55 protein-coding genes, 3 tRNA genes and 1 other annotated feature (2 of these 59 cut by a window edge) are annotated in these 57,671 nt (G+C 48.7%); of the genes, 20 read left to right on the top strand and 38 right to left on the bottom strand.

Translation table 11 applies throughout. The annotated features are described in order from the left end of the window. The 7 genes from ABLV07_RS04710 to ABLV07_RS04680 form a co-directional block, all read right to left on the bottom strand. On the bottom strand, positions 1 to 556 hold the 5' end (the start) of the coding sequence (locus tag ABLV07_RS04710) for an MFS transporter (protein ID WP_032711956.1). The gene continues 653 nt to the left of window position 1, outside the view; only the first 556 of its 1,209 coding nucleotides appear in the window; the start codon lies at positions 554 to 556; its stop codon lies off the left edge, out of view. Positions 557 to 571: 15 nt separating this feature from the next. After that, on the bottom strand, positions 572 to 1,816 hold the full coding sequence (locus ABLV07_RS04705) for a biotin carboxylase (RefSeq protein WP_032711957.1): 1,245 nt from the start codon (positions 1,814 to 1,816) through the stop codon (positions 572 to 574). Then, entirely contained in the window at positions 1,813 to 2,976 is a 1,164-nt protein-coding gene (locus ABLV07_RS04700; RefSeq protein WP_020078385.1) for a hypothetical protein, read from the bottom strand. Before ABLV07_RS04700 ends, ABLV07_RS04705 begins: the two co-directional genes overlap by 4 nt. Then, the gene (locus ABLV07_RS04695; RefSeq protein WP_020078384.1) at positions 2,976 to 4,220 is read right to left on the bottom strand and encodes an ATP-grasp domain-containing protein; all 1,245 of its coding nucleotides are present in this window, start codon (positions 4,218 to 4,220) and stop codon (positions 2,976 to 2,978) included. Before ABLV07_RS04695 ends, ABLV07_RS04700 begins: the two co-directional genes overlap by 1 nt. An 86-nt stretch (positions 4,221 to 4,306) precedes the next feature. Next, positions 4,307 to 5,041, bottom strand: a complete 735-nt coding sequence (locus ABLV07_RS04690) for an iron-containing redox enzyme family protein (RefSeq protein ID WP_020078383.1) — start codon at positions 5,039 to 5,041, stop codon at positions 4,307 to 4,309. A 3-nt stretch (positions 5,042 to 5,044) separates the two neighbouring features. Further along, the gene (locus tag ABLV07_RS04685) at positions 5,045 to 5,323 is read right to left on the bottom strand and encodes a 2Fe-2S iron-sulfur cluster-binding protein (RefSeq protein WP_026612260.1); all 279 of its coding nucleotides are present in this window, start codon (positions 5,321 to 5,323) and stop codon (positions 5,045 to 5,047) included. Next, a complete protein-coding gene (locus ABLV07_RS04680) occupies positions 5,295 to 6,443 on the bottom strand; it encodes a hypothetical protein (RefSeq protein WP_046883131.1) in 1,149 nt (382 codons plus the stop codon). Before ABLV07_RS04680 ends, ABLV07_RS04685 begins: the two co-directional genes overlap by 29 nt. Before the next feature lie 68 nt (positions 6,444 to 6,511). On the opposite strand from ABLV07_RS04680, the gene ABLV07_RS04675 reads away from it, so the two are divergent. After that, positions 6,512 to 8,002 (top strand): PLP-dependent aminotransferase family protein, encoded by a 1,491-nt coding sequence (locus ABLV07_RS04675; protein ID WP_227508670.1) that lies wholly within the window; start codon positions 6,512 to 6,514, stop codon positions 8,000 to 8,002. A gap of 151 nt (positions 8,003 to 8,153) precedes the next feature. Here ABLV07_RS04675 and ABLV07_RS04670 read toward each other — a convergent pair. Beyond that, positions 8,154 to 8,229 (bottom strand) — tRNA-Asn (locus ABLV07_RS04670). Positions 8,230 to 8,352: 123 nt separating this feature from the next. Beyond that, complete coding sequence (locus ABLV07_RS04665) at positions 8,353 to 9,792, bottom strand: EmmdR/YeeO family multidrug/toxin efflux MATE transporter (RefSeq protein ID WP_015365870.1); 1,440 nt, start codon at positions 9,790 to 9,792, stop codon at positions 8,353 to 8,355. Positions 9,793 to 9,985: 193 nt separating this feature from the next. On the opposite strand from ABLV07_RS04665, the gene ABLV07_RS04660 reads away from it, so the two are divergent. Together ABLV07_RS04660 and ABLV07_RS04655 are read left to right on the top strand one after the other, a co-directional pair. Then, positions 9,986 to 10,061: transfer RNA gene (locus ABLV07_RS04660), tRNA-Asn, on the top strand. 201 nt (positions 10,062 to 10,262) lie between these two features. After that, positions 10,263 to 10,338: transfer RNA gene (locus tag ABLV07_RS04655), tRNA-Asn, on the top strand. 91 nt (positions 10,339 to 10,429) lie between these two features. On the opposite strand, the gene ABLV07_RS04650 is transcribed toward ABLV07_RS04655, so the two are convergent. Beyond that, complete coding sequence (locus tag ABLV07_RS04650) at positions 10,430 to 11,017, bottom strand: hypothetical protein (protein WP_059305104.1); 588 nt, start codon at positions 11,015 to 11,017, stop codon at positions 10,430 to 10,432. 131 nt (positions 11,018 to 11,148) lie between these two features. Here ABLV07_RS04650 and ABLV07_RS04645 point away from each other — a divergent pair, with 131 nt between their 5' ends. Beyond that, entirely contained in the window at positions 11,149 to 12,039 is an 891-nt protein-coding gene (locus ABLV07_RS04645; RefSeq protein WP_047064426.1) for a LysR substrate-binding domain-containing protein, read from the top strand. Between the two features lie 48 nt (positions 12,040 to 12,087). On the opposite strand, the gene ABLV07_RS04640 is transcribed toward ABLV07_RS04645, so the two are convergent. The 4 genes from ABLV07_RS04640 to ABLV07_RS04625 form a co-directional block, all read right to left on the bottom strand. Further along, the gene (locus ABLV07_RS04640) at positions 12,088 to 12,426 is read right to left on the bottom strand and encodes a DUF1869 domain-containing protein (protein ID WP_015365845.1); all 339 of its coding nucleotides are present in this window, start codon (positions 12,424 to 12,426) and stop codon (positions 12,088 to 12,090) included. A gap of 9 nt (positions 12,427 to 12,435) precedes the next feature. Then, a complete protein-coding gene (locus ABLV07_RS04635; protein ID WP_015706013.1) occupies positions 12,436 to 12,768 on the bottom strand; it encodes a DUF1971 domain-containing protein in 333 nt (110 codons plus the stop codon). Between the two features lie 213 nt (positions 12,769 to 12,981). After that, a complete protein-coding gene (locus ABLV07_RS04630) occupies positions 12,982 to 14,898 on the bottom strand; it encodes an EAL domain-containing protein (RefSeq protein ID WP_045412988.1) in 1,917 nt (638 codons plus the stop codon). Between the two features lie 10 nt (positions 14,899 to 14,908). Further along, on the bottom strand, positions 14,909 to 15,406 hold the full coding sequence (locus tag ABLV07_RS04625; protein ID WP_015365842.1) for a molybdopterin-dependent oxidoreductase: 498 nt from the start codon (positions 15,404 to 15,406) through the stop codon (positions 14,909 to 14,911). A 287-nt stretch (positions 15,407 to 15,693) separates the two neighbouring features. Here ABLV07_RS04625 and shiA point away from each other — a divergent pair, with 287 nt between their 5' ends. Further along, on the top strand, positions 15,694 to 17,013 hold the full coding sequence (shiA, locus tag ABLV07_RS04620) for a shikimate transporter (RefSeq protein ID WP_015365841.1): 1,320 nt from the start codon (positions 15,694 to 15,696) through the stop codon (positions 17,011 to 17,013). A 13-nt stretch (positions 17,014 to 17,026) separates the two neighbouring features. Continuing rightward, complete coding sequence (locus ABLV07_RS04615; RefSeq protein ID WP_063402463.1) at positions 17,027 to 17,767, top strand: hypothetical protein; 741 nt, start codon at positions 17,027 to 17,029, stop codon at positions 17,765 to 17,767. Positions 17,768 to 17,772: 5 nt separating this feature from the next. On the opposite strand, the gene ABLV07_RS04610 is transcribed toward ABLV07_RS04615, so the two are convergent. Next, positions 17,773 to 18,510: an HPP family protein gene (locus ABLV07_RS04610; protein WP_063402464.1), complete on the bottom strand. Its 738-nt coding sequence runs from the start codon at positions 18,508 to 18,510 to the stop codon at positions 17,773 to 17,775. A gap of 199 nt (positions 18,511 to 18,709) precedes the next feature. Here ABLV07_RS04610 and ABLV07_RS04605 point away from each other — a divergent pair, with 199 nt between their 5' ends. Then, a complete protein-coding gene (locus ABLV07_RS04605) occupies positions 18,710 to 19,819 on the top strand; it encodes an adenosylhomocysteinase (RefSeq protein WP_063402465.1) in 1,110 nt (369 codons plus the stop codon). A 38-nt stretch (positions 19,820 to 19,857) separates the two neighbouring features. On the opposite strand, the gene cobT is transcribed toward ABLV07_RS04605, so the two are convergent. From cobT to dacD, 7 genes are all read right to left on the bottom strand, one after another. Beyond that, positions 19,858 to 20,916, bottom strand: a complete 1,059-nt coding sequence (gene cobT / locus ABLV07_RS04600) for a nicotinate-nucleotide--dimethylbenzimidazole phosphoribosyltransferase (RefSeq protein WP_042895701.1) — start codon at positions 20,914 to 20,916, stop codon at positions 19,858 to 19,860. Between the two features lie 27 nt (positions 20,917 to 20,943). Continuing rightward, positions 20,944 to 21,684: an adenosylcobinamide-GDP ribazoletransferase gene (cobS, locus tag ABLV07_RS04595; RefSeq protein ID WP_348853563.1), complete on the bottom strand. Its 741-nt coding sequence runs from the start codon at positions 21,682 to 21,684 to the stop codon at positions 20,944 to 20,946. Continuing rightward, positions 21,681 to 22,223, bottom strand: a complete 543-nt coding sequence (gene cobU / locus ABLV07_RS04590) for a bifunctional adenosylcobinamide kinase/adenosylcobinamide-phosphate guanylyltransferase (RefSeq protein WP_048231084.1) — start codon at positions 22,221 to 22,223, stop codon at positions 21,681 to 21,683. Before cobU ends, cobS begins: the two co-directional genes overlap by 4 nt. Positions 22,224 to 22,395: 172 nt before the next feature. Continuing rightward, positions 22,396 to 22,719, bottom strand: coding sequence for a DUF496 family protein (locus ABLV07_RS04585; RefSeq protein ID WP_015365834.1), 324 nt, complete (start codon positions 22,717 to 22,719; stop codon positions 22,396 to 22,398). A gap of 168 nt (positions 22,720 to 22,887) precedes the next feature. After that, complete coding sequence (locus ABLV07_RS04580; protein ID WP_020078369.1) at positions 22,888 to 23,946, bottom strand: FUSC family protein; 1,059 nt, start codon at positions 23,944 to 23,946, stop codon at positions 22,888 to 22,890. 98 nt (positions 23,947 to 24,044) lie between these two features. After that, positions 24,045 to 24,518, bottom strand: a complete 474-nt coding sequence (gene sbmC, locus ABLV07_RS04575) for a DNA gyrase inhibitor SbmC (protein ID WP_020078368.1) — start codon at positions 24,516 to 24,518, stop codon at positions 24,045 to 24,047. A gap of 151 nt (positions 24,519 to 24,669) precedes the next feature. Beyond that, complete coding sequence (dacD, locus tag ABLV07_RS04570) at positions 24,670 to 25,836, bottom strand: serine-type D-Ala-D-Ala carboxypeptidase DacD (RefSeq protein WP_032715591.1); 1,167 nt, start codon at positions 25,834 to 25,836, stop codon at positions 24,670 to 24,672. Between the two features lie 180 nt (positions 25,837 to 26,016). Here dacD and sbcB point away from each other — a divergent pair, with 180 nt between their 5' ends. Then, the gene (gene sbcB, locus ABLV07_RS04565; RefSeq protein ID WP_348853586.1) at positions 26,017 to 27,441 is read left to right on the top strand and encodes an exodeoxyribonuclease I; all 1,425 of its coding nucleotides are present in this window, start codon (positions 26,017 to 26,019) and stop codon (positions 27,439 to 27,441) included. 38 nt (positions 27,442 to 27,479) lie between these two features. On the opposite strand, the gene fusA is transcribed toward sbcB, so the two are convergent. Next, positions 27,480 to 29,582: an elongation factor G gene (fusA, locus tag ABLV07_RS04560; RefSeq protein WP_348853562.1), complete on the bottom strand. Its 2,103-nt coding sequence runs from the start codon at positions 29,580 to 29,582 to the stop codon at positions 27,480 to 27,482. Positions 29,583 to 29,820: 238 nt separating this feature from the next. On the opposite strand from fusA, the gene ABLV07_RS04555 reads away from it, so the two are divergent. Beyond that, the gene (locus ABLV07_RS04555; RefSeq protein ID WP_015365828.1) at positions 29,821 to 30,132 is read left to right on the top strand and encodes a helix-turn-helix domain-containing protein; all 312 of its coding nucleotides are present in this window, start codon (positions 29,821 to 29,823) and stop codon (positions 30,130 to 30,132) included. 110 nt (positions 30,133 to 30,242) lie between these two features. On the opposite strand, the gene plaP is transcribed toward ABLV07_RS04555, so the two are convergent. The 3 genes from plaP to ABLV07_RS04540 all read right to left on the bottom strand — a co-directional run bounded on the left by plaP (position 30,243) and on the right by ABLV07_RS04540 (position 33,632). Then, the gene (gene plaP, locus ABLV07_RS04550) at positions 30,243 to 31,601 is read right to left on the bottom strand and encodes a putrescine/proton symporter PlaP (RefSeq protein ID WP_015365827.1); all 1,359 of its coding nucleotides are present in this window, start codon (positions 31,599 to 31,601) and stop codon (positions 30,243 to 30,245) included. A gap of 288 nt (positions 31,602 to 31,889) precedes the next feature. Continuing rightward, entirely contained in the window at positions 31,890 to 32,771 is an 882-nt protein-coding gene (locus tag ABLV07_RS04545; protein WP_348853560.1) for a LysR substrate-binding domain-containing protein, read from the bottom strand. A gap of 36 nt (positions 32,772 to 32,807) precedes the next feature. Further along, the gene (locus ABLV07_RS04540) at positions 32,808 to 33,632 is read right to left on the bottom strand and encodes an SDR family oxidoreductase (RefSeq protein ID WP_015365825.1); all 825 of its coding nucleotides are present in this window, start codon (positions 33,630 to 33,632) and stop codon (positions 32,808 to 32,810) included. Between the two features lie 176 nt (positions 33,633 to 33,808). Between ABLV07_RS04540 and hisL the strand changes: the two genes are divergently transcribed. The 9 genes from hisL (at position 33,809) to hisIE (ending at position 41,048) form a co-directional block, all read left to right on the top strand. Next, positions 33,809 to 33,859, top strand: coding sequence for a his operon leader peptide (hisL, locus tag ABLV07_RS04535; RefSeq protein ID WP_009654477.1), 51 nt, complete (start codon positions 33,809 to 33,811; stop codon positions 33,857 to 33,859). Beyond that, positions 33,835 to 33,957, top strand: a sequence feature (His leader region). Its footprint overlaps the gene before it by 25 nt. Positions 33,958 to 34,004: 47 nt before the next feature. Further along, positions 34,005 to 34,904 carry an ATP phosphoribosyltransferase gene (gene hisG / locus ABLV07_RS04530; RefSeq protein ID WP_015365824.1) on the top strand — a complete coding sequence of 300 codons (900 nt, stop codon included), beginning with the start codon at positions 34,005 to 34,007 and terminating at the stop codon, positions 34,902 to 34,904. Positions 34,905 to 34,943: 39 nt separating this feature from the next. After that, positions 34,944 to 36,248: a histidinol dehydrogenase gene (gene hisD, locus ABLV07_RS04525; protein WP_348853558.1), complete on the top strand. Its 1,305-nt coding sequence runs from the start codon at positions 34,944 to 34,946 to the stop codon at positions 36,246 to 36,248. Further along, positions 36,245 to 37,306, top strand: a complete 1,062-nt coding sequence (gene hisC / locus ABLV07_RS04520) for a histidinol-phosphate transaminase (RefSeq protein WP_045379279.1) — start codon at positions 36,245 to 36,247, stop codon at positions 37,304 to 37,306. Before hisD ends, hisC begins: the two co-directional genes overlap by 4 nt. Then, the gene (hisB, locus tag ABLV07_RS04515; RefSeq protein WP_047045727.1) at positions 37,303 to 38,370 is read left to right on the top strand and encodes a bifunctional histidinol-phosphatase/imidazoleglycerol-phosphate dehydratase HisB; all 1,068 of its coding nucleotides are present in this window, start codon (positions 37,303 to 37,305) and stop codon (positions 38,368 to 38,370) included. The genes hisC and hisB overlap by 4 nt, the downstream gene beginning before the upstream one ends. Further along, the gene (gene hisH, locus ABLV07_RS04510) at positions 38,370 to 38,960 is read left to right on the top strand and encodes an imidazole glycerol phosphate synthase subunit HisH (protein WP_020078356.1); all 591 of its coding nucleotides are present in this window, start codon (positions 38,370 to 38,372) and stop codon (positions 38,958 to 38,960) included. The genes hisB and hisH overlap by 1 nt, the downstream gene beginning before the upstream one ends. After that, positions 38,960 to 39,697, top strand: coding sequence for a 1-(5-phosphoribosyl)-5-[(5-phosphoribosylamino)methylideneamino]imidazole-4-carboxamide isomerase (gene hisA / locus ABLV07_RS04505; RefSeq protein ID WP_015365819.1), 738 nt, complete (start codon positions 38,960 to 38,962; stop codon positions 39,695 to 39,697). Before hisH ends, hisA begins: the two co-directional genes overlap by 1 nt. Then, entirely contained in the window at positions 39,679 to 40,455 is a 777-nt protein-coding gene (gene hisF, locus ABLV07_RS04500) for an imidazole glycerol phosphate synthase subunit HisF (RefSeq protein ID WP_015365818.1), read from the top strand. Before hisA ends, hisF begins: the two co-directional genes overlap by 19 nt. Continuing rightward, positions 40,449 to 41,048, top strand: coding sequence for a bifunctional phosphoribosyl-AMP cyclohydrolase/phosphoribosyl-ATP diphosphatase HisIE (gene hisIE / locus ABLV07_RS04495; protein WP_348853557.1), 600 nt, complete (start codon positions 40,449 to 40,451; stop codon positions 41,046 to 41,048). Before hisF ends, hisIE begins: the two co-directional genes overlap by 7 nt. 438 nt (positions 41,049 to 41,486) lie before the next feature. Here hisIE and ABLV07_RS04490 read toward each other — a convergent pair whose 3' ends face one another. The 8 genes from ABLV07_RS04490 to ABLV07_RS04455 all read right to left on the bottom strand — a co-directional run bounded on the left by ABLV07_RS04490 (position 41,487) and on the right by ABLV07_RS04455 (position 50,840). After that, positions 41,487 to 42,488, bottom strand: coding sequence for an acyltransferase (locus ABLV07_RS04490; RefSeq protein ID WP_227541706.1), 1,002 nt, complete (start codon positions 42,486 to 42,488; stop codon positions 41,487 to 41,489). A gap of 245 nt (positions 42,489 to 42,733) precedes the next feature. Continuing rightward, positions 42,734 to 44,089 carry a glycosyltransferase family 2 protein gene (locus ABLV07_RS04485; RefSeq protein ID WP_157195249.1) on the bottom strand — a complete coding sequence of 452 codons (1,356 nt, stop codon included), beginning with the start codon at positions 44,087 to 44,089 and terminating at the stop codon, positions 42,734 to 42,736. A 131-nt stretch (positions 44,090 to 44,220) separates the two neighbouring features. After that, positions 44,221 to 45,363 carry a glycosyltransferase family 4 protein gene (locus ABLV07_RS04480; protein WP_348853556.1) on the bottom strand — a complete coding sequence of 381 codons (1,143 nt, stop codon included), beginning with the start codon at positions 45,361 to 45,363 and terminating at the stop codon, positions 44,221 to 44,223. Beyond that, positions 45,364 to 46,257 carry a glycosyltransferase gene (locus ABLV07_RS04475; RefSeq protein ID WP_126027223.1) on the bottom strand — a complete coding sequence of 298 codons (894 nt, stop codon included), beginning with the start codon at positions 46,255 to 46,257 and terminating at the stop codon, positions 45,364 to 45,366. It abuts the gene before it with no gap. Continuing rightward, complete coding sequence (gene glf / locus ABLV07_RS04470; RefSeq protein WP_126027222.1) at positions 46,254 to 47,408, bottom strand: UDP-galactopyranose mutase; 1,155 nt, start codon at positions 47,406 to 47,408, stop codon at positions 46,254 to 46,256. Before glf ends, ABLV07_RS04475 begins: the two co-directional genes overlap by 4 nt. An 18-nt stretch (positions 47,409 to 47,426) precedes the next feature. Then, the gene (locus tag ABLV07_RS04465) at positions 47,427 to 49,319 is read right to left on the bottom strand and encodes a DUF4422 domain-containing protein (RefSeq protein ID WP_126027221.1); all 1,893 of its coding nucleotides are present in this window, start codon (positions 49,317 to 49,319) and stop codon (positions 47,427 to 47,429) included. A 13-nt stretch (positions 49,320 to 49,332) separates the two neighbouring features. Further along, positions 49,333 to 50,073: an ABC transporter ATP-binding protein gene (locus ABLV07_RS04460; protein ID WP_049056271.1), complete on the bottom strand. Its 741-nt coding sequence runs from the start codon at positions 50,071 to 50,073 to the stop codon at positions 49,333 to 49,335. After that, a complete protein-coding gene (locus ABLV07_RS04455) occupies positions 50,073 to 50,840 on the bottom strand; it encodes an ABC transporter permease (protein WP_126027524.1) in 768 nt (255 codons plus the stop codon). The genes ABLV07_RS04460 and ABLV07_RS04455 overlap by 1 nt, the downstream gene beginning before the upstream one ends. Positions 50,841 to 51,884: 1,044 nt before the next feature. On the opposite strand from ABLV07_RS04455, the gene ABLV07_RS04450 reads away from it, so the two are divergent. Beyond that, complete coding sequence (locus ABLV07_RS04450; protein ID WP_126027220.1) at positions 51,885 to 52,892, top strand: NAD-dependent epimerase; 1,008 nt, start codon at positions 51,885 to 51,887, stop codon at positions 52,890 to 52,892. Positions 52,893 to 53,193: 301 nt separating this feature from the next. After that, a complete protein-coding gene (locus tag ABLV07_RS04445; RefSeq protein ID WP_164514905.1) occupies positions 53,194 to 53,289 on the top strand; it encodes a small membrane protein in 96 nt (31 codons plus the stop codon). Between the two features lie 134 nt (positions 53,290 to 53,423). Here ABLV07_RS04445 and ugd read toward each other — a convergent pair whose 3' ends face one another. From ugd to ABLV07_RS04425, 4 genes are all read right to left on the bottom strand, one after another. Continuing rightward, entirely contained in the window at positions 53,424 to 54,590 is a 1,167-nt protein-coding gene (ugd, locus tag ABLV07_RS04440) for a UDP-glucose 6-dehydrogenase (protein ID WP_042896039.1), read from the bottom strand. 218 nt (positions 54,591 to 54,808) lie between these two features. Next, complete coding sequence (locus tag ABLV07_RS04435; RefSeq protein ID WP_157195380.1) at positions 54,809 to 56,185, bottom strand: TolC family outer membrane protein; 1,377 nt, start codon at positions 56,183 to 56,185, stop codon at positions 54,809 to 54,811. Further along, entirely contained in the window at positions 56,185 to 57,516 is a 1,332-nt protein-coding gene (locus tag ABLV07_RS04430) for an HlyD family type I secretion periplasmic adaptor subunit (protein ID WP_047047459.1), read from the bottom strand. Before ABLV07_RS04430 ends, ABLV07_RS04435 begins: the two co-directional genes overlap by 1 nt. Positions 57,517 to 57,568: 52 nt before the next feature. Further along, on the bottom strand, positions 57,569 to 57,671 hold the final stretch of the coding sequence (locus tag ABLV07_RS04425) for a type I secretion system permease/ATPase (protein WP_157195247.1). It continues 1,673 nt past the right edge of the window; only the last 103 of its 1,776 coding nucleotides appear in the window; its start codon lies off the right edge, out of view; its stop codon occupies positions 57,569 to 57,571.

The raw sequence follows: 57,671 nt of genomic DNA, 5'->3' as shown, positions 1-57,671 counted from the left end.
CGCCAGACAGCATCAGCCCTACGACGATATGAATCAGCGTAATCGCAACGCAGGCGCCTTTAAAATCCAGATTAATCAAGTATACGCCAATAAGTGGCCCTATCGCCGCCCCCAGATTAAATGCGGCATTACGCCAGGCGATAACCTGCTTTAACTTTACATCATCTTCTTTATAGCGTGTAAACAATAACTTACGAATGACTGGGTTAAACAACGCCCCGCCAATACCATTCATCACCGCAGAAACGAGCAGGATCTCATGATTCGCATTCAGAGCCAGAAGCGCAAACGACAGCGCGCGCACCCCCACCCCGGCAAGGGCAGCATAAACGGCAGGAAAAATATCAGCCATGCTGCCGCCAAATAAAGCGAAAACGCGCTGTGAAATGACTTTAATTGAGACCAACACACCGGCAAATGCCACGCCATAACCTAAATTATCTGACACATAAATGGCATAGTAAGGAGTGATAATAAAGCTGCCGAGGCTGAATATGAACAACGACAGCAAATAGTTCAGACTACGTTTATCGTGCCAGATAAAAGAGGATTTCATTTGTGCTCCACGCGCTTAGCTAATTTCAGCGGCAGACTCAATAGCCGTCGCCAGCGTCTCTAATGAATTGAGTAACTGCTCATGGCTACTATCGCGCAAAATGATATGGCCAATAAAATCGGCATTCGTCTTAATTTCGCCATTAAGGATGTCGCCGATTTTGGCTGAAAAGCTGGCTTCATGAAGCGTAATACCCGCCTGCAATGCCAATTGCTCAACATCTGGTAATGCCTGCAAGGTTCCTGATACGCGGGCCCGAAGCATGCGGATACCAGAGTAATAGTTCTGTTTGAGCGGCTCAGCCGTATATTTACCCTCCGCAGCCCAACGTAGCCACAGCAGCCATGGATTGAAATTTTCAAAGCTCAACATCGCCAGATCCCAAATATGCATACCGGCAGGGCGCATATTGGTTTCAACAGCGGCCGTCGCGCCGGGAAGTAAAAATATTTCGTTATGCCAGGCGCCATTCGACGGAGACACCAGTTCACGCATATGTTCGCCTGCAGAACGCAGCAGTATTTCATCCGCCGGGGTCAAACAGGCAGGCACCACCTGTTGATACTCCGCACGGTAGTGGCCTTCAGTAGTATGCTTTTCCGTGATCCACTGCTTACCCGCCACACTATCCCAACTAAATTCTTTCGCATTTTCGATAAGAGATTCCACCAGGATCCCTGCTTCGCGATAAGGCGCCAGTGAAGCCCAGATAGACTCGCATTGCTCAATACACTCAATCACCTGGCACCCGCGGCTATTGCCCTCCTTCGCTGGCTTGATAAACGCCTTACCGCCTAACGAATCGACCAGATCTTTAAGTTCATTCAATGATGTTACCGGCTGGCTGGTTACCGTCCGATAACCGGCGGGATGGAATGAAGCCCTGGCATCCAGTTGACGGAATATTTGCTTATCCAGCCCTGCTTTTGCTTGTTCTGGCAGCGCGCCGGGTAGTCTGTTCTTTTGCGCCAGCAGCGCCCCCAAAGGAACACCTCGATCGGAAAATGGTAAAATACCGATGGGAGAAAGTGATTCGGTTGCCAGATATTGATGAACGACATCCGCTGAGGCCGGGAGTTGTGTAACTTCAAGCGTTGTTTCAATCACCAGATCAGCAAATTGCTCATCGCTTGCTGTTTTTTTCTCAGTAATTAATACAACTTTGGCGTCAAAATATTTTTGTGCCTCAACGCGAATTTTAGCAACATCATAAATTCTGACGTTATTATATCCAACGACAATAAAGCATGGCGTATTCATGATAAGGCTTCCACTGTGCAGGTATTAAAAATTGACTCAATGACTCTTGCGATTTTCGTTTGCTCGCCAAAGACCACACCACTCAATGGCGAGGTTGTCGGTGAGTAAGAAATTGTGCCGCGCGAGGAGACATCCTGATTGGATTGATAATGCAGTAGATTTTCCTGCCACTCCTCAGCCGAAAAGTTGAGCGTATAAGCAGAGTTAAGCTGGTGAGCTGGATAGACGAACCAGCCATAGTAGACAGCATTAATGAGATCGATACACACTGGCGGATTACCAAACAACTGGTAACGTAAATCAGCGTGATAAAGATTAAGGCCTGTACGTAACTGGAATGTTTCAGCCACTCCGGCCCCGCCAACCCGTGCGGCAACTTCCAGAAACCAGAAATTACCTTCCGCATCTCGAATAGCCTCAAAATGGAAACTGCCGTTCTGGTGTCCTAATACACTTAGGGCGTTAACGACTAAATCGATATGCGCGGCTTCAGTAGTGGTTTGTACCGATCCCAGCGGCACGCCATCGGCAAAGCTCAAACAGTCTCGAATATAGTGACTACTCACGAAAGCCAGCGGTATTCCTTTATGCATCCAACCATCAAAATGGTAAATAACGCCATCAATAAATTCTTCAACCAGCATCGTTTCATCATCCTTAAGAGCTAACGATGCCTGTTTGATAGTCGCGAAATCCCCCACCATAATCCCATTGCTGGAAGCCTCAGTTCGTGGTTTAAGCACGAATTTACCCGCACGAGGCGCTAGTTGAATAAATTCCAGCGGATGCCAGAACTCAGGCTGAGGAATCCCCTGCTGTTTACAGCGACTGCGCATAATCCATTTATTGCGCAAAGGAAGAATCTCAGCCAGTTTATCGCCGCTAATCGAAAAATGCTCCCGCAGGGTCGCCGCGGCAAGCAGATCGTATTCGGAGCGAGAAATAATACGATCGGCATACTCAAACACCGGCGCATAAAAATTAATTAACTCAGCTGGCTCGAAATGCTGACTCTCCAGCATGATCACCTTCGCCTCGGAGGGGAACTCATCAGAGTTCCCCTGCAGGCAAATATAATAAACCTCATGCAGTTGGTGGTCGATAATCTGATCGTAGCGGATCTTGTCAAATGGAATACGATGCAGGATGACTATTTTCATTACTGGTACTCCGTAATCAGATAATCGTTGGTTTGCTTAAAAAATATAGGGTGTTCAGATATCGCAATATCGGTAATATCCCACAATGCCATACCTAAAAATATTTCGCGTTCCACCGAAGGTAATTTATCCAGGGCTTTATAAAGCACTTTTTCTTGCACTGCGGGTAATTCGAGAGTACTGCGTTGAATACGCAGCAGCGTTTTCCCTGACTGGCCGAAGAACACGCGGAAAAATGTCGTTCGAGCCGGCGCAGCACTACGCACAGGGCTCCTCCCCAGGATTAACATCAGCCAGGTTTCTAGTAAGCACGCTCCGGAATGAATTTTAGTGCTATCAACAATATAGGCCCCACCAATCCGGGGATTAATCTCTACGACTTCCCATTGCAGTTGTGGATCGAATTTCATCTCGACATGATAAGCGCCGGTATCGGCACCGAGCGCTTTCATTATTTCATCCAGACGTACTTTTCCCGCTTCCACCTGCGCCGTCGTTAACGATCGCGGCGGGCAGATACAGGCTCCCTCCAGTACAGAATAGGTTTCCTGGGTCACGTCAAGTTTCTCATGAACAGCCAGAACATCCATTACGCCGTTATCAATAGCGATCTCAAAGCTGCACTCTACGCCGGAAATAAAGCCTTCAAGAATAAAGCCATTATCGCGAGAAAAAATGCCTTCATAATTTTTGTCTTCCGCTGCACGCATCCACAGGTGTTCGAGTTGAGCATACTCCGTCAATGATTTTGCAGGAAACGTTCCCATTGACGCTAAACCAATACGTGGTTTAATAAAATACTGTTCAGGGTGACTTATGGATTCAAATAATGCTTCATTTAAAACCTGGCTTGTGACGGCCGTTAGCCCTGCGGCCTGTAATACCTGGCGCATAACTAGCTTATCGCGCAGCCTGGCTACGACCTCTTCGCTAATATCCCTGGCACCAAAAATGTGGTTGGCATAAGACATCAAGTGGCGATAACCATCCCATACGCTAAGACATCCGGCAAAATCGACATTCTTACCCGTCGTTTGCAAAAAAAGATCGATATCTGCTTTTTCTAAATATAATGAAGAAGTAATGCTAAATTGTTTTTCATCAATTTCCCACTGCGGTGCTGTCGCCTTACTTGAAGTAGATGAGAGGACGTAGCAAGCATAGCCATTATCCTCAACTATCTTTTTTATAGGCGCCACCATCGATAATAATTGATGTGATAAAATAAGAATTGCTTTGTTCATCACTGCCCCACCAACTCTGTCGTTTAATAATCAGGTTGCAGTAATCCCTGCAACCTTAATTGCATTGTGACTATTTTTATTAGTTTTTATGCGTTGATTGTTTTATTATGTAATTCAACAAAGAATAACTTCAACAACTCCTGAATTTCAGAGAAATAGCGTTTAAGATCCTGAATATCGTCATCAGACTCCACCAGCAGACTCAAAATATTCCACATATCCTGGGTATGATCCTCAACAAGGTCAGTATTCAAATGTGCGGCCTGGCCGATAATCTTATCTTTACCCAGAGATTCACCGAGTGCCTTAATCTGTTTGGGCGTCAGTTTTTGAGTAGTGTATTCGACAAGGTAGCTATAGCAAACCACGCCCAGTGGTTTTTCGTGCTCGGCGACAAAGTACAGGAATCCACTTAGAAGACGTGTATAGAAGCTAGGTTCAGTGCTATAGATAGTCTCTTTACTAATACCCTGGCTCTCAGCATCCTGAATGAACAAGGTGTCATGAAGCATCTCTTCATCCTGATAAGCGGCGTAGAGCTGTGCGGCTTCAGCATTAAACTGGGTGATTTTATGTAACGCATTAGCCTGCGCGCTTCGCATCAGGCGAATACGCCATGCATGTTCAATCAACGTCTGCTGATAGTACGCTTTGTTAATTTCTTTGCCTTCAAGATGTTTTGCCGAAGGAACCGTATTTTCCCACTCGATGATTTTGGTATCAAGAAAGTCGTCGATTTCACGTTTTACCTGCGCGCTTTTTTCTGCATTCAGAAAAGGTTCATTACGTACAATAGACGTGTCTTTAATACGATTTTTCATACATTACTCCAGATAATTTTCAATTAAAGTGACATCACCGCTAATTTTGCACTGGCACGCCAGCCGCACCGTTTGATCTTCTATACCAAGCAATTTGAATAAACGTTTCTCTTTTAAAGTCTTGCCCGTGATATTCTCCATCCCTGATAATACCTTGACTCGACACAACCCACAGTTTCCAGTTTTACAACCAAACCTCATGTTCTCCCTGCATTCTAAAAGGCTCACCACATCCCTGAAAGTGAATTCAGTTTCACTTTTCACAAACATCACTGACGGCATCTATATTTTCCTTATAGAATTTATTTGATGAGTACTTATATTTCCACAGCCAAAGTAATAACGCGACAATAGAAATTAAAGAAAGCACTTCTGTGTTAATCGCCACCGGAAAATAACGCATAACCAGAACCGTTAATCCTGCGCCAAGACTGACGGACAACTCTTTTATTAACAGAGAATTTTCTTGCGCTGCACAATAATCAATATAACTCAATGCACATTCAGCAATTGATAGTATTGTTAGCCATACCGCTGCTCCCCAAAAAGTATAAACATGGAAAATGCCAGGTACTGCCAAAACGATCAAGCCAAGAAGTATAATCACTATCGACATCAGCATTGCTTTATCGCCACTGCGATTAATAAGCGCCATTAATGGTATCTGTATTAATGCAACAATTGCGCTGTTAAAGATGATCATCATGCCATACCAGGCTGGTAGAGTCTGTCGATGAACCAGTATTTCCTGCGGCAGGATAGAGAATACCGCAAATAATTTAACCCCAGTAACAATCCCTGCTAATACCCATTTCAACTTTCCTGATTTGGCAAAGTTCTTCGTCAGTAGCGTCTGCGCCGTCAGGTCACTTGATAAACTAAAATGGCGTGCGGTTGGTAAACAAACGAGCAATAAAGCAGCAATTACAATATAAAATAATAATGGACTCCAGTGCGGATAGAGTAATAATAACCCGGCACACAGACTGCCGAGATTAAGCATAATTTTATTATTAGCCGCTCCTGCCGGGGTTCTGGCCGCATCATTCTTCACGATATAACCCAGCACGGCTACACCATAGCTAAAGAGGACCACCGCCAGCCAATTGACGCCCGTTGCAACATTTAGTGCTAATAATACTATTCCCAGCAGCGACACCGACAGAGTAACTATTAATGCACGTTGACCAAACAGACCTAGCGTCAATGGGGTCAATATCAACAGAAACCGATAACCAAAAGCCAGTAAGGCATTACTGGTCGTGTCTAACCAAACATTGGCCTGCCCGAGCAGGGAAAACAGGGCAATTGCAGAGACCATCCGTAGTAACAATAGCTGGGCGGAAGACGCTCCCAACCTTTTGATAAATAATAAATAAAATTTATTTTTTGCCGCTGTCATACACTCATCTTCAGAACCACAATTGATGGGCTAAAGATATATCGCGTTAGTGTAGTACTGTTCATAGAATGTTTAGCGAAATATTCGCTTTCCTTACAGGTAAAATCTCCGGTACAGTTCGAAGAGTCAAGGCAAGTATCAGAGGTAGCCCCATTTTTAGCTTATCCCAACTACAACTGGTGAATGGCACTGCCAAAGTCACCCAGATTGTTGATTTTATCAGCGCGGCAATCATCGGCGGCCAATTATTACCGGGCAGTCGTTTACCTTCCCTGAGGGAATTCTGCGACCAGGTTGAAACCAGTAAATTTACCGTTGTGGAAGCACTGGAACGTTTGCGTGCCAGAGGACTGATCACCTCTATTCAGGGAAGAGGATATTTTGTCAGCCATGCACGGCAAACGACTGAGATTGACGCCGACAAGCCTCTTTCGTTAGTCAGCCCCGATCTGCATTCAAGACTGAAACACGCTTTTGCAAAAAGTAGCGATATTCTTCGTCCCGGATGCGGTTTTTTGCCTGAAGAGTGGCTGGATACTGAATTTTTCCGTAAAGCGCTACGCCAGATTATCCGCAAACCGCAGCTAAAATTCTCTGAGTACGGTAATCCACGAGGATACCTGCCATTGAGAAAAACACTGCAGATGAAAATGAATGAGGCGGGAATTAGCGTACCGGTTGAGCAGATTATTATGGCGAATAGCACCATGAATGCCATCGACATGCTGTTCCGTATTCTGATCAAACCTGGCGATACCGTGCTGATTGACGACCCTTGCTATTTCAATTTTCGCGCCAGTCTGAGTCAGCATCAGGCCAATGTTGTCTTTATCCCTCGCGGTCATACAGGGGTTGATATTGATGAGCTTGAAACCTTATTAAAAGAGTCCCGGCCCAGGGCTTATCTCACCTCCGGACTAATGCACAACCCCACCGGGCAAAGTTATAGTCTGGAAGAGATGTTTGCTTTAATCACCGTATTAAACCGCTACGATTGTCATCTCATTGAAGATGACCTGTATCATGACCTGATGGAACCGGCAACCAAGCCAATGTCGGCGCTTGCCGGGCTCACTAATGCCAGTTATATATCCGGCTTCTCAAAATTGCTGAGCGCCAATATGCGGGTTGCCTATATTGCAACGAACCCATTGCTGGCTGAAAAATTAGTACAGCTAAAACAGCAGACTGGCGGCGTCACCTGTGAATTTACCGAGCAGACATTACATCAATTCTTCCGTGACGGTAGCTATAATCGCCATCAGCGCCGGCTTATTGGTAATTTGAGTGACGTCTCCTCGCGGGTAAAAAGCTGGCTTCAGGAAGCAGGTTGTCGTTTCCCGGTCGTCCATTCTTACGGGTTGTTTTTATGGGCTGAATTGCCTGAACATATCGATAGTGAAACGCTGGCTGAAAGAGCATTAGTGCAGGGTCTGGCTCTGGCGCCAGGTACGCTGTTTTGTCAAAAAGCAGAAGGGCTACGCTATATGCGCTTTAATATCGCCCATAGCCACAATGATAAAGTTGCCGCGCTGGTTACCCGGTTACTAAAACCCTAATCCCCTGCTGAGACAAACCTGACTATGTGGTTTGTCTCAATACCTTAGGCTGACCCCATCTGACCAGTAAAACAAAAAAGCCTGATGATACATTAGCATCATCAGGCTTTTTGATAACTTCACGAAGCGTGACTTCATGAAGTCCTGAATTTGGCTCCTCTGACTGGACTCGAACCAGTGACATACGGATTAACAGTCCGCCGTTCTACCGACTGAACTACAGAGGAATCGTGTGAACGGGGCGAATATTAGCGACCACGCTCAGCCATGTCAAAGATGTTTTTTATAATGGCGATCGTTTGCCGATTTATTCTTCACTTCGCCTAAAAAGTAACACTTTTCCAGTATATTCATGACTTTTCTTCCAGCCGAGCCTTTAATCGCGGGTACTTCCACAACCAACGCCCGGTGATCATCCGGCGATAGAACAACAGGCCACGCACCGCCCAGTCGAGCACCATACCCAGCCAGACGCCGATGACGCCCATGCCCAGCATGATCCCCAGCGTATAGCCAGCTACCACCCGGCAGCCCCACATGCCCAGCATCGACACCCACATGGTGTAACGCACGTCGCGCGCGCCTTTAAAGGCGCAGGGCAAGGTCCAGGAGAGCGACCAAATTGGCATAAACAGGGCATTGAGCCACAATAACTCTTTAACCACCACTTTTACGTCTTCTTCGCTGGTGTAGAACGAAGCGATCAGGCCAGCGAACGGCGCGGTGCCCCAGGCAATAAGCGTCAGAATAATAGTCGACAGCCAGAACACGAACCAGGCCTGACGTTCCGCCTGACCAACCTGCCCTTTCCCCAGCCGTTTACCGGTAATAATGGTAGAAGCCGATCCCAGCGCGTTACCCGGCAGGTTAATTAACGAAGCCACCGAGAAGGCAATAAAGTTCCCGGCGATGACGTTGGTCCCCATACCGGCAACAAACATCTGCGTCAGCAGCTTGCCGCCGTTAAACAGTACCGATTCGATGCTCGCCGGGATACCAATACCCATCACCTCCCAGATAATGGCAAAGTTAAACGGCTTAAAGTAACTCTTCAGCGAAATACGCAGCGCCGGGTTAAAACCTGTCATCAATACCCAAATGGTTGCCAACGCGCCAATATAGCGGGCAATAGTCAGCCCCAGTCCAGCGCCGACAAAGCCGAGCCCCGGCCAGGAGAAGATGCCGTAAATCAGGATACTGCTGATAATAATATTGAGAATATTCATCCCGCCGTTAATCAACAGCGGTATTTTGGTGGTCCCCGCGCCGCGAAGCGCGCCGCTACCAATTAAGGCAATGGCCGCCGCCGGATAGCTCAGCACGGTCAGTTCGAGATAGGTTAGGGCCAGCGCTTTAACCTGAACCGTGGCGTCGCCGGCAACGATATCGATAATCTGCTGACCAAAGGCGTGAATAACCGCCGCCAGCACGATTGAAAACAAGGTCATGATCGCCAGCGATTGCCGCGCAGCCGCCCTCGCCCGTTTTCTGTCGCGCTTGCCGAGGCTGAAGGCCACTACCACGGTGGTGCCAAGATCAATCGCGGCAAAGAACGACATGATGACCATATTAAAGCTGTCGGCTAACCCCACCCCGGCCATTGCTTCTTTACCGAGCCAGCTTACAAGGAAAGTACTCAGCACGCCCATCAATAATACGCAGGCGTTTTCCAGCAGGATCGGTACGGCAAGGGGACTGATTTCACGCCAGTAGAGCACACGATAGCTCTTGCGCTTTTTAAACCAGGACGTGCGCGCTACGGCCTGGCGTACTGCTGAAGTGACGTTCAAGGGAGACCTTAGTGAGAAGAGTTGAAACAACATTTCAAATGATGATTGAGAAATGCTAATCCTGCAAAGTATTTTTCCTGGTAAATTGTCGGCAAATACGACAAATTGTTGATAGATGCGGCAGGCGTGACGCTGCAGTTGAATTGATGTTTGACAAAAATTTTTTCGCCGCTAAGATACCACTCCACACGATTCCTCTGTAGTTCAGTCGGTAGAACGGCGGACTGTTAATCCGTATGTCACTGGTTCGAGTCCAGTCAGAGGAGCCAGATTCAAAAAAGCCTGCTTACGAGCAGGCTTTTTTATTTCCACAACTTTAGCTTTTCATCCCTCTGAATTCGCTCAAATTTTCGTTTAAACAGTAATAAAATCACCGCTACTGCTGAATTTACCAGCGAACGATCGCAAAAGACGTATTCTCCTTTGACATCCCGTAACACACTCGCTAACATGCGCCCCGTTCACACGATTCCTCTGTAGTTCAGTCGGTAGAACGGCGGACTGTTAATCCGTATGTCACTGGTTCGAGTCCAGTCAGAGGAGCCAGATTCAGAAAAGCCTGCTTACGAGCAGGCTTTTGCTTTCTTATCGCAATACTTTCAATCTATCTCTATTCAGAAATTATCTACGTGTTCGATCATTCGTATTTGATGCTGTGCTCATCCTGTAGCCTGATTTTCACCAGCACCGCACCCAGCAACGCCAGATCCACCAGCACCGCCAGAGCATAGACAAAGCCTCCCTTTCCTGAATCGGCATAGTGACTGGTTAGCAGAATAGCCAGGGTAATAATAACGATACTCGCTATCGTCGGGATGTTCGCCATCATCCTCGACAAACCTCTTTCTGCCGCATGGGTTTGCCAGACAATGCCCAGCCCTAATCCACCAAAGACGATTCCCGGAATGAGCTCCAGCCAACCATGTTCGCTATTCCATATCACCAGAACCAGTAACCAACCTATAGCGGACAGCACAAAGGCATAACACGATATTGTCACGCAATAATGCGCTGGCCACGGCTGCCAACGCGCGATTGCATAGCCAACAGCAAAAGCTCCCGCCAGCGCCAATAGCAACGCCAAACTGGCGATAGCGCCGATAATGGCGGAAATGCTCAATAACAGCGCGCCTGCCGCGAATAAGCTGCTTAGCGCGATAGCTTGCGCAGGCAGTTCAGCACCGGATGTCGCTACCGCAGCACGCGGGTGCAGGAAAATACTCATTTTTCACTCCTGACATTCTCAAACGATGATGAATTAAATTCACCGCTTATTTCACATTTCAGTAGACTAGCACCTGTATAATTACCCAGACAAACGCATAGATTTCAGCCATAGATGAGAAAAACTCAGCCATGAGAAAAAACCGCCTCCCCCCGCTGGGCGCGCTACGCGCCTTTCATGCCGTTGCCCGCTGCCGCAGTTTTAAACGCGCCGCCGATATGCTCGGGGTGAGCGCTACCGCAGTAAGTCATCAAATCAAGCTGCTGGAATCCGTGCTGGAGTGTCGGGTCTGTGAACGCAATGCCCTTGGCGTCAGCCTTACCGAAAGCGGCGAAATTCTCTATGTCGGAACCCAGCGCGCCTTTAGCGCGCTGGAAGAGGCTACCGCGCAAATTGTTCGCTCACACCAGCCGCCGTCGCTCACCGTCACCACGACTTCCAACTTTCTGACTCACTGGCTGGTACCGCGACTGGCAGCATTTAAAGCGGAATTCCCCGCCATTGACCTACGGCTACATACCAGCGTCGAACGGGTGGATCTCAACCAGCGCAGCGTGGATGTCGCGATTCGCTATCGTGAGACGCCGGAGCGCGGACTGCACTGTACCTTGCTACATGAAGACCGATTTATCGTCGTCGCCAGCCCCGCGCTAGGTATTACACGGCTGGAGGATTTGCGTCACGCGACCCTGTTCCACGTTGAACATCGTCACGTTCCGGCAGATTCGCCGGGCTGGGAGAACTGGCAACGCCGCTACGGACCACCGCAGCTGAATATCGACGCAGGGTTAACCTTCAGCGACGAGACGCATGCGCTACAGGCGGCGGTGGCGGGACAAGGCGTGGTGATTGCCAGCGAACTGCTGGCGCGCGATCTGTTGCAACGCGGGGTATTAACGGCACCATTTGAAATGTTCTTACCGGGAGCAAACTATTATCTGGTGGCGACACAAGAGCTAGCCCAGCGCGCCGATATCAGCGCCTTGCGGGACTGGCTACTGCAGCAGATAGCGATGAGTTGAAACCAGAGAAAGAGGCAGATATCGGACGATATCTGCCTGACTGAATTTTTACCAACCGCAGACGTTAGTCTCTTCGTCAGATTCATAACCGCGCACAATATTGATGAGCTCTTTCACCGCATCAGCGGCATGCAGTGGATCCTGAAGCGCCTCGATTGCAGCAAAATCTTTATCTACCGATACACCGTTATTATTGTTCGTCACCATCAGGCTGAACCCTTTTCCCTGCGCGTTATCGGTTGAAAGATCCTGAAGCAATTCCGCTACTGCCTGAACCGCGATATCAGGGACATAAAGCGCCATCGGCTTGAGATAAATTTTCTCTCGTTTTTCATTATTGTTGTTATTGACTATCGCTAATGAGTAACCTTTATTTTCACTGTTCATAGACTCAACTTATCCCTCAATCAGAATTTTAGGGTCGACGTAAAAATCGACATTAAATACGGTATCGTCAGTTAATGCCTCAATGCAGTGCCATTTTTCCGGAGGAAAGACACCAAACTGCCCCGCTTCAATAGTCATCGTTTCAACAGGGTCTGGGCTCGTTTCATCGGCATAACCATAATAGCGTATTGCGCCCTGCATCACCGACAAACGCGGGTAGACGCCCTGTCGCGTACCGGCATCAAGATGGCGCTTCCAGATGGACGCGGGCGCGGTCTCTTTGGTCCACATGGGGGTGGAACGGGTCTGAACATAATGGGTAGGTATAATGATTCGCTGCATGATTTGCCTCTCTTTCCGCGCCGTGAAATAGCGCGCGAATGGAACGATATATTGCATATCATATACCCCTTTCAATTGCTAAGGATATTATTTTTTCGAATCTATTTTACCTACCACTATTTATACCCATTAAGGATTATCGTTATTTAAAATATAAAAAAGCGCCAGTGATAGTTCACCGGCGCCAGTTTAAAGACTGAGGATTATCTTGTTTCAGTTGTTATTTAACTGCCCTGGCTTGCCAATTAAATAGCCCTGAACAAGATCGCAACCTAATTGTTGCAGCGAGGTTAATTGTTCCTCGGTTTCAACACCTTCGGCGACAATACGCATATGTAAGCTTTTACCCATACTGATGATCAGGCGCACAATATCGAGGTCATCTTTTTGCATAGGTATATTGACCACAAACGAGCGATCAATTTTGATCTTATCAAAGGGGAAATAACTCAACCGTGACAATGACGAATACCCGGTGCCAAAATCGTCAATCGAAATCTGAATCCCCTGCTCGCGTAACTGGCTGAGGATCTCCAGCGAGCGCGTATTTTCGTTAAATACATCAGATTCCGTAATCTCAAGATCAAGGCGCCGCGGGTCGAGGCCCGTCTTCTTTAGCACCGCAACCACCGTGTCTGTGAGTGAGGTATTGATAAGTTGAATCGGTGAGACGTTAACCGAAACCTTCAGCGGTTGCTCCCAGCGGGCCGCTTCCTCGCAGGCGGTTTTCAGTACCCACTCGCCGAGTTGATTAATCAGGCCGGTTTTCTCCGCCACCGGGATAAATTCCGTGGGCGGTACCATGCCCCGCAGCGGATGAAACCAGCGAACCAGCGCTTCGTAACCATAAATTTCACGCGACACCGTGTCGGCGATCGGTTGGTAGTAAACCTTGAACTGGTCGTTTTCCAATGCATGCAGCAGATCGTCCTCAAAGGATTTGTTGTCCTGTAAACGTTGCAACATGCCGGGACGGAAAATCTCCACATTTCCCGCACCGGATTTTTTCGCTTCATACAACGCCAGATCGGCACATTTGTATAAGTAATCGGTGCGACTTTCAGCATCGGAGATTACGATGCCAATGCAAGCCCCGATGTTAATTAATGAATCGTAGATCTGGTACGGCTGGCTGATTTTCTCGCGGATCACATTCGCCCGCTCCAGTGCCATTTCTTCGCTCAGATCTTGCGATACCAGGGCAAATTCGTCGCCGCCAAGCCGGTACAGCGTCTCTGATGTTTTACGGAAGAACGACAGGCGGCTGGCGAGCTCCTGCAGCAGTTTGTCACCAGCATCATGCCCCAGGGTATCGTTAACATCTTTAAAATTATCCAGGTCGAACAACATAACCACTGCGCAACCATTATAAGGTTTCACATGATTGACTACTTCCTGTAGCCTCTGCCAGAAAGAAAGGCGATTAGGCATGCCTGTTAACGAATCGTGATAAGCATCATATTGCAACCGGCGGTTCTGTACCTGCAGTTTCTCTTTCGACAGCTGCAAATCATTCGCGAGCAATTTCATACGCACATGAGCGCGGCGCAAGTTGTTATTTTGCCGAAGCATCAATAGCCCAAGAGTGATACACATCGTAATCAGCAAGATTGAAATCACCGAATAGATGTAATAGAGATGCTGAATCTTATCGTGCGTAAGATTGACGACATCAAAGTCCTGCGCCAGGGTCATGGAGGCCAGTGAGGTCATCGGACCATCTAACTTACTCATGGTATGCAGCAGAATCACCATCTGCTCAGGCGTCATGGTGTCCAGTTGCCGATCGAGTTGATCGAGGATCTGAATCAGACTGGTCACCGTTGCCTGCCGCTGCTCGCTTTTTCTGATGAACTGACCAAGATCGCCCTGTTGCAGCAGCTCGATCTGGCTCATCATTATTTCCAGGCGCAGGCGTACCTCATCGCGGTCGGTCCCCTTCACGTTCAGCGCCAGGGCGCTTAAACGAGCCTCGAGACGCATGTATTCGGAGACCATCTGAGACACAGACCACGAGTCGGTATAACGGGTTAATTTTTGCAGCTCACTCTGCCGCTCATGCACCAGATAGGTAATGTATCCGGTGACGATAAAAAGCGACAAAATAATGGCAGTGAGTATTCGATTCAAGATCAGAGCCTTACTCAATTATAATCTTTGAAACCTGCCATGCCGAGCGGGAATAATAGATTTGGTTCTGTAACTCCGCGCTACTATCGTAGGGATAAACAATAAAAAGCGGCCCTTTATCACGAATGCGCATATATTCACCATTCATCTTCAGCGCCAGGATCACCGGGAATTTATGAAAATCCTCCACTGGTACCTCAGTAGTATAATCGTTAAGGGCCATCACCTTCGCCGTCTTACCTTGCGCGCCCACTAAGTCCATAAGTTTGCTAAGTGAAATACCATCAAAGCGCACTTTCCCTGAATACCACGGAGTAGTGGTGATCACTGTCTCATTGCCCAATTTTTCTAGCGCGGCAATGTCAAATACGGCGGTATCACCTTCGTTTGTATTGGTAATCTTTCCTGAAATGGTTAAAACGGGTTTGCCTGTTGGCGCAGGCAGTTTTTCTGCGAAAGCATTGGGTAAAACCAAAACATAAAATAAAACTGCAAAAATTAGACGCATATCACCCACCATATCCAGCGTTGGAGATAGTAATTGTAAACCATTTACGTGAATTCTTAAAAGCTGTCCCAGTAGGGCCACAAAAATAAAATAGCAGTTATGGTCAACAGTTAACCCACACCAGTGGTGGAAATTAAATGTTCGATTTAGACATTTTTTACTTTATTGTCTTTCATGCTGGTAAAAAACTTTTCAGCTGCGCTTATGCGCGGTAATCTCCTTAACGGCGCGAAGATAAGAAAGCGTCTCATTCAAATAATAACAAGTTAACAACAAACAGGACAGGCATGGACTCAACGCTTATTTCTCCCGACTCCGGCAAGGGGGTTGCTTCTCTTCATCGCGCTCGTCGTGCGGCATGGGGAAGCTTTGCTGGCGCCGTCGTCGACTGGTACGATTTTCTGTTGTACGGCATTACCGCCGCACTGGTGTTCAACCGCGAATTTTTCCCACAAATTGGCCCGGCGATGGGCACGCTCGCAGCCTTCGCGACCTTCGGCGTCGGCTTCCTCTTCCGCCCGCTCGGCGGCATTATCTTCGGCCATTTCGGCGACCGTTTAGGCCGTAAGCGCATGCTGATGATGACCGTGTGGATGATGGGGATCGCCACCGCCTGCATCGGCCTACTGCCTTCCTTTAACCAGATTGGCTGGTGGGCGCCGGTTTTATTGGTTATTTTACGCGCAGTGCAGGGCTTTGCCGTCGGCGGCGAATGGGGCGGCGCGGCGCTGCTGTCGGTTGAAAGCGCGCCAAAAAACAAAAAGGCGTTCTATAGCAGCGGCGTGCAGGTGGGTTATGGCGTCGGTCTGTTACTCTCTACTGGGCTGGTATCGCTTATCAGCAGTTTCACCACCGATGAGCAGTTCCTTAGCTGGGGCTGGCGCCTACCGTTCCTGTTTAGCGTAGTGCTGGTACTGGGGGCATTGTGGATCCGCAACGGCATGAGCGAGTCGGCAGAATTTGAACAGCAGCTGCAGAAAACGCCTGCCGCGAAGAAAAAACGCCTGCCGGTACTGGAAGCGTTGGCGCGCCATCCCGGCGCCTTCTTATTGATCATCGCCCTGCGCCTGTGTGAACTGTTAACGATGTACATCGTGACCGCCTTCGCCCTCAACTACTCGACACAAAACCTCGGCCTGCCGCGTGAACTGTTCCTCAATATTGGGTTGCTGGTGGGCGGTATTAGCTGTATTACCATTCCCTGCTTTGCGTGGCTGGCGGATAGGTTTGGCCGCCGTCGTATCTATATTACCGGGGCGCTGATCGGAACATTAAGCGGCTTCCCCTTCTTTATGGCGCTGGAGCAGCACTCGCTGTTCTGGATCCTGTTTTTTGCCCTGATGCTGGCCAACATCGCCCATGATATGGTGGTCTGCGTACAGCAGCCGATGTTTACCGAAATGTTTGGCGCCAGCTATCGCTACAGCGGCGCAGGCGTCGGCTACCAGGTGGCCAGCGTGGTCGGCGGCGGTTTTACGCCATTTATCGCCGCCGCGCTGGTCACCTTCTCTGGCGGGTCATGGCATAGCGTGGCGATTTATCTGACGGTCGGCTGCCTGCTCTCCGCCGTTACGGCGATGTTGATGAAAACCCGCCATCCGGCATAAAAAGGGAGGCTTTATGCGCGAACCACATAACGCAGGCTGTTTGCCCATCCGCTTCAATATCGGCGGATTACCGATTGTCCGCTGCGATGATCCCACGCTCGCCGAACAACCTCTGTTCGAGCGCGCGCGCCGCGGCGAAGCCGTCGCTCAGCTCTGGCAGGCGCCGCAAGGGTTCGTGGTTCCTGGCAGTTACCGGAAATTCGCCAATCTGGCCGCCGTCAGCGACGCCTTTGCCGCCCGCGGCTGGCCGGTCTGGATGCGTCGATCCGGAGGCGGGCTGGTGCCGCAGGGGCCCGGGATCCTCAACCTGAGTCTTGCCTGGCCGGTAATCCAGCCATTAGGCGAAGCCGCCGAACCCATCTATCTGTTGTTATGTGGAATATTGCAACGGACGCTTTCGACTCTTGGCGTCGAAAGCCATTTTCAGGCTGTTAGCGGTTCTTTTTGCGACGGCCGCTATAATCTGGCCTGCGGTGAGGGAGAAAACGCGCGCAAGATTGCCGGTACCGCTCAATACTGGCGGCCCGTAGCCGAAAGCCAGGGTCACATCGTCCTGGCTCACGCCGTGATATTACTGGATGCCGATCTGCAGGCCGCGCATCAGGCGGCCAATGATATCGAGGCGCTGCTCGGCAGCGGTAAGGTCTACCGCGCGGACAAAACGATTACGCTCGCCGAATTATCGGCCGGTGAACCCGACCTCATCGAGCGATTCAGGCTGGCGCTAGCTAAGGCATTGCAACGGGTGTCTTAATAGCATCACTGGCGCGCTTTTTGACCGGCGGCGAGACGCAGCCGAGCCTGCTGTTCGATATTCTCCAGCAGTTCCTGCACATCGTCCTCGCCGATATCAAGGAACTGCCCTTCCATCAGCGCGGCGTGAATATCTTCGCGAGTGACTGCAATCCCCATCGGCACTACACTCGGCTTCACCTCTTCCGCCGCCAACGGATGCGGGTAGCGACGCCCGACCAGATTGTTGAAGACGATCGCCAGCAGCGCCAGCATCATGGAGTTCAGTAATACCGGGGTCAGCACAAACTGATAGCCTTCACTGTGTACGCCGGCTCCGCCAAGTATGGCCGTGAGCGCCACCGCGCCGCCAGGTGGATGCAGACAACGTAAAAAGTACATCCCGGCGATCGCCAGCGCCGCCGCCAGGCCGCAGGCGATTGCCGTATCCGGCACCAGTAGTCCGACGGTGACGCCGATCAGCGCCGAAAGCACGTTGCCGCCAACGATAGACCAGGGCTGAGCAAGCGGGCTGCTGGGCACGCCAAATAGCAATACCGCCGAGGCCCCCATCGGTGCAATAAACCACAGATTTACCTCACCCAACAGCCAGTGGCTGAACATACTGGTCACCGCAAGGCCCGTTCCGGCGCCGATCGATCCCAGCACAATATGCTTTTTAGCAACGGGTAAGGCATGAGGTTTTAAACGGCCGAGAAAAATACGCGCGCGAGAAAATAGCGGGCGCTGTAAAACGCGTAACATCGAACGAATCGCTCACATCATAGGAATAAATGATGTTTCATTGTCTTTATTTAACCATTCATTAACAACCATGTATTTATGATGCCTATTATTTGCAACTTTACCGGGCAGTGTGGGTTATGTGATTTTTACACCCTGCGTTAGAATCATCTTTCCCACCGGGGTTAAACCCACTCTACGGATTAAAGGTCACAATACGGTGAATAATAAGACAAATTTAACGAAAGAAGTGGCATGGGCCTGCCAGAATATGCCGCGTACCCTGCGTCAGGTGGCGGCCCTTCCCGACCTCAGCGAAGTGCGCCTGGCCTGCTGTATGCATCTCGATATGAAAATGATCCCGCTGGTGCAGGGGCTCCTTGAGAAAGGGGCGAAAGTCTTTCTGACCACCTGTAATCCAACCACCGTGCAGGATGAGGTTGTCTCCTGGCTGGTGGAGCGCGGCGCGGAAGCCTGCGCCTGGCGCAATATGAGTGACGCCGACTGGCAACAATCATGGGAAAAAGCCATCGCCTGGAGGCCAACTCACCTTTGTGAAATGGGTGCGGATATTACCACTCTGCTCCACCAGCGCGGCGAGTTCGGCAATGTCGTCGCCGGCCTTGAAGCCACCGGCTCCGGCGTCAATCGCCTCGGTGATATTCGCCCCGGCTACCCTATTTTTAACTGGGATGATCTGCCGGTCAAAGAAGGGCTACATAACCGCCATATGGTTGGCCTGACGGCCTGGCACACATTCTTCCAGACTACTCACCTGACCCTACATGAGAAAAAAGTGCTGGTGATCGGCTACGGCCTGGTCGGGCAAGGCGTCGCCGCCGCGGCAAAAGCCTTCGGCGGCCAGGTTATGGTGGCGGAAATCGATCCCGCGCGCCGTTTACAGGCCGCTTATGACGGCTGGCATGTCGTGGATTTACAGGATGCCATCGCATCAGCCGACGTCGTCGCTACCGCCACCGGCGGCAAAAAAGTGGTCAACAGCCTGGCGCTGGACAGTGCTAAAGATGGCGTATTTATTCTCAACGTCGGCCACGTGGCGGAAGAGATTGACTGCGAACACCTGCGCCAGTTCCCGCATGAAGAGGTTATGCCCTATATCAACGCTTATCGGATGCCGGGGAAAACAATCTATCTAATGGCCGATGGCTCAATGCTCAACCTTACCGCCGGTTTTGGCGATAGCCTGAATGCGTTTGATGTCACCCTTGCGGTGATGGCCAGCGGCATTCGTCATATTGTTACCGACGGCATGCAGGCTAAAGCGGATGTTTATCTGCTGCCGCAAAGCGTGTGGCAGCAGGCGCTGTAAGCACTATTTCGGGGGGCCGGTCGGCGCCCCGAAGCCACTTAACGGGTTTCCGGCAACACGATATTGCTCTCAGCCAGCGTCCCCATATTGTTGAACATAGCCCCTGCCGCCTCGACCAGATGCATGGCTAACGCCGCGCCGCTGCCCTCGCCTAAGCGCATGCCCATCTCCAGATAAGGTTGCAACTGCAGGTGCTCCAGCGCAATACTTGCCCCCTTCTCCGCCGACAGATGCGACGGAATCAGGTACGGATGCAACTGTGGCGCGATCCGGCAGGCCGCCAGTGCCGAAGCGTACGATAAAAAGCCATCGAGTATCACCGGCAATCCGCAGGAAGCGGCGCCCAGCATGACCCCGGCCATCCCGAGCAAGTCAAAACCGCCCACTTTTGCCAGCACGTCGAGGCCATCTTCGGATGAAGGCAGGTTGACCGCTATCGCCCGGCGTACCACTTCCACCTTGTGCGCCAGCTGCGATACCGGCAGGTTCGCGCCGATGCCCACAACATCGCCGGCATCATGATCGGTCAGCACGCTGACTACTGCCGCAGCGGGGGTCGTGTTAGCCATTCCTAATTCGCCCACGCCGAACAGACGCACGCCCTGCTCCGCAAGCTGACGGGTGTAGCGCATGCTCGCCAGCAGCAGCGTTTCAGCCTGCTCCCGGCTCATCGCCGCGGTACAGGCAATATTGCCGCTACCGCGCGCCACTTTCATATTTACCAGCCCAGGGATCGGTTCGGCGTCAATACCGATGTCAACTACCTGAACATCCGCCCCCGCCTGCGCTGCCAGCACGCAAACACCGGTATTCTTACGGGTCATATTGACCGCCTGAATCGCGGTCACCGCCTGTGGCGAGACGGTAACACCTTCATGCCAGACGCCGTGGTCGGCGCACATGACCACAATAGTTTTGCGTGCAAAATGTAGCCCGCCCTGTAGCCCCGGCATACCGGCTAACTGAATCGCCAGCGATTCCAGACGCCCCAGGCTGCCGGGAGGTTTCAACAAGCCGTCAATATGCTCACGAGCCCGCGACATCGCGCTTTCGTCCGGTCGCGGGATGGCCGCTAACCATTCAGTTATTGTATTCATATGCTTCCTGTCAGCGCGGTGTGTGCTCTATAGCAACGCCAGTAAAAAGATAACTTCGCCCAATTCAATGGCCGCCCCAAGCGTATCGCCGGTCTGCCCACCCAGCGTGCGCTTCAGCGTCTGGCCAAGCGCCGATACCACCAGCAGCGTTATAACCGCAGCCAGCAGGCCATGCACGCCCAGCAGCAGCGTTGCCAGCGCCAAGGATAGCGCCAGGGTAATGACGGTCTGACGGAAAGTCACCTTGCCAATAAATACGTTACCAAGCCCCTGCTCCCGGGCATAACGCTGGCGGTACATTAGCAGCACCGACATCCCACGAGCCACAGCGCAGGCAGCAGCCAACGCCGCCAGCATCGAGGTACCGCGCAGCGCCAGTTCGCTAATGACGAATACCTTCGCCACCAGCACAAAGATCAGCGCCAGCCCGCCGTGCGTCCCGAGCCGACTATCGCGCATGATCTCCAGCATCCGCTCGCGGCGGCGGGCGGAAAAGATCCCATCGCAGGTATCCGCCAGGCCATCAAGATGAAAACCGCCGGTCAGCAGCGCCAGCGCCAGTACGGCAAACAGCGCGGCCAACGGCAGGCCACACCAGGCATGAAGCGCCAGCATCACCAGCCCGGCAATCGCGCCGAGTAGAAATCCCACCAGAGGAAAAGTAACAATCCCGCGCTCATATTGATCGATTTCCAGCCCCTGCGACCAGCGGGCCGGAACCGGCAAGCGGCTCATAAAGGAAAGCGTGGCAAAGAACGATTTAATCATTTTATTTTGACTCCTATCCCTGAAACAACCAGCCACACCTCATCGGCAGCCGCGGCCAGCATCTGATTCACGCGCCCGGCAATATCACGAAAATGCCGCGCCAGCCGGTTGTCCGGCACGATTCCCAGCCCCACCTCATTGGTAACCAACAGCACCGGCGATGGGCAGGCGCGGCAGGCAGCAATCAGCTGAGTGATTTCTTGCGTGACTGCCTTTTCCATCGCAGCGTAATCCCATTCATCAGGATCCGTTTCCCCACCTTCAGCGAACAGAATATTGGTGACCAGTGTAGTGACGCACTCAAGCAAAATGGCTTCATCGGGTGCATTATCGGGGGTAATGAGTGGCGTCAGGTCACGGCTGCGCTCTGCAGTACGCCAGTGCGGCGGGCGGCTATTGCGGTGATGTTGAATGCGTGCGGCCATTTCATCGTCAATAGCGGCTGAAGTGGCGATATAAAGCACCGACGCGAAGGATTGGAGTAAAGATTCGGCGTGACGGCTTTTGCCGCTACGCGCGCCGCCGGTAATCAGTATCATCGCGGCGGTACCTGTAGCTGGGACAGCATGTGATAAACCCTTCCGGTATCAATAAGTTCACGGCGGCAGTATAACAAACTGTCGGCTTAAAGGGCGATGCTTATACGGAGGTTTAACGGCAGGAAGAGGAGGAGCCCGGCGGCAAGCACTGCCGCCGGAACTAATGAGTGGTTTATTCGCCGACTTTGGCTTCACCCATCACTTTGAGTTTTTTAGAGATGTCGCGACGTTCTTTCGACAGCTCGGCGTTCTTGATGATGTAATCGTCAACGCGGTCTTCATAATCGGTTTTCATGCTGGCGATGATACCCTGAATGGCTTCAACGCTCATACCCGGCTTGATGTAGTCGCTGAGGTTGTCCAGCAGCAGGACACGCTTCTGGTTATCACGGATCTTTTTCTCAACGTCCTGAATTTCACGCTGCAGCTTGTTCTTACGACGGAACAGACGAACAAACTCCAGAACGTCCTGGAAAGAAGGCTTAGTTGTTTCCATTTTTACACCCCTAATATTTGAGATTCGGATTCGCTAAAGCGACTGCCCTATAGGGCTAACATAACTGCTAGCAGTCGCTGATGACAATGTTTTTTCCTTTGCATTTATCATAACCCTAAATGCTGCTGAATCGAAGCAACCTGTTCACTTCGCGCACGTATCTGTCTTTTATTTGCGCAGCGCGCGGCAAATAAGGTGCGACAGCAGCTCAAGCTGGCGCGCCAGCTCAATGGTCAGCCAAACATAGCCGTGAATCGGCGTTTCCGACAGATTATCGCCCTGATGCTCTTTGATAAGCTGTCGCAACTCAACCACGATCTCGTTGAGCTTCTCGGTGTTGGCGCGTACCGGCTGCGGGTTTCCCTCATACAGGGCATGGGCGATAGTCAGCAACGTTTGCTGAGTCATCTGTTGGGTTTCACGCAACGTCTGGGCGTTAAGCATCACAAAATGGCCCTGACGAGAGGCCCAATAAGCGTTGATCTGCAGTTCCAGCATGCATACCAGATTACGGCTGACGGTCTGAATGGCTTCGAAGATTGCTTTCTGAATATGCGTTTCTTTGCTGGCCGGGGTTATCAACCCACGCATTTTCACCACATCATTGAGCGCTTTCTGAAGATGTTTTTCCAGCCGCGGGCGCTCAACCAGATTTGGCGAAAAACCGGCCTGATACAGCCGATTAAACGTTGTGACGTAATTCGCCATCTGGATGCGCCAGTGCAAAAACGCCCGCTGCGGCCAGATACCGGTAAACAGCATCGCCAACAGTGAACCGAAGATAACATCGCCGCTTCGCCACAGCGCGGTGTTCATATCGCCCGGCGGCGCGCCCACCACCACCGCCAGCGTAATGCCAATCAGCAGCGCCTGATAGGGCCGCTTGCCGAGCGCCAGCCAGCCGCAAAGGAACATCGCCACCGCGCACCACAGCACCATGATTGGCAGTGAGATAAGCTCGAGTTTGAGCGCCACCAGCCCCAGTACCGAACCGAGGATAGTGCCGCCAATACGTTCGAAGGCCCGCGGCACCACATTGCCCCAGAAAGAGATAGGCCCCATCACCACCACCAGGGTGATCAGAGGCCAGGTGCCCTCCGGCACGTTCAGCAGACGCACCAGCAGGAAGGTCAGGACAAAAGCCAGCGCGATGCGGATACCGTGCACAATTCGGTAATGACGATACAGACGGATCTCAAATGGCTTAAGTGATTTATCAGCGCGCACGGCCTGCTCCGGCAAACAGAAAAGGCCAATTGTAGCCGCTTTTTTCACGAGCGCACTGCGCTAATGTAAAAAACCTTGTCAAGATAAGGGATAACGACTTACGAGCCGATACGGTTCACCGCCACATACATCTCAATATCCCAGTGACCATCCTGGTTGCCATCGTTAAGATAAATTTCAAAACAGGGCTTATCCGCGATTTCGAACTCGCTGCTCTGCAGCAGGCTGTCAAAGAACTGCAGCCACGGCGTGGAGAAATCATGGTTAATGACCCGCGCGCTGGCGCAGGCGTAATCGCCACCGGCAATTGCGGTGAGGATGACCCCTTCACTATTCGGCGGGATGACGTAATCATCCGCCACGGTAACAACGGTGTCACAACGCAGTTTTTCCGCCGGTACCTGCTGCGGATTATCATAATATACCGCGACCCACTCCTGCGCAGGCACCTGGTGGTGACTGACCCACGCCGCCAGTTGTTCAAACCCCTGCTTTACGGTCTGCTCCCAGGGGCCAACCATATGAAACCCGGCAATCTTGCGGGCATCGAGAGATTGAATGCTGTAGTTCATAGCGCCTCCAGTGTTGATAAAATACTGTATAAATATACACCAAATTTAGCAGCCGGATGAACAACAGTATGTGCGCGGATTCACAGAGTCGCCACAAGTGCGAAATGAATACAGCCCGCCGCAGAGTGCGGCGGGGCAGAGGGTAACAAGATTAAATGCCGTGATGCAGATAATCGCTCAGGCGGGAAAACATCCCACCCCTGCCGACGCTTTCCAGGGTCACCAGCGGCCAATGCCCGACCACTTTGTCGCCATCGTAAAGAGAGATTTCGCCCACGCGTTGGTTAGCGGCAATCGGCGCTTCCAGATCCTTGGTATCAAGCACATATTTTGCTTTGATACGTGGAACTTCTGATTTCGGGATCGCGAGCCAGAAGTCCTGATCGGTGCCGAGCTTGATCTGCTCTTTGTCGCCATACCAGATATGTTCGACGCCAACCTGCTTACCTTTTTGCAGCACCTGAACGGTGTCAAAGTTCTGTTGACCCCAGTGCAGCAGCTTAGCCGCCTGCTCTTCTCGCCCTTTTGGACTATCGGCCCCCATCACCACGGCAATCAAACGGCGCTGGCCATCGACCGCCGAGGCAATAAGATTGAAGCCCGCTCCTGAGGTATGGCCGGTTTTCAGGCCATCGACATTCATGGTTTTGTCCCACAGCAAACCGTTACGGTTCTGCTGGGTGATACCATTCCACGTCAGGCTTTTTTCGCTATACATGTGATAGACATCCGGCTCGCCGTGAATAATCGCCCGCGACAACACCGCTAAATCATAGGCGGAGCTATGCTGGCCAGGCGCGTCGAGTCCGTGGACGGTTTCAAAATGGGTGTCTTTCAAATGCAATTTTTCAACGTAGCTATTCATCAACGCGACAAATTGCGGTTGGCCGCCGGCGACATAGTCAGCGAGCGCGACGCAGGCGTCATTACCGGAATCGACGATCAGCCCGCGGCTAAGATCGCGAACGCTAACCCGATCGCCCGCTTTAAGGAACATCAGCGAAGAACCGTTAAACACCGGATTGCCCTTGGCCCAGGCATCCTTACCGACGGTGACCATATCATCAAAGGTAATGCGATGGCTGTCGATGGCGCGGTCGACAACGTAACCGGTCATCAGTTTGGTCAGGCTGGCGGGGTTACGCTGTTGGTGTTCATTACCGGCGGTCAGGATTTGACCGGTAGTGTAGTCCATCAGCACCCAGGAACCGGCCTGGATCGATGGCGGCGTCACGGTGACGGGCAAATCAGCGGCAGCAAATGCGCAGGAAACGCTCGAAGCGAGCAAAGTTACAGCAAATAAAAAACGGCCTTTCAACGGCATATCCTCAAGATTTACAGATTCGCCGTCCTTTTTACGGAAGTTCGCCTGAGAGATCAGGGCTAAATTGCAAGAAAATATGACATGACAGTAGATGCATCTGACCGTTACCCTTCTGATGGCTCTACAAATCGTTTACCATACGGAATGCCTTACACCATGGATAACGAATCGATTATGCAAGACAGCGCCAATCAGCCTGGATTTTTATTCCACGACTACGAAACCTTCGGTACCAGCCCTTCGCTCGACCGGCCGGCGCAGTTCGCCGCCATCCGTACCGATAGCAATCTGAATGTCATTGGCGAACCGGAAGTCTTCTACTGCAAGCCTGCGGACGACTACCTGCCGCAACCACAGGCCGTGATGATTACCGGAATTACGCCACAGGAAGCGCTGGCCAAAGGCGACAACGAGGCCGCTTTCGCCCGCCGCATCAACGATCTGTTCACGGTGCCGAAAACCTGTATCGTCGGCTACAACAATGTCCGCTTTGATGATGAAGTCAGCCGTAATATTTTTTACCGCAACTTTTACGATCCGTACGCCTGGAGCTGGCAGCATGATAATTCGCGCTGGGACCTGCTGGATGTGATGCGCGCCTGCTATGCCCTGCGCCCGGAAGGTATCAACTGGCCTGAAAATGAAGACGGTCTGCCAAGCTTCCGCCTTGAGCATCTGACCGTCGCGAATGGCATAGAGCATAGCAATGCCCACGATGCGATGGCCGATGTGTACGCCACTATTGCGATGGCGAAACTGGTGAAGACCCATCAGCCGCGCCTGTTTGACTATCTGTACAGTCATCGAAATAAACGCAAGCTGGCGACGTTAATCGACGTGCCGCAGTTGAAACCACTGGTCCACGTTTCCGGTATGTTCGGCGCCGCCCGCGGCAACACTAGCCTGGTCGCGCCGCTGGCCTGGCATCCGGATAACCGCAATGCGGTGATTATGGTTGACCTGGCGGGAGATATGTCGCCGTTGTTGGAGCTCGACGCCGATACATTGCGCGAGCGCCTGTATACTCCGCGAGACGAACTCGGCGATTTACCGGCAGCACCGATTAAGCTGGTGCATTTAAATAAATGCCCGGTGCTGGCGCAGGCCAATACGTTGCGCCCGCAGGATGCCGACCGTTTAGGTATCAATATTCAGCGCTGCCTGGAGAACGCCCAACTGCTGCGCGCAAATCCGCAGGTACGTGAGAAAGTGGTGGCCCTGTATGCCGAAGCCGAACCGTTCGTGCCATCGGATAATGTTGACGCCCAACTGTACAACGGATTCTTTAGCGATGCCGATCGCGCGGCGATGAAGATAGTGCTGGAAACCGAACCGCGTAACCTGCCTGCGCTGGATATTACGTTTGCGGATAAACGCATTGAACACCTGCTGTTTAACTACCGCGCGCGAAACTTCCCCGGTACGCTTGATGAAAACGAACAGCAGCGCTGGTTAGAGCACCGCCGTAACGTCTTTACGCCAGAGTTTTTGCAGGCCTATGCCGATGAACTGCAGGTGATGTATCAACAGTATGCTGACGATAGTGAAAAACAAGCCCTGTTGAAAGCGCTGTGGCAATATGCGCAGGAAATCGTTTAACCCGGGCCAGGCCGTCACCGTAGCCCGGGAGTACTAACTTAACTTTTCGCGCGGCTGGCGATGATATCGTCGGCCACGTTACGCGGCGCTTCTGCGTAATGATGGAACTCCATGCTATAGGTCGCGCGACCCTGCGACATCGAGCGCAGCGTGGTGGAATAACCGAACATTTCGGCCAGCGGCACATCGGCGCGAATAATCTGGCTACCGAAACGCTCCTCCATCCCCTGCACCATTCCGCGACGGGAAGAGAGATCGCCCATAATATTGCCGGCGTACTCTTCCGGCGTCTCCACCTCGACGTGCATCACCGGCTCCAGGATCACCGGGTCCGCTTTTCGCGCCCCTTCCTTAAAGCCGAAAATCGCCGCCATACGGAAAGCCATTTCGGAGGAGTCGACGTCATGATACGAACCAAACGTTAGGGTCGCTTTAACGTCGACAACCGGATAGCCCGCCAGCACGCCGGTGCCCATCGCTTCACGCAGCCCTTTTTCCACAGAAGGGATGTATTCACGCGGTACGACTCCGCCTTTGGTGGCATCTTCAAACACAAAGCCGCTCCCCGCCGCCAATGGCTCCAGGGTCAGCACGACGTGCCCATACTGCCCCTTACCGCCGGACTGACGCACAAATTTGCCTTCCACATCCTTCACCGTTTTACGGATGGTTTCCCGATAGGTAACCTGCGGACGGCCAATATTCGCCTCAACGCCGAACTCGCGTTTCATGCGGTCGACGATAATCTCCAGATGCAACTCCCCCATCCCGGAGATAATCGTCTGCCCGGACTCTTCATCGGTATGCAAGCGGAACGACGGATCCTCGGAAGCCAACCGCTGTAGCGCAATGCCCATTTTCTCCTGGTCGGCCTTGGTCTTCGGTTCAATCGCCAGCGAAATGACCGGTTCCGGGAACTCCATACGCTCAAGAGTGATGACCGCATCCGGATCGCACAGCGTATCGCCCGTCGTGACATCTTTTAGACCAACACAGGCGGCAATATCACCGGCATGCAGCTCGTCGACTTCGTGGCGATCGTTGGCATGCATCAGCACGATGCGCCCGATACGCTCTTTCTTGCCCTTCACCGGGTTAAAGACCGCATCGCCTTTTTTCAACGTCCCGGAATAGACGCGAATAAAGGTCAACTGGCCGACGTAGGGATCGGTCATGAGTTTAAACGCCAGCGCCGACAGCGGCTCATCGTCGCTCGGGTGACGCTCCGCCGGTTCCCCCTTATCATCAATGCCCTGAATCGCCGGAATATCCAGCGGCGACGGCATTAACTCAACGACCGCATCGAGCATCCGCTGCACGCCTTTATTTTTAAAGGCGCTGCCGCAGAGCACCGGCTGGATTTCGCCGCCAACCGTGCGTTTACGTAGCCCGGCCACCATTTCCGCTTCGCTCAGTTCACCGCTTTCGAGATATTTATCCATCAGCTCATCACTGGCTTCCGCCGCAGCCGAAACCATTTTTTCCCGCCACTCCTGAGCCGTCGGCAGCAGGTCATCAGGCACAGGCGCATAGCTGAACGTCATCCCCTGCGTTGCATCATCCCACAGAATGGCCCGCATCTTTATCAGGTCGACGACGCCGGTAAAATGCTCTTCGGCGCCAATGGGGATAACAATCGGCACCGGATTGGCCTTCAGGCGATCGATCATCATTTGCACCACGCGGAAGAAATCGGCCCCCGGGCGGTCCATTTTGTTAACGAACGCCAAGCGCGGGACGTGATACTTATTAGCCTGCCGCCAGACGGTCTCCGACTGCGGCTGTACGCCGCCGACCGAGTCATAGACCATCACCGCGCCGTCCAGCACGCGCATCGAACGTTCTACTTCGATGGTAAAGTCCACGTGCCCCGGGGTATCAATGATATTGATACGATGGGGCTCAAAGCTTCGGTCCATCCCGGGCCAGAAGCAGCTTACCGCTGCGGAAGTAATGGTAATCCCACGCTCCTGCTCCTGCGCCATCCAGTCGGTAGTTGCCGCGCCATCGTGTACTTCACCCAGCTTATGGCTCATCCCGGTGTAAAACAGAATGCGCTCAGTGGTGGTGGTTTTGCCGGCATCGATATGCGCGGAGATACCGATGTTGCGATAACGTTCGAGGGGGATGGGTCGGGGCATGATGCGTCCTTAGTCATTTTGACTGTCAATGAGCGGCTAAATCTGCCGCGGTTAGGTTTACGGCATCTATAATAGTACAACTGTACGAGTATATTCGAACTATTTTCACTATCACTGCTATCGGTCAGCTTGCGACGGCGCGCGTGGCGCAAGAAAAGGAGTTTGGGTATAGTAGCCGCCAGCCGCCGATACGGGTTGCTGTTCGCGTGAACAGCACAACCGCCGACACAGGAATATTATGATCGCCAATCACCCCGAACGTGAACAAATTCGCCTCGAAAATGTTCTTTTTGCCCTGGGCAACCCCTTGCGGCTGGAAATCATTCGCACGCTCTCCGACGGCAGCGAGCAGAGTTGTAACGCATTGCGCAAAGAAGATATCGCTAAATCCACCATGACTCACCACTGGCGGGTGCTGCGCGACAGCGGCGTGATCTGGCAACGCCCTCAGGGGCGGGAAAATCTCATTTCGCTTCGCCGCGACGATTTGGATGCCCGTTTTCCAGGGCTGTTGGATACGCTGCTTAATGTGATGCGACAGGAGAAGTAAGCCATCCCTATGCCCCCGGTAAAGCGACAGCCGCCAGAGGGGAAAACCAGCGGACGCCAGAAACAAAAAAGCCGGAGGTCTCCCTCCGGCTTTTCTATCATAAAGCGTAATTATGCAACGTCTTCGTACTGCGGTACCGGGTTGCGGAAGCTTTTGGTTACGCACGCCAGGTAAATCAGACCGATACCGGCCCAGATCAGACCCAGGATCATCGAGCTCTCTTCCAGGTTAACCCACAGCGCGCCAACGGTCAGAGCGCCGCACATCGGCAGGAACAGATACTGGAAGTGGTCTTTCAGCGTCTTGTTGCGTTTCTCGCGGATCCAGAACTGCGAGATAACCGACAGGTTAACGAAGGTGAACGCCACCAGCGCACCGAAGTTAATCAGCGCAGTCGCCATCACCAGGTCAAAGTTAATCGCCAGCAGCGCGATCGCGCCAACCAGGATGATGTTCATCGCCGGGGTGCGCCAGGTCGGATGCACGTAGCCGAAGAAGCTTTTCGGGAATACGCCATCACGGCCCATCACGTACATCAGACGCGCAACGCCAGCATGCGCCGCCATACCGGAAGCCAGCACGGTGATGGTGGAGAAGATCAGCGCGCCTACCTGGAAGGCTTTACCTGCCACATACAGCATAATTTCAGGCTGTGAGGCATCCGGATCCTTAAAGCGCGAGATATCCGGGAAGTACAGCTGCAGGAAGTAGGTGGCAAAAATGAAGATCAGGCCGCCAATCAGCGCAGTCAGGAAGATAGCGCGCGGAATAACGCGTTCTGCATCTTTGGTCTCTTCAGACAGATTGCTGATGCCGTCAAAGCCGGTAAATGAGAAGCAGAGAATCGTCGCCCCGGTAATCATCGGGATAACGTGCGCATCGCCGGACCAGAACGGACGACTGCTGGCCAGCGTACCGGCGCCCTCGCCTTCAAATACGCCATACACCACCATGCCGAGGATCACGGCAATCAGTACCACCTGCAGCACCACGATAACGGTGTTGAAGTTGGCGACGGACTTGATGCTGCGCAGGTTAAAGGCGGTCATGAACGCGACCAGCGCGATAACAAACACCCACGATGGAATCGAAGGCACCAGCGCTTCAAAGTAGATTTTCGCCAACAGGATGTTGATCATCGGCGCGAACAGGTAGTCGAGCAGAGAAGACCAACCCACCATGAAGCCAACGGTCGGGCTAATGGATTTCTGGGCGTAGGTATACGCGGAACCCGCGGAAGGATAACGGCGTACCAGCTTCCCGTAGCTCAGCGCAGTAAAAAGAATAGCGATTAACGCAAAGGCGTAGGCCGTCGGCACGTGACCGTCGGTCATACCAGAGACGATACCAAACGTATCGAACAGCGTCATCGGCTGCATATAGGCCAGGCCCATCATTACAACCGGAACTAACGTAAGGGTTTTACGTAATTCCACGCGAGAGGTATTTGGAGTAGCGTTATGCGACATAGTTATCCCCTTTTACGGCGAAGGCCAGCGCGTAAGCAAAAAATTGCCCCATTTCTTTCTATTCCTCAGCGACAACGACTGTCGGTTTTTAGTAAATATCTATCCGGTACGAAGCCCGGCCTCTTGGTATTGAATGATGTGTCTTTCGACCAAAAAAATAACCGACACTTTAAAAAAAGCGTCGGCTAGTCTCTGGTTTTCAGGCTGCGTATTTTGCAACAACTTCTGGCTTAATGACAAGATGTTGAAAGGTTTATTAATAGGCTAAGAATTCTAACCGCCTAATATTCATACTATTTTAGTATTGTAGATCTGACGAATAGCACTATTTGCTAATATCGCTTCTAACCACCATTGCGCGGCAAGGCCAAAAACGTCTTCATTCCAGCCAATCCATGCCCGATGCAGCCGCGCAGGTGTGCTAATACGTTTCTCGACCAATTTTCCATTCTCCAGCCAGGCCTCTGCCAGATAGCGCGGCAGGTAAGCCCAGCCCAGGCCGGCGCATACCAGCTCCAGCAGGCTATTCATATCATAAACCGTCACACTCTCCTGCTTTTCGCTTTGCAGCAACCCGGCATTGCAAATAATCGCCCGATATCGCTGTAACACCCGCAAATTCAACGGTTCCTTAGCCTGCGCCAGTGGATGATTAATCGCGACCACAAAACACAGAGCCACATCGCCAAGCAGACTAAAACCATAACCCACCAGCGTTGGCGGCTCGTTAAGCGCGCCCAGCACCATGTCGACCTCGCCTGCCGCCAGAGCATCCCAACCGCCAGCGCTAGTGAACTGCAAACGGGTCACGTTGCGTTGTTGATAAAACTGTTCCATCAGTGAAGTTAAAAGAGAGAAAGGAAAAGTCATATCGACACTGATGGTCAGGGTATTTTCCCAGCCCTGATGTAGCCTGATGGCCTGCATCTCAAGTTCGCGAGCGGTATGGAGTAGCTCACGTCCTTTCTCCAGCAGCATCTGCCCGGTGCAAGTAAAGCGCGCCCGATGACCGCTGCGATCCAGCAGTTGGATATTCAGATCGCTTTCTAATTTATGGATGGTATAGCTCAGCGCCGAGGGGGTTTTATAGAGCTTTGCCGAAGCCGCGGCAAAGCTCCCCTCTTTTTCTAAGGCATCAAGAATTACGAGAACATCCAGCAGTGGTTTCATCGCCCCCCCTTACGGTACGCGATCGTCTGCTGGCGATTACTCCATTGGCATCACCAGCGGATCGGGGTACTGGTATTCAAAGCCAAGCTCATAGCATATCCGGTTGCCATCAATGATTTTGCCTTTACCCCCCTCCGGGTTATCGGTAAATACCGGTAACGGCAGCCCAAGTTCACGGGCCATCTGCGGATAAAAGACGCCGCGCGCCGGATGCTGCGGCGCACATATATTATAGATGTGTCCGCCTTTCGGGGCCTGAAGCAATAGCTCAATCGCGGCAATAACGTCCTGCAGATGCACCAGATTGACCCCGTGCTGGCCATCCGGGGCCGATTTACCGGCAAAGAAACGGCCCGGATGGCGCGATGGCCCAACCAACCCGGCGAGACGCAGAATATCCACCGAGGTGCCCGGCAACGCATGCAGCCAGTCTTCCAACTCTTTCAGTACCCTGCCGCTGGCGGTTTGTGGATTGCGCGGCGAATTTTCCTTCATCGTCCCTTCAGTATTGCCATAAACCGAGGTCGAACTGGTAAAAATAATGCGTGGAATATGCCGCGAGAGCGCGGTATCAACAATCTCCTGCACCGCCTGTAGATAAAAATCTTCCCCGGGGCCCGTGCGCCGCGCAGGTAACGTGATAACCAGCGCATCGACGTTCATCATCGCGTCCAGATCCTCAGCCTCACAGATCAGCTGGGGTTCAAGACGCAGCGGATATCCTTCAATACCGCACATCCGCGCCGCCTCCACGCCGTCCTGCGTCGTTTTACTGCCGGTGACATGCCAACCGCGCGCGCGCAATGACAACGCAAGCGGCATGCCCAGCCACCCTAACCCGACAATCGCGACCTTTTTCATACCCTGGCTCCTGACTCATTCGCTGTGCTGATACTAGGCTACGCTAGCCCGCGAGACCTGACAATTTGTTCGACGAATATGAAATGAATTAATGATGGAAAAAAGGGCTTGCTTTATGCGCCGCAACTGGTTTAGGTTAAAAGACATCAAATGCATAGTCATTCAAAGAGAATTTTATGAACAGCGTTCAATTTAAAAACCACCATCATCACCATCATCCTGACTAGTCTTTCAGGCGATGTGTGCTGGAAGACGTTTGGATCTTCCAGTGGTGCATGAACGCAAAGAGAGCCCCCGGAAGATTCACTTCCGGGGGCTTTTTTTTGGACCGAATTCGGACAGATTCAGACAGGTATTCAGAGGAAAACAACAATGTTAGACAACACCCGTTTACGCATAGCTATTCAGAAATCCGGCCGTTTGAGTGAAGATTCACGCGAACTGCTCGGCCGCTGCGGCATTAAAGTCAACCTGCACACCCAGCGTCTGATCGCCCTTGCGGAAAACATGCCGATCGATATTCTGCGCGTTCGCGATGACGATATTCCGGGGCTGGTGATGGACGGCGTTGTCGACCTTGGCATTATCGGCGAGAACGTGCTGGAAGAAGAACTGCTGAGCCGCCGCGCGCAGGGCGAAGACCCGCGCTACTTTACCCTGCGTCGTCTGGACTTTGGCGGATGCCGTCTGTCGCTTGCGACACCTGTGGATGAAAACTGGAATGGCCCGGCGGCGCTGGACGGCAAACGCATCGCCACCTCTTACCCGCACCTGTTAAAACGCTATCTCGATCAGAAAGGTATCTCCTTTAAATCCTGTCTGCTAAACGGTTCTGTCGAAGTCGCCCCGCGCGCTGGCCTTGCCGACGCCATCTGCGATCTCGTTTCTACCGGCGCAACCCTTGAAGCTAACGGCCTGCGCGAAGTTGAAGTTATTTATCGTTCCAAAGCCTGCCTGATCCAGCGCGACGGCGAGATGGACGAGGCGAAACAGCAGCTGATCGACCGTCTGCTGACCCGCATTCAGGGGGTTATCCAGGCCCGCGAATCGAAATACATCATGATGCACGCGCCGACCGAACGGCTGGAGGAAGTGGTGGCGCTGCTGCCGGGCGCCGAACGACCAACTATTCTGCCGCTGGCGGGCGATAAACAGCGGGTAGCGATGCACATGGTCAGCAGCGAAACTCTGTTCTGGGAAACCATGGAAAAACTGAAAGCGCTTGGCGCCAGCTCCATCCTGGTGCTGCCGATCGAGAAGATGATGGAGTAATCCAGCTATCCGCATACGGGACAAACAGGGGAAATGACTATGAGCTTCAATACCATTATCGACTGGAATAGCTGCAGCGCCGCACAACAGCAACAACTCTTAATGCGCCCGGCGATTTCAGCTTCCGAGAGCATCAGCAAAACGGTAGCCGGGATCCTCGGCAACGTTAAAGAGAATGGCGATGCCGCTTTACGCGAATATAGCGCCAAATTCGATAAAACCACCGTCACGGCGCTGAAAGTATCTGACGAAGAAATTGCCGCTGCCGGCGCGCGTCTCAGCGACGAACTCAAACAAGCGATGGCGGTAGCGGTCAACAATATCGAGACCTTTCACAACGCACAGCGGTTGCAGGTTGTCGATGTTGAGACCCAGCCCGGCGTACGCTGCCAGCAGCTTACCCGCCCTATCGCCTCTGTCGGCTTATATATTCCGGGCGGCTCGGCGCCGCTGTTTTCAACGGTGCTAATGCTGGCAACGCCAGCTCGCATTGCCGGCTGTCAGGAAGTGGTGCTGTGTTCGCCGCCGCCGATTGCCGATGAAATTCTTTATGCGGCGCAGCTGTGCGGCGTGCGTAATATCTTTAACGTCGGCGGCGCGCAGGCTATCGCGGCAATGGCCTTCGGCACCGAATCGGTGGCGAAAGTCGCTAAAATCTTTGGCCCTGGCAACGCCTTCGTCACCGAGGCCAAGCGCCAGGTCAGCCAGCGCCTCGACGGCGCGGCTATCGATATGCCTGCCGGCCCGTCGGAGGTTCTGGTGATTGCCGACGGCGGCGCAACGCCAGATTTCGTCGCCTCCGATTTACTCTCCCAGGCGGAACATGGCCCGGATTCCCAGGTTATCCTGCTGACCCCCGACGCCGACATGGGCTCCCGGGTCGCCGCAGCGGTTGAACGTCAGTTGGCTGCCCTGCCGCGTGCTGAAACCGCACGTGAAGCGCTTTCCGCCAGCCGTATTATTGTCGCTCGCGATCTCGCGCAATGTGTAGAGATCTCAAATCAGTACGGACCTGAGCACCTGATTATCCAGACCCGCAACGCCCGTGAACTGGTTGACGGCATTACCAGCGCTGGTTCGGTATTCCTCGGCGACTGGTCGCCAGAATCGGCAGGTGATTACGCCTCCGGCACCAACCACGTGCTGCCGACCTACGGCTACACTGCCACCTGTTCCAGCCTCGGTCTGGCGGATTTCCAAAAGCGCATGACCGTACAGGAGCTGACGCGTGAAGGCTTCGCCTCCCTCGCCCCGACTATCGAGATCCTGGCCGCAGCCGAACTGCTGACCGCCCACAAAAACGCCGTAATGCTGCGCGTAGCCGCCCTTAAGGAGCAAGCATGAGCATTGAAGACTTAGCCCGCGCCAATATTCGCGCGCTGACGCCGTATCAATCCGCCCGCCGTCTTGGGGGAAAAGGCGACGTGTGGTTGAACGCCAACGAATTCCCCACCGCCGTGGAATTCCAGTTGACCGAACAGACGTTAAACCGCTATCCGGAACCACAGCCGAAAGCGGTTATCGAAAACTACGCGCAATATGCCGGCGTAAAACCAGAGCAGGTACTGGTGAGCCGCGGGGCTGACGAAGGTATCGAGTTATTGATCCGCGCTTTTTGCGAACCCGGCGAGGACGCGGTCCTTTATTGCCCGCCTACCTACGGCATGTACAGCGTCAGCGCCGAAACCATCGGCGTTGAGTGCCGCACGGTGCCGACGCTCGCCGACTGGCAGCTCGATTTGCCAGGTATCGAGGCCAATCTCACCGGCGTGAAAGTAGTGTTTGTCTGCAGCCCGAATAATCCAACCGGGCAGATAATCAATCCGCAAGATTTCCGCGCCCTGCTGGAAATGACGCGCGGTAAAGCTATCGTGGTAGCGGATGAAGCCTATATTGAGTTCTGCCCGCAGGCGTCGCTCGCTGGTTGGCTAAATGAATACCCGCACCTGGTTATCCTGCGCACCTTATCGAAAGCCTTTGCGCTGGCGGGGTTGCGCTGCGGTTTTACGCTGGCTAACGCAGAGGTAATTAATGTACTGCTAAAAGTCATCGCACCTTATCCGCTCTCGACGCCGGTCGCCGATATCGCCGCCCAGGCATTAAGCCCGGCAGGCATTGCCGCTATGCGCGCACGCGTGGCGCAGATCCTGGATGAACGCGCATACCTGGTCGATGCGCTGCGCGAGATCGCCTGCGTCGAACAGGTGTTCGATTCCGAGACCAACTACCTGCTGGCGCGGATAACCGCCTCCAGCGCGGTGTTTAAATCTTTGTGGGATCAGGGCATTATCTTACGTGACCAAAATAAACAACCCTCATTAAGCGGCTGTTTGCGTATCACTATCGGTACCCGTGCAGAGAGCCAGCGCGTGATTGACGCTTTGACTGCGGAGAATGTATGACCCAGAAGTTTCTCTTTATTGACCGTGACGGTACGCTTATCTCTGAACCGCCGGTTGATTTTCAGGTAGACCGGTTTGAAAAACTGGCCTTCGAGCCGCAGGTGATCCCGGCGCTGCTTAAGCTGCAGCAGGAAGGCTATAAGCTGGTGATGATCACCAACCAGGACGGCCTTGGTACCGAAAGCCTGCCGCAGGAGGAATTCGACGGCCCACACAACCTGATGATGCAGGTCTTCTCCTCGCAGGGCGTTAACTTTGAATCCGTCCTGATCTGCCCGCACATGCCTGGTGATAACTGTGACTGCCGCAAGCCGAAGACCCAGATGGTATTGCCGTGGCTGGAAGACGGCGTAATGGATAAAGCCCACAGTTACGTCATCGGCGATCGCGCCACCGATATCGAGTTGGCGGATAACATGGGCATCACCGGCCTGCGCTATAACAGTGAAACGCTGAACTGGCCGACCATCTGCGAACAGCTGACCCGTCGCGACCGCTATGCTCACGTTGAGCGCATCACCAAAGAGACCCAGGTTGACGTTAAAGTCTGGCTGGACCGTGAAGGTGGCAGTAAGATCCACACCGGCGTTGGTTTCTTCGATCACATGCTCGATCAGATCGCCACCCACGGCGGCTTTCGCCTGGAAATTAACGTCGGCGGCGATCTTTACATCGACGATCACCACACCGTAGAAGATACCGGCCTGGCGTTAGGCGAAGCGTTGAAGCTGGCGCTGGGTGATAAGCGCGGCATTAACCGCTTTGGCTTTGTGCTGCCGATGGATGAGTGCCTGGCGCGGTGCGCGCTGGATATCTCTGGCCGTCCGCACCTCGAATATAAAGCTGACTTCACCTATCAGCGCGTTGGCGACCTGAGCACCGAGATGGTCGAACACTTCTTCCGCTCGCTCTCCTATACCATGGCGGTGACGCTGCACCTGAAAACCAAAGGTAAAAACGATCATCACCGCGTCGAGAGCCTGTTCAAAGCCTTCGGTCGTACGCTGCGCCAGGCCATTCGGGTCCAGGGCGACACGTTGCCATCGTCAAAAGGGGTATTGTGATGAACGTGGTGATCCTCGATACCGGGTGCGCCAACCTCAACTCGGTGAAATCTGCGGTGAGCCGCCACGGCTATGAGCCAGTGGTCAGCCGCGAGCCGGATGTTGTTCTACGCGCCGATAAACTTTTTCTGCCCGGCGTCGGCACCGCGCAGGCTGCGATGGATCAGCTGCGCGAACGCGAACTCATTGAGCTTATTAAAGCTTGTACCCAGCCGGTGCTGGGGATCTGTCTTGGCATGCAGTTACTCGGGAGCCGCAGCGAAGAGACAAACGGCGTCGAGCTGCTGGGCATTATTGATGAAGAGGTGCCGAAAATGACCGATCACGGACTGCCGCTGCCGCATATGGGATGGAACCGGGTGTATGCCAAAGCCGGCGATCGCCTGTTCCGCGGCATTGAAGAAGGCGCTTATTTCTATTTCGTCCATAGCTACGCCATGCCGGTCAACCCGTACACTATCGCGCAATGCAACTACGGCGAGGCCTTCACCGCAGCGGTGCAGAAAGATAACTTCTTTGGCGTACAGTTCCACCCTGAGCGCTCAGGTAGCGCCGGTGCGCAGCTGCTAAAAAATTTCCTGGAGATGTAATGATCATTCCAGCTTTAGATTTAATTGACGGTACCGTGGTGCGCCTGCATCAGGGCGACTACGGCCAGCAACGCGACTATGGCAACGATCCGTTACCACGCCTGCAATCCTATGCAGACCAGGGCGCGGAAGTATTGCACCTGGTCGATCTGACCGGAGCAAAAGATCCGGCAAAACGCCAGATTCCGCTGCTTAAGACCTTAGTCGCCGGCGTTACGGTACCGGTACAGGTCGGCGGCGGCGTACGTACAGAAGAAGACGTTGCCGCACTGCTTGACGCCGGCGTGGCGCGCGTGGTGGTCGGTTCAACGGCGGTAAAATCGCCGGAGGTGGTCAAAGCCTGGTTTAAACGCTTTGGCCCCGAACATCTGGTACTGGCGCTGGACGTACGCATTGATGCCGATGGCAATAAACAGGTGGCGGTGAGCGGCTGGCAGGAAAACTCTGGCGTCACTCTGGAAGAGCTAGTGGAGAGCTATCTGCCGGTCGGCTTGCAACATGTGCTGTGTACCGATATCTCCCGCGATGGCACTCTCGCGGGTTCCAACGTCTCACTGTATGAAGAAGTCTGCGCACGTTATCCGCAGGTGGCGTTCCAGTCTTCCGGTGGGATCGGCGGTCTCAACGATATTGCCGCGCTGCGCGGAACCGGCGTTCGCGGCGTGATCGTCGGCCGCGCGCTGCTGGAAGGTAAATTCAACGTAACGGAGGCTATCCAATGCTGGCAAAACGGATAATCCCCTGCCTTGACGTCCGCGACGGCCAGGTAGTGAAAGGCGTACAGTTCCGCAATCACGAAATTATCGGCGATATTGTGCCGCTGGCAAAACGCTATGCCGATGAAGGCGCGGATGAACTGGTGTTCTACGATATCACCGCCTCCAGCGATGGTCGGGTAGTCGATAAAAGTTGGGTTTCGCGCGTGGCGGAAGTGATTGATATTCCATTCTGCGTCGCGGGCGGGATTAAATCTCTGGAAGACGCAGCGCAGATCCTCTCCTTCGGCGCAGATAAAATTTCAATTAACTCGCCTGCGCTTGCGGATCCAACGTTAATTACCCGCCTCGCCGATCGCTTTGGCGTGCAGTGCATCGTGGTAGGTATCGATACCTGGTTTGATGAACAAACCGGTAAATATCACGTTAATCAGTACACCGGCGATGAGAGCCGGACTCGCGTCACCCAATGGGAGACGCTGGATTGGGTGCAGGAAGTACAAAAACGCGGAGCGGGAGAAATCGTCCTCAACATGATGAACCAGGACGGCGTGCGCAACGGTTACGATCTGGATCAGCTCAGAAAGGTCCGTGAAGTGTGTAACGTTCCGTTAATTGCCTCCGGCGGCGCCGGAACCATGGAGCACTTCCTTGAGGCCTTCCGCGACGCCAACGTCGATGGCGCCCTCGCCGCTTCCGTATTCCATAAACAGATTATTAATATTGGCGAATTAAAAACGTTCCTGGCAGCCCAGGGCGTGGAGATCAGGGTATGTTGAGTGAACAGCTGGATTGGCAAAAAACCGACGGCATGATGCCGGCCATCATACAGCACGCTGAATCTGGCGAAGTGTTAATGCTGGGATATATGAATGAGGACGCGCTGGCGAAAACGCAAGAAAGCGGCAAAGTGACCTTCTACTCGCGCACCAAACAGCGCCTGTGGACAAAGGGTGAAACCTCCGGCAACTTTCTTAATGTGGTCAGCATCACCCCGGATTGCGATAACGATACCTTGCTAGTATTGGTCGACCCGATAGGCCCGACCTGCCACAAAGGGACGTCAAGCTGCTTCGGGGAAACCGGACACCAGTGGTTGTTCCTCTATCAACTGGAACAACTGCTGGCCGAGCGCAAGCATGCCGACCCGGAGAGCTCATACACTGCGAAACTGTATGCCAGCGGCACCAAACGTATTGCGCAGAAAGTGGGAGAAGAAGGCGTGGAGACCGCGCTGGCCGCGACGGTAAATGACAAGTTTGAACTGAAGAATGAGGCGTCAGACCTGATGTATCACCTGCTGGTGCTGTTGCAGGACCAGGGGCTGAATTTGACCGATATCGTGGAAAACTTACGCAACAGGCATAAGTAAAAACAGCCTAACTGATAGTATCCATTGCGCCCGTATAGCGCAATTAGCAGTGAGTTTGAGAGCCTCCATTTCACAACATCTGTAGCTGAAATAGGCTCTCCCTCGATTAAAGAAAATTATAAAATAGTTTAATTGCGCTCTTATCTACCTCATAACCTGGCACGTGGTGCATCAAAAATTACTGGATATTTTTACTAATAGATATAAACCTTCTAATTGAGCATTCATCGCCACGATTTAGTTAGATAGCAATGCAGTTTATAATCTTTATCAGTAGTGGATTTATTTACCAACTCTTACATTTTAAGAAAGACGAACCAACGAGATACTTACTTTTTTAACCACCACCACAGGAAACATCCAGAAAAATGAGAAATAGCAGAGCGCGGAATATTTACCCCATGCAGGTAAACTTAAACCAAAAGCTCAGTCACCACGTTAGTTTATTTTAGAAATAAGTTTTTTTAAGTAACGATAGAGTGGATAATCAATAAATCGCGCATATAAATAGGCGATAAATATAGCAGCCATAGCTGACATAGATATGGATGTCCAGACATTCTTTTCATCGAATATGAATCCTGAGACAATAATCAACTCATGTAACAAATAGAGAGGAAAACTTATGTAGCCTAAAAAAAGAAACAAATTTGAAGTGAATATTTTTTTTATTATTTTCTCATCTGCTAGATAATCGATGAATAATACAGGTATAAAAACCATAAATAGAAAGTAATCGAGGCGACTATGATTCATTGCGTATACACCAATAATACTGGCAACCACAGCTACAGTAATAAAAAGAGATGTAAAACGCTCTTTAATAATACTCAAAAAAGGTGAAGTTTGAGTAATAGAAAAACACAAGGACCCAACTAACATTGAAAGGACAGCGGTAAGAAAAGATGGCGGTATCCCAGACGAAAACTTGCTCCACATGAACACGAAAATCACAGAGGCAATAACGCTCCGGGTAAAGATGTTTAATTTGATGAAGATTAGAGGAATCAGTAGAGAGCACCAAAACTCTATACTAATACTCCACGAAGGTTCATTAATCAATTGGAAGTCGTTCCAATACATACCATGAAGAAATAATAAATTCTTTATAATCGTGAGCGTAGAGAATACGTCACCACTGGAAACATAGTAGCCATGTTTTGCATTATAATAATATATTAATACCATTAGCAGGGTAGAGATAAGATGCAAGGGCCAGAGACGTGCAAAACGAGTTAGTAAATATTTAAAAAAACTCCCAGAAGAATGCGCGTAAGTAAGAACAAAACCACTCATAATAAAAAAATAAACCACACACAAGTAAGCCCCACTAAATGGCCTTATCGACGTCCAACCAACAAAACTGCCAATCATATGGCTAAGCATGACCATAATAGCCAAGATACCACGAATTCCATCGAGGGCATTAAATCTAATCACATTCAATTGGCATTCCTTTAATACAATGAGTTTATTATTAGTAATGGAGATGGATTTCAAACAAGAAAAGAATACAAAAATTTGTTATTATAGCATGATGGAACTACGTACTACATCTTTATAATTTAAAGAGTTGAGTGTTAGAAGCCTAAGATTAACAGAACACCTCGGTCATGTTCAAGAAATAACCGACAAAAATAGTACGCACTCCAAAAATAGTAGGATATCGAGTACTTTTTTAAAGCTTACTTTCGATACAAATTGAGAGCAATTTTTTTTAAAATAGTTTTACCATTTCTAAAAGGTTTGGTTATTTTCCAAGATAGTGATGACCTTAGCAATTTGATTTGCAGAGTTGTTTCTTTTAAGTTACTCTCAGCTTTCGCCAAAGTTTGCTGTAGGTTATAAATATTTCTGTCTAAACTCAAATTCAACTGTTCAAGTTGCGTGATATTAATAGTTTGTATTTTTATACTTTCAGAAAGTTCTGCAATCTGCAAGTTGAGGTCATTAATCTCATTATCTTTATTTAAAGCTAAATGTTCTAGTTTATCAACTTTGAGCTGCAAATTTTCTGCACTCATGTGCGATTGTTCAAGTTCATGCAGAATCCTATCCTTCAACGAAAAAATGTATTCTTCTGCCGATTGATTAATTATGCGAAGGTATGCAGATTTAATAAAGTCATCGTAAAAGCCATCTTCATCGATATTCAATGAAATTATGAAAGATTTCACATCATTTAAGAGTAAATTAAATGATGGCCCCGAAACTGTATTTAAATTCCACTCAAGAAAAACAACAGCATAATTATTGAAATCCCTACCCCTGGTAGTAAGTAAATTATTACTTTCTATAAAAGTATGTAATGCAGTTAGAGCGTCCAGAGCACAATGCCAAGAGTTCTCCCTGGTTGATGAAAGCGACTCTGCGCGGTTAATTGTATGAGAGATCAAGATCTCATCAACCAGTGATATCCGATCCGCTAATAATATAAAACAACATACGAAATACAGATCGTTTGTTGTTCTCAATGCTTGAAACTCCAGGCCCATTGCTAAGATAGCTTCACGCCTGAATAGTTTATCCCATGGCCACCAGATGAAGGCTCTAAAAAAATCGTTAGCTATTTCCTGCGAGGAGAAAACATTTTTCTTAGGCAATAAATCCTCACGTATGGACAAAGGCATCGGAGAATAAGTATTCGTGCTTAAATCAACTGACTGACAGCGGCAGATGACAACATCACTTTTGAGAGTTGTAGCCTGGTCAGACATAATCTTTAACATATCGTTAGTGACATAATCATCATCATCAAGGAAAATAACATACTCACCAATAGCTTTGCGTAGACCAATATTACGGGATTCACCTCCCCCCACATTAAGTGGATTATTTATAATCCGTACTCGTGAATCCTCACTGGCTATTTGGGTTATAACATCCAACGTATTATCAGTTGAGTTATCATTAACAATAATAATTTCAATATCTTTTAAAGATTGCGATAAAATTGTATCAAGAGTTCCGGAAATATACTTCGCAGCATTATAAACAGGAATGATAACTGAAACAATAACATTCATTGGTTCATCAGACATTCAATCACCTTAAAAATTTGAGGCTTATAACCTTGAATCGTAAATAATGAGTCTGCAATATAGTCATACAATATAAAATATGGTTTTATAGGAATCGCTTAATTTTAATAATATGGCGAGTTTTTAAATTATCAATGAACTACATCATGATAAGCTTTTAAGGTCTTACTAATTATCATCCTGCTAGAAAACTTCTCCTGAACACGTTGTCTTCCTTTGATTCCCATCTCTACCCGTATTTTGGGGTTAGTTAATAGAAACCCAAGTTTGTCCGCCAGTTCCTCAGGAGTATTACTTTTAACTATAATCCCATTATCGTTATCTATTATCAGACTGTCGCAACCGCCAACATCGTACGCAATACAGGCTCTCCCAACTGATGAAGCTTCAAGTAAGATGCGCGGAACGCCTTCAGAATAACTCGAAGGTAGAGCAACTATATTCGATTTTTGGATCAAATCATAGACATCTGAACTTTTTCCCAACCAATTGATTAAACCTTCACTATGCCATTGTTGTATATCAGAAAGCGAAATGGAATCTTTATCGTTTTCAACTAAAATACCAGCAACATTTAGCGTAAAATGAATATCTCTTGACTTGAGGATTTTCTTGGCTTTGATTAGATCTCCAAGCCCCTTACTCCACAGCATTCGACTGGCAAATAGAACAACTGGTATCTCGCGTTCCTGTTCAAGAGAGTATTTATAAATTTCAGGATTAATACCGGCACCATCTATAACAATAGTCTGATGGTAGTTAATTCCTACAAAACCAACTAGTTTTTCTCTATCCTTGTTGTGCTCAAACATAAATATACTGCGCTTATTATTGGCAATATATTTATACGCCATAACGGTAATATACCGCAATAACTTAAGTATACAAGTCCCACCAGAAAATATACGTCCTAAACCGACAAAACTCACGATCACTGGACGTTCATCATACCTTGACAAAACACCGCCAATTAAACAAGGCTTAATAGTAATACAATGTAAAACATCAGGATTTATTTTTTTAATTATCTTTCTAGATGCCAAAAAGGCCCGCAAGAAAGTTAAAACATTAAATGACTGAGCTTCAAGTGGGATATTATGGCACTTAAAGCCGAATGTTTTAAATTTATTCAGCACGTTATCATCGACAAAATGACTGATGATGTGAATCTCATAACCTTCATCTCTGGCGGCCATCGCACGATCAATCCAGTGCAAATCAAAATACCAATCTGAATTTATGAAATAACACAGTTTTTTCATTGCTATATCCACTTAATGGTTCTTACCGCTGATACCTTTTACGCCGTGGATTACACCACGGAAAATATATTTTAAATATAAAATTTTATTACGTTGCCACGGTAATATTGCTATATATTTTATCAAACGCAAAAGGATTGAGAGACTACTAAACACCTTTACTCCCGGAAGTATTCTCGTAGCTAAAAGCAGATTTCGGCAAAGATAATAAGCCTTCCATTCTGGATAAATAGACTTCCCCTCAATGCTCACATCATGGAAAAAGATGACCTCTGGAGAATAACGAATATGTTCATTAGATAATGTTAATTGGTAACCGAAATAAAGATCGTCGAAATATAAAAAAAGCTCGTCATGAATACTGTCTATATGTTTTGATAGTAAGCTCTGACTAATTATCATACCGACGAAAGAAACCGTTTGAACACTGCAAGGCTGATCATAATCTGGAGTGAAATCATCATTATTTTTGATATATTTCAAGGTTTCAATAAACGATGTAGGCACTTTCGAAAAAGGGATATTCATAGGGCAAGGCTTCCCATGGATATTCTTAACCAAGGCGGCGAATACCCGACAATTATCTCTATCTAAAAGAGAGAATTTATCAAGAGCATCACTTTCTGGCCAGGCATCATCGTCATAAAAGAAAATCCAGTCAGTATCAACATTGTTACAAAGGTATCGACTACCAGCTTTAAACCCACCAGCACCACCAGTGTTAGATGGCAAATTAAGTATAATTACACGTGGGTCTCTAATTGCATCTAACCAAAGTTGGGTCCCATCCGTGGACCCATTGTTAACGATTATAATTGTTGCAAAATCTAATTTTACAGTGTTGGCTAAAGTTCTTTTTAATTTATCCAACCGATTAAACGTGACTATTAATGCAGAACATTTCATCGCACAGGGACCGCAAATACAGGCATACATTCATCACAACTGATTGACGATAAATATTTATCCGCCGTAATTAAAGCCTCGGCAATAGTCACATCCATATCAAGATAGCGATAAGTCCCAAGACGGCCAACAAAGGTTATATTCTTTTCATTTTCAGCCAGCGATAAATATTTATCGAGTAACGCCATCTCCCCCATCTGACGAATAGGATAATAAGGTATATCCTGCTCCCCACATTCACGACTGTACTCTTTGTAACACACCGATCCTTCGTGAGTTTCCCAAGGTGTAAAGTATTTATGCTCCGTAATACGAGTAAAGGGAATATCAATCGAGCAGTAATTCATTACCGCACAGCCTTGGAAATCCCCTTGCCACGTAAATTTTTCAAAGTCCAGGGTTCGGTAGCCAAGTCGACCATACTGATAAGAATAAAATGCATCCAATGGCCCGCTGTAAAATACGTGATCGTATTTTTCTTTATCTTCAGGATTAAAAGACTGCTGAAGCTCAATGATAATATTTTCATGATTGATTATTGACTCAATCATTTTTGTATAACCAAGTTTCGGCATGCCCTGAAACTTATGGTTAAAATAATTATCATCATAGTTAAAACGCACTGGCAAACGCTTAAGAATCGATGCCGGAAGCTGTGCTGGTTCCATACCCCATTGCTTAATAGTATACCCTTTGAAGAATGCCTCATACAGTTCCTTTCCAATAAAACGAAGGGCCTGTTCTTCAAAGGTTTTCGGATTAACGATGGAACTGTCCCCTTTTTCAGCAATAAGCGCACGTGCCTCCTCTGGAGAGCATGTTTTCGCAAAAAACTGATTAATCGTATGCAGGTTAATAGGCAGAGAGTAAACTTGCCCATTAACGGTTGCTTTAACACGATTCACATATGGCATCATCTCTGCGTGTTGGTTAACATAATTCCATACCTTTTCATTATCGGTATGAAAAATATGTGGGCCATAGACGTGGACCATAACATCTGTTTGCGGGTCGCGTGCATCATAAGAGTTTCCGCCAATATGGTCACGCTGATCGATGATTTTGATATGATGACCTTGTTCTGCAAGCTCGCGCGCGATAACTGCTCCAGAAAAACCTGCTCCAACGATTAAAATATTTTTACTGTTCATAATATAACTCCAGAGTTCTTATCCAAGAATTGTGCGTCTAAATTTATAATAGTATTTGGTTATTATATTTCGCCTTGGTGAACCTACAGGAGCATATTTATTGAGATAAGGCATTAACATTTTTTTGACTTTTGTTTGGAATAGAATTGGGGGTTGAGACACAGCTTGCGCTGGGCTTGATAAATTTATTATTGATAACTGACGAGAGTAAACCTCTTTTTCCCATGGGGTATTGATGATGTTTTCCAGAAAATCATCATAAAAGTCAACTCTATCCGTATTCCACGGTTTGTTTTCACCAGCATAGTGAATCATACATGGTGCTTGCCTGGCCTTCAAAAATCGCATGTATGTAGCGAACTTGAGATTTGGGAAAAAATCATCCGTGTTGCCATTACCATGATAAACATTCCATTCCAGCGGTAAAAATTCAACCCGGCCATAGAACACTTTATTCATAATATCCTGATCCAGGAACCAGTATTTCTTCTCTTTGAGCGCTTTAATGAGCTCAGAGAAGGTATCCTCTTTTACCATTTGGGCGATGTTAAAGAGGATTATTCCCGCCTGAAAATACTCGTCTGGATTACTCATTTTGAGCGTTTTTTCCAGGTACTCGCCAGCAGGCATCACGCCATCATCAGATTCCGACATGGCACCAAACTTGACAAAGCCTTCCATGACGATATCTTTAACTGCAGCAACAAGATGGTTACCGAGATCGACACTAAGTAAATTAGCCAGATCGGCCTTCACCACAGTATCGGAATCGATAAATATCACTTTGTCATATTCACGGAAAAGCTGCGGTATGAACAAGCGAGCATAGGTTGATGCACTAAAATGTGCACGCGTATGCACACCATTCATTTCAGTAAATGCATTCACATCAAAAAACCTGAGTGAAACATTCTTATGCGCCGAAACAAGATGGTTTAAGCGCCTCTTATTAAGATTGCTAACCTTGTTTTCGAGTACAACAATATCATAATTAGTATTATTATCCGAGTGCCGGACAATTGAGTTTATTAGGGCACCTCCACTGATGGCATAATTGTCATCAAAACTAATTACTATTGGCGCAGCATTTGAAAAAACTGGATTTAACTTTCCGTTGAATGTCTCATTTGTAACAAAAGTTCGCTGCAGTTCTTTTACCTTAAGAGCACGATTTTGTTGTTGCCTAATAATATAAATGTTAAAAAGACGTTCTGCAATATGTCCAATAACTCGTTTTTCCTGCGAGTTGTAATTGCTCATAGAGATGCGACTTTCAAGAATAGCCAAAATCTCAAACAACCATTCTGAATAGTCTATGAACATGTCTTTACCCATCACAAACATGTTCGTATAATAACCATCTGTTGCATTGTTAAATTCTTGAATAGCTGTTTTATAATCTGGATATAGCTCTTCAACTATTTCAAGTGCAGTCAGATAATCCTGTAAATGTAAAAATTCTCCATTTTTATAATGTTCGAGATTATTTTTACTGCCCGCAGAAGTAACTGACCATTTTTTAGGTAATATCAGATCAAAACCTAAAATACACTTCTGTATCTCAGCATCCGTTAGCCCAAATTGGTTTTCATACTCTACATCGATAACAGGTGAATTAACTACCCCCCAATTATCCTCCGAAAAATTCTGATTTTGAGAGAAATTCAGATGACGGCGATAATGCATAAAACCGACATAATCGGCAAGAGATTCATTTTTCCAAACCCAATAATGTGCAGTTAATTCGCAGTAGAACGGATTCTTAAAAGAAATATTATCTCCTGTATCATCACCAATAGAGCCAATGTCATTATAAGAGTTGGCTTTGCCTACGTGCAGCGGTTTTATAATAGAAGCACTAAGAAATGCGCTCGGCTTATGATGACAGGTATAGATCTTAATACTATTCATTTAATTACCAGATTTAGGCCATTGCTTGTTTATAAAGTTCGATGATTCTTTCAGCTGAACCGATTTCCTTGAGACGGTGATTTTCGATCCAAACAACCCTATCGCATATTTTTTCTACATCACTCATATTATGACTAACAAATAATATTGTCACACCACGATTTTTAAACTCTTTAATAGTCTTAATGCATTTTGCTTGAAAGGAAATATCTCCAACTGCAAGTACTTCATCGATAATTAAAATGTCAGGGTCAACTTGGCTAATAACAGAAAAACCAAGCTTTGCTAGCATACCACTGGAATATACACGAATCGGCTCATCTATGAATTCGCCTAATTCAGAAAATTCTATAATTTGCTCCATTCGCTGTTGTACTTCTTTTCGACGTAATCCGAGAAGTGTAGCATTGAGAACAATGTTTTCACGGCCAGTTAATTCCGGGTGAAATCCTCCGCCTAGCTCGAGCATGGACGCTACGCGTCCATGGGTTGTGACCGTACCCTTAGTTGGTTTAATTACCCCTGCGACCAAGCCGAGCGATGTACTTTTCCCAGCGCCGTTACGTCCAATCAGTGCAACAGCTTCCCCTTTTCCAACAGTAAAAGAAATATCCTCTATTGCCAGATATTTTCGTCCTTTTAATAACTGCAAGGCTCTTCTTGGATGAAATACAAGATCTTTTATACCAGATCCAATGTGATGGTACAATGGGTATTCTTTTGTAACATGACTAAAATTAATTACTGGTTCCATCACAATATCTCTGCAAATCGATATTTCAATTTATTGAAAATGCCCAAACCAAGAATCGCCAGGATAATTCCAGTGATGTAAAGTATTAAGATATATTCGTAATTTATCACACCATTCATGAATAAATCCCGCCAACTTAGAATCATACTTGCCAGTGGATTGTAGGTGATTACCCAACTATAGGTTTCTGGAATCATATCTGAGGCATATAAAATTGGTGTACAATAGAACATCAACATAATACCCAGACTAACAAAACGTTCCAAATCACGAAAGAATAAATTTAAAGTCGAGAATATTATAGATACACCAAAAGTGAATATTACTTGTCCTATCGCAATTAATGGAATCCCCCATACCCAAGACAAAGAAGGAGTCATGCCATAGATAAAAAGAAATGCGATAATAACTGGGATGGTACAAAGAAAATGTAACCCTTCCATCATTACATTACTTAATGGAATAACAGACCGAGGAAATACCGTTTTCTTAATTATCTGCGCGTTCGCAATAAATGAAAATAGAGAGTTGGTCGCCGAACTAGCAAACCATTGCCATGGGAAAAGTCCGGTAATCAAAAAGAGTGTGTAGTTAGGGATTTGAACTCTCATGATTAGCTTAAAAATAAAATAATAAATCATTGCAAATAGCAATGGATTGGCTATTGACCATAAATATCCAAATACGCTACTTTTATACCGGACCTTCAAATCCTTATTCGTTATCACGTATAATAAATCAAACAAATATCCTAGATTGTACTTCATTTTTTTACTCATATATTATTCTGCAATATTTCCGCACATTAGCCTAACCATACCAGACGCAACCTACCAGCAATACATAGCTTACTCCCCCTGAAGCTAACAACTCCTTGCTGCAGGCCAACTCAACTTGTATATCACTGCTATTCTTAAGTTTTTATCACTAACAGCACAGCACCTGTTCTAGATGCCTGAGTGCTATACAGCACCGAATTTAAACGTGTAAAATCAGATGGTTACATTGAAAACCGCTAAAAAAAACCACGCTACCGCCCATGGCTATCGCTACCAAATCGCGCAGTACTTCAATCAACTTTAGTACTCTCCCCCACCTAAGGACACATGGCAGTATTTATGGCATCATGGCATCAGAGCAATATAAAAATCTAAGCATTTATGTACCAGATACCACTCTCATGATTTTGTTCGGTCATTAACATAAGGACTTTCTCATTTTGACTACGACTCATCGATCGCTGATGATGAACGCCAATCACCAGATTGGCCGCTATGCATAAAATGGTCGCGATGACAAGTAAATGCAGATAGATGTTGGCTTTCGTTCATGTCATTTACCGTTCGTATGCCACGCTTCAACCAAAAAATTTGGCTAGATAAATATTACAGCAGCGTATTATAACGCCGCGATTCAGGATTAAAAGCGAAAAACTCCTGTATGCTGGAACCAGGGCTAAGGTGTCAATTTTTTTAACATAATCATCGAGTTATCTTTGGATGCATCTCTCTTCAATGTCTACAATGTATATGCTTGTGATTGTTATGTTACAAAATTAGAGCTTCTTATGCTTGCACTCATGTATATCAGAGTTAACCATCATCATCTGTATATGATCAGCTTTTTACTATATACAGCTACTTTTGTGAAAGTTTCATGTGCGCCTCAAATGATAATAAACATCATTTACATACTACGAGTTATCCTTAAGGCCATCATTTCTGAAAAAAGTAAAATTAAGTGATTCACCGGCTAAGCGAGTGTAAAATTGTTAGTTATGTAAAATTGAAAGTTAGACTCTGAAGGTAAGAATGAAATTTTTGATCACTGGAGCAGCAGGTTTCATCGGTTTCCATGTTAGTAAGCGTCTTCTTGAGGCTGGCCATACCGTTATCGGTATCGACAACATGAATGACTATTATGATGTTAACCTTAAGCAAGCGCGCCTGAATATTTTAGACTCACCGTTTTTCAGTTTTGTCAAGCTGGATATAGCGGATCGAGAAGGTATGGAGAAACTTTTTTCTACTGAAAAGTTTGATCGCGTTGTTCACCTCGCCGCGCAAGCAGGTGTCCGTTACTCGCTGGATAACCCACATGCCTATGCTGACGCTAACCTGATGGGGTTCCTGAATATCCTCGAAGGTTGTCGTCATACTAAAGTTGAGCATCTGGTCTACGCATCATCCAGTTCTGTTTATGGCTTAAACCGTAAGATGCCGTTCTCAACTGACGACTCGGTGGATCATCCGGTATCGCTTTACGCGGCGACTAAAAAAGCCAACGAGTTGATGGCACATACTTATGCGCACCTGTATGATATTCCGACAACCGGGCTACGTTTCTTTACCGTCTATGGTCCCTGGGGGCGCCCGGACATGGCATTGTTCAAATTTACGAAAGCCATGCTCGAAGGTCAAAGTATCGACGTCTACAACTACGGAAAAATGAAGCGAGACTTCACCTATATTGATGACATCGTCGAAGCTATTGTTCGTATTCAGGATGTCATTCCGCAGCCAGATCCAAACTGGACGGTTGAAGCTGGCTCACCGGCAACCAGTTCTGCTCCGTATCGGGTATATAATGTTGGCAATAGCTCCCCCGTTGAATTAATGGACTACATTACCGCCCTTGAAGAGGCTATGGGCATGGAAGCGAAGAAAAATATGATGCCAATGCAACCGGGCGATGTACTGGAGACAAGCGCTGAAACGCAGCCGCTGTATGATCTGGTTGGTTTCAGACCGCAAACTACGGTCAAACAAGGCGTGAAGAACTTTGTGGATTGGTATAAAGAATACTATACCGGTTGTTAGTTTCGCTAACTTGGTTGCACCACAATCGACAGATTGTGGTGCAACAGTGCAATCTCGTAATAAGAGAAACTTTATTCTACTACAAACCATACCGATAGTCTTTTATATGCTTCTGTCAAGATACAGAGCATAAATATTATATAATCAGCTCCAACAATAGCATTTAATTTTTTATTAAACTGCACAATAAATTTTGTGGGATTTTTCCTAAAAAAAGATATGTTTATTTCTGCATGCTCCCTTCATTAAGGGACGTCAAAGTGACTAAACTAATTTCATCACATTAAATTTGGTAGCTGTTATGGAAAATTTATTTTTCTTAGTTTTAACTGCCATAATACTCGCGATCGCTATATTGTCCTTGCTCTCATATATAAAAGACAGAAAAAAAAATTAAAATCAATGTTTATAAAAAAGAAATAATTTAAAATAAATTATATTTTCGTAGGACATATATGACAAGGGAGCCAGGACGTGCGAAGGTACTATAATGGCAGGCATTTCATAAAAAACACCTGCCATCATTGAATTTTAATCACTACCAAATAGATCTCGTGTGTATACTTTATCCTTCACATCCGTCAACTCTTCAGCCATACGGTTAGAGATAATCACATCTGATTCTTTTTTAAACTCCTCTAAATCACGAATAACACGAGAGTTAAAAAACTCATCTTCCTTCATCACTGGCTCGTAAATGATTACAGGTATACCCTTTGCCTTTATTCTTTTCATTATCCCTTGAATAGACGATGCCCGAAAATTATCTGAACCGCTTTTCATAATCAAACGATATACACCAACTACTTTTGGCTTCTTAGCCAATATGGAGTCAGCGATAAAATCTTTTCGGGTTCGATTTGCATCAACGATCGCAGAAATAATATTATTTGGCACTGATTCATAATTTGCTAACAACTGTTTCGTATCTTTCGGTAAACAATAGCCTCCATAGCCAAAAGATGGATTATTGTAATGATTACCTATACGAGGATCCAGACATACTCCTTCGATAATTTGTTTACTGTTTAATCCCTGACTTTCCGCGTAGCTGTCCAACTCATTAAAATAGGCGACACGTAGTGCTAAATAAGTATTAGCAAAGAGCTTTATAGCTTCGGCTTCGGTTGAATCAGTAAAAAGAAGCGGAATATCTTTTTTAATTGCCCCTTCTTTTAACAGCTCCGCGAAACGCTCAGCTCTTGCTGAACGCTCACCAATAACAATACGGGAAGGATACAAATTATCGTACAACGCTCGTCCCTCGCGGAGAAACTCTGGCGAAAAGATAACATTATCAATATCAAGACGTTCTTTTATATCACGAGTAAAACCAACCGGGACTGTTGATTTTATGATCATGACAGCATTCGGATTGATCTCTGTAACATCCTTGATTACCGCCTCGACAGAAGAAGTATTGAAGTAATTTGTCTTAGGATCATAATCAGTCGGCGTGGCGATTATAACGTAGTCTGCGTTACGGTAAGCGTCATACTTGTCTGTCGTAGCACGAAAATTAAGCTTTTTTTCCGTTAAATATTGTTGGATCTCATTATCTGCTATGGGTGATATTTTTTGGTTGAGCATATCTACTTTGGTCTGAATGATATCCAGCGCGACCACTTCATGATTCTGGGCAATCAGAACACCATTCGATAAACCAACATAGCCTGTACCAGAAATAGTAATTTTCATTGAGCAACACTTCTACAGTTAACGGGATGATGGCACATCGCCACAATAAATTAAATACTGCTGGCGTTTTACCCTTTGCGAATTGTGAAGTCAAGTCGCTGGCTGGTCGTAGTAAGTCCCCTTCGTATGGCGTAGCGCTAGAAACACAGTGTCATACCGGATTCAGGAGAGGTAAAGTCAAATTCTTTTACACTCTTTTCATAACACGCTCCCCCAAATCAAGAACGATGAAAGTACTCCGCAACTTGCATGATATCTTTTTCACTCAGGGTACCTGAGTCACCCAGCAACGAAATCCAGGCCTTAATATAAGTGTATTTGGCCTCGGCTAAATCTCGCTGTGCAGCGTAAAGTTGTTGCTCCGCGTTGAGCACATCAACGTTCACCCTCTGCCCTGCGAGCACACTTTGCCGTGTAGCCTCTACCTGCGTAGTTGCAGACTTTACGGCCAGTTCATAAGCCCTGAGCTTTGCCTGGCTGCTAATACATTGATTAAATTGTTTGCGAAGATCGTTCATGATTGAACCGACCTGAGCATCCAGTTCATACTTAGCCTGGCCATAACGTGCCGCGGCCTGTCTTGTTGAAGCTGCCACTCCACCACCAGAATAAATTGGCATTGATACCTGAACCCCAACGCTGTCGGTTCGATATTTCTGATTTACCGTATTGTCGCTACTGGAATCATTTTCCGAATGCGATGCATATAATTGAACTTGTGGCATAAAACCAGCCCGGTTGCGTTCAACATCATAACGTGCGGCATCCACGCCATGACGTGATGAAGCCAGTTGTGGATTGCGTTCCATGGCTAATTTTTGCCAATCATCAAAAGCTGTATAACGTAGCGGTGAGACATGGAATTTGCCCTGTCGTAACGTCTGCAATGCATCTAGCTGGTCGAGGGGAATTCCGATGATAACTTCTAGTTCCCTTTGAGCTGAATCTAAGACGTCCCTGGCCTCGATGACTTGAGCTTCAGCCAGGCTATACCTTGCTTGAGTTTCAGCAACATCCGTTACCGTACCTTCACCCGCAGCCATCAGGCGATCATTCAATGCAAGTTGTTCTTTATAGGCCGCCTTCTGGGCCTCAGCTAATGCAATTTGATCTTTTGCGTATGCAACACTGACATAAGCAGAAATTACCCGAACTGCAAGATCGAGGTATTTACTGCGATATTTTTCATCCGCCATTAAACTTTGTGCGACCCCGGTTTTATATTTTGCATAAGCCTCATAATCAAATAGAGGTTGCGTTAAGGTCACGGAACCAGCATAACTGCGGTATTGCTGTCGTTTGGTCACATCGCTTACATTGCCAAAAATGTCACTCGTCTGATATTTTTGCGTCTGCCAGTTACGTGGCGCATTTTGATAATTAAGAGAAACTTTAGGCAACAGGCCTGCACGCCCAATATTTTTTGCTTCATCCCCGGCTTCCTTTTCTTTAATTGCGGCCTGAAACGTTGGATCCTTTTCCAGCGCGAGCGAATAGGCGTCCAAAATGCCTAATGCATACACTGGTGCAGATAAGACCCAAGCTATTGAACTAACGGCCAGACTAACTTTCTTCCTTTTCATGAAACTCACGATTATTCCTCGGTCAATGAAGTACGCGCGCGATCCAAAATAGGTTTAAACAGATAACTCAATAACGAACGTGAACCCGTTTTAACGAACACCTCAACCGGCATCCCGGGTTTGATTTCCTCGCCCTGTAGCATTTTGGCGCCTTCCGGTGTAACCGTCACCTGCATCTGATAGTAGGCTTCTCCATTTGCTTTATCAATTAAACGGTCCGCCGAGACGAGCGTCACAGTACCGGGGATCTTTGGTGTTCTGTTTTGGTTAAAGGCGGTAAACATGAGGTCAACGGGTAGCCCGGTATAGACTTTATCGATAAGTTGTACTTTTAATTGAGCATCTACAACCAGTGCAGCTTCACTGGGTACGACATCCATAAGATGATCGCCAGCGCCGACCACGCCTCCCTGGGTAAAAATATTTAATCCAACAACAGTACCATCCACCGGAGAGATAATTTCTGTATTCCCCAGATCAAAGTTGGCCATATCAAGTTTGTTTTTGTAATCATTAACATCCATTTGCGTTTGCGCTAACTGAGTCCTCACTTCACGCTGATAATCCGCATAACGTTGGTCTATGCGCTGCTGTGACTCTAGCAATTGTTTTTGCAACTGCCCGATTCTTCCTATAGTTTCATCAATACTGCTACTGATCTCTGCAAACTGACGTTGAGCTTCAAGATAGCGATTTCGTGGCAAATATCCTTCAGCAGAAAGCTGTTTCATACTTGTCATCTGTTCACGAATGCTGTTTAGCTGAATTTGTTTGTTCGCCCGGGAATCCTGTAAGCCCTTCAGCTGGAAACGTATACCATCAATTGACTGTCTGAAACCATCAACCTCACTACGTAATGCCTGTCTGCGAGAAATAAAAAGCTGTTGCTGCAATGCTAATATTTCCGCAGCGCGCGGTTTGTCTTTGACAGCATTGAAAACGTCAGAGAATTTAATGGAATCCAGGTTATCTCTTTCTGCCAACAAACGCCCTTCTGTTGCCAGAGTTGTATAATATTGGATCTTCAGAGAATCCACCTGCGCCTGCGCCTGAACCTGGCTCATTTGAACCAGTACTTGTCCGGCCTTGACCTTATCCCCTTCTTTAACCGCAATATTGCTGATAATACCGCTACCAGGAGATTGAATAGTTTTACGATTTCCGGAAACAGTTACTGACCCCGGAGACGCAACGCCTTTATCAAGAGGAGCAAAAGCCGCCCATAAAAGAAAACCGCAAAGACCAATACCAATCACCAACCATCCGAAACGCGTATATTTTCTCTCATCGGTAGAGTCTGACTGAAAATCATTATTAAGTGGCTGGTTAATTTGAGAAGACATATTCACCCCTTCAACAACAGATAGCGACAGCTATTGACTGGCACGCCTTAATTTAGTTTATTTGTGTTTTAGGGATATCCCCATTGCCTTCATGCAATTCATTATTAACTGCATGTATTGCTTGCTGCTGCGCTGCTTGGGTTCTCTGAGCATTA

It is taken from the genome of Klebsiella sp. CN_Kp097, assembly GCF_040064495.1.
In the GTDB taxonomy this organism is placed as follows: domain Bacteria; phylum Pseudomonadota; class Gammaproteobacteria; order Enterobacterales; family Enterobacteriaceae; genus Klebsiella; species Klebsiella aerogenes.
Note: the sequence above shows the minus strand (reverse complement) of the source record. Positions and strands in the feature narration are given on the sequence as shown.

What these genes read in the sequence shown, in the direction of transcription:
- ABLV07_RS04475 (WP_126027223.1), bottom strand. Translation starts at nt 46,257, where the DNA reads ATGAAATGTTCTGCATTAATAGTCACGTTTAATCGGTTGGATAAATTA.
- hisF (WP_015365818.1), top strand. Translation starts at nt 39,679, where the DNA reads ATGCTGGCAAAACGGATAATCCCCTGCCTTGACGTCCGCGACGGCCAG.
- ABLV07_RS04615 (WP_063402463.1), top strand. Translation starts at nt 17,027, where the DNA reads ATGCGCGAACCACATAACGCAGGCTGTTTGCCCATCCGCTTCAATATC.
- ABLV07_RS04645 (WP_047064426.1), top strand. Translation starts at nt 11,149, where the DNA reads ATGAGAAAAAACCGCCTCCCCCCGCTGGGCGCGCTACGCGCCTTTCAT.
- ABLV07_RS04445 (WP_164514905.1), top strand. Translation starts at nt 53,194, where the DNA reads ATGGAAAATTTATTTTTCTTAGTTTTAACTGCCATAATACTCGCGATC.
- hisC (WP_045379279.1), top strand. Translation starts at nt 36,245, where the DNA reads ATGAGCATTGAAGACTTAGCCCGCGCCAATATTCGCGCGCTGACGCCG.
- ABLV07_RS04625 (WP_015365842.1), bottom strand. Translation starts at nt 15,406, where the DNA reads ATGCGTCTAATTTTTGCAGTTTTATTTTATGTTTTGGTTTTACCCAAT.
- ABLV07_RS04450 (WP_126027220.1), top strand. Translation starts at nt 51,885, where the DNA reads ATGAAATTTTTGATCACTGGAGCAGCAGGTTTCATCGGTTTCCATGTT.
- ABLV07_RS04675 (WP_227508670.1), top strand. Translation starts at nt 6,512, where the DNA reads ATGTTTAGCGAAATATTCGCTTTCCTTACAGGTAAAATCTCCGGTACA.
- ABLV07_RS04555 (WP_015365828.1), top strand. Translation starts at nt 29,821, where the DNA reads ATGATCGCCAATCACCCCGAACGTGAACAAATTCGCCTCGAAAATGTT.
- hisG (WP_015365824.1), top strand. Translation starts at nt 34,005, where the DNA reads ATGTTAGACAACACCCGTTTACGCATAGCTATTCAGAAATCCGGCCGT.
- ABLV07_RS04545 (WP_348853560.1), bottom strand. Translation starts at nt 32,771, where the DNA reads ATGAAACCACTGCTGGATGTTCTCGTAATTCTTGATGCCTTAGAAAAA.
- sbcB (WP_348853586.1), top strand. Translation starts at nt 26,017, where the DNA reads ATGCAAGACAGCGCCAATCAGCCTGGATTTTTATTCCACGACTACGAA.
- ABLV07_RS04485 (WP_157195249.1), bottom strand. Translation starts at nt 44,089, where the DNA reads ATGTCTGATGAACCAATGAATGTTATTGTTTCAGTTATCATTCCTGTT.
- ABLV07_RS04540 (WP_015365825.1), bottom strand. Translation starts at nt 33,632, where the DNA reads ATGAAAAAGGTCGCGATTGTCGGGTTAGGGTGGCTGGGCATGCCGCTT.
- ABLV07_RS04680 (WP_046883131.1), bottom strand. Translation starts at nt 6,443, where the DNA reads ATGACAGCGGCAAAAAATAAATTTTATTTATTATTTATCAAAAGGTTG.
- fusA (WP_348853562.1), bottom strand. Translation starts at nt 29,582, where the DNA reads ATGCCCCGACCCATCCCCCTCGAACGTTATCGCAACATCGGTATCTCC.
- cobU (WP_048231084.1), bottom strand. Translation starts at nt 22,223, where the DNA reads ATGATACTGATTACCGGCGGCGCGCGTAGCGGCAAAAGCCGTCACGCC.
- ABLV07_RS04650 (WP_059305104.1), bottom strand. Translation starts at nt 11,017, where the DNA reads ATGAGTATTTTCCTGCACCCGCGTGCTGCGGTAGCGACATCCGGTGCT.
- hisA (WP_015365819.1), top strand. Translation starts at nt 38,960, where the DNA reads ATGATCATTCCAGCTTTAGATTTAATTGACGGTACCGTGGTGCGCCTG.
- sbmC (WP_020078368.1), bottom strand. Translation starts at nt 24,518, where the DNA reads ATGAACTACAGCATTCAATCTCTCGATGCCCGCAAGATTGCCGGGTTT.
- hisIE (WP_348853557.1), top strand. Translation starts at nt 40,449, where the DNA reads ATGTTGAGTGAACAGCTGGATTGGCAAAAAACCGACGGCATGATGCCG.
- hisB (WP_047045727.1), top strand. Translation starts at nt 37,303, where the DNA reads ATGACCCAGAAGTTTCTCTTTATTGACCGTGACGGTACGCTTATCTCT.
- ABLV07_RS04695 (WP_020078384.1), bottom strand. Translation starts at nt 4,220, where the DNA reads ATGAACAAAGCAATTCTTATTTTATCACATCAATTATTATCGATGGTG.
- ABLV07_RS04690 (WP_020078383.1), bottom strand. Translation starts at nt 5,041, where the DNA reads ATGAAAAATCGTATTAAAGACACGTCTATTGTACGTAATGAACCTTTT.
- ABLV07_RS04685 (WP_026612260.1), bottom strand. Translation starts at nt 5,323, where the DNA reads ATGCCGTCAGTGATGTTTGTGAAAAGTGAAACTGAATTCACTTTCAGG.
- ABLV07_RS04465 (WP_126027221.1), bottom strand. Translation starts at nt 49,319, where the DNA reads ATGAATAGTATTAAGATCTATACCTGTCATCATAAGCCGAGCGCATTT.
- cobS (WP_348853563.1), bottom strand. Translation starts at nt 21,684, where the DNA reads ATGATTAAATCGTTCTTTGCCACGCTTTCCTTTATGAGCCGCTTGCCG.
- ABLV07_RS04610 (WP_063402464.1), bottom strand. Translation starts at nt 18,510, where the DNA reads ATGTTACGCGTTTTACAGCGCCCGCTATTTTCTCGCGCGCGTATTTTT.
- ABLV07_RS04455 (WP_126027524.1), bottom strand. Translation starts at nt 50,840, where the DNA reads ATGAAGTACAATCTAGGATATTTGTTTGATTTATTATACGTGATAACG.
- ABLV07_RS04585 (WP_015365834.1), bottom strand. Translation starts at nt 22,719, where the DNA reads ATGGAAACAACTAAGCCTTCTTTCCAGGACGTTCTGGAGTTTGTTCGT.
- cobT (WP_042895701.1), bottom strand. Translation starts at nt 20,916, where the DNA reads ATGAATACAATAACTGAATGGTTAGCGGCCATCCCGCGACCGGACGAA.
- ugd (WP_042896039.1), bottom strand. Translation starts at nt 54,590, where the DNA reads ATGAAAATTACTATTTCTGGTACAGGCTATGTTGGTTTATCGAATGGT.
- hisD (WP_348853558.1), top strand. Translation starts at nt 34,944, where the DNA reads ATGAGCTTCAATACCATTATCGACTGGAATAGCTGCAGCGCCGCACAA.
- ABLV07_RS04705 (WP_032711957.1), bottom strand. Translation starts at nt 1,816, where the DNA reads ATGAATACGCCATGCTTTATTGTCGTTGGATATAATAACGTCAGAATT.
- plaP (WP_015365827.1), bottom strand. Translation starts at nt 31,601, where the DNA reads ATGTCGCATAACGCTACTCCAAATACCTCTCGCGTGGAATTACGTAAA.
- ABLV07_RS04430 (WP_047047459.1), bottom strand. Translation starts at nt 57,516, where the DNA reads ATGTCTTCTCAAATTAACCAGCCACTTAATAATGATTTTCAGTCAGAC.
- ABLV07_RS04640 (WP_015365845.1), bottom strand. Translation starts at nt 12,426, where the DNA reads ATGAACAGTGAAAATAAAGGTTACTCATTAGCGATAGTCAATAACAAC.
- ABLV07_RS04460 (WP_049056271.1), bottom strand. Translation starts at nt 50,073, where the DNA reads ATGGAACCAGTAATTAATTTTAGTCATGTTACAAAAGAATACCCATTG.
- glf (WP_126027222.1), bottom strand. Translation starts at nt 47,408, where the DNA reads ATGAACAGTAAAAATATTTTAATCGTTGGAGCAGGTTTTTCTGGAGCA.
- shiA (WP_015365841.1), top strand. Translation starts at nt 15,694, where the DNA reads ATGGACTCAACGCTTATTTCTCCCGACTCCGGCAAGGGGGTTGCTTCT.
- ABLV07_RS04700 (WP_020078385.1), bottom strand. Translation starts at nt 2,976, where the DNA reads ATGAAAATAGTCATCCTGCATCGTATTCCATTTGACAAGATCCGCTAC.
- hisH (WP_020078356.1), top strand. Translation starts at nt 38,370, where the DNA reads ATGAACGTGGTGATCCTCGATACCGGGTGCGCCAACCTCAACTCGGTG.
- ABLV07_RS04635 (WP_015706013.1), bottom strand. Translation starts at nt 12,768, where the DNA reads ATGCAGCGAATCATTATACCTACCCATTATGTTCAGACCCGTTCCACC.